At 52.0% G+C, this 55441-nt stretch carries 57 protein-coding genes and 1 pseudogene (1 of these 58 only partly in view); 28 read left to right on the forward strand and 30 right to left on the reverse strand.

Features of this window, described 5'->3' with window-relative positions; all coding sequences use genetic code 11:
- Positions 1 to 134: 134 nt before the first annotated feature.
- Complete coding sequence (locus HMPREF3022_RS04755; protein WP_070624655.1) at positions 135 to 584, reverse strand: CopD family copper resistance protein; 450 nt, start codon at positions 582 to 584, stop codon at positions 135 to 137.
- A 254-nt stretch (positions 585 to 838) separates the two neighbouring features.
- Between HMPREF3022_RS04755 and HMPREF3022_RS04760 the strand changes: the two genes are divergently transcribed.
- Positions 839 to 1051 (forward strand): glycine zipper 2TM domain-containing protein, encoded by a 213-nt coding sequence (locus HMPREF3022_RS04760; RefSeq protein WP_003684747.1) that lies wholly within the window; start codon positions 839 to 841, stop codon positions 1049 to 1051.
- Between the two features lie 63 nt (positions 1052 to 1114).
- On the opposite strand, the gene HMPREF3022_RS04765 is transcribed toward HMPREF3022_RS04760, so the two are convergent.
- The 5 genes from HMPREF3022_RS04765 to HMPREF3022_RS04785 form a co-directional block, all read right to left on the reverse strand.
- Complete coding sequence (locus tag HMPREF3022_RS04765; protein WP_049330768.1) at positions 1115 to 2035, reverse strand: hydrogen peroxide-inducible genes activator; 921 nt, start codon at positions 2033 to 2035, stop codon at positions 1115 to 1117.
- Positions 2036 to 2038: 3 nt separating this feature from the next.
- Entirely contained in the window at positions 2039 to 2302 is a 264-nt protein-coding gene (gene minE / locus HMPREF3022_RS04770) for a cell division topological specificity factor MinE (protein WP_003680625.1), read from the reverse strand.
- 3 nt (positions 2303 to 2305) lie between these two features.
- Positions 2306 to 3121 carry a septum site-determining protein MinD gene (gene minD / locus HMPREF3022_RS04775; RefSeq protein WP_049330767.1) on the reverse strand — a complete coding sequence of 272 codons (816 nt, stop codon included), beginning with the start codon at positions 3119 to 3121 and terminating at the stop codon, positions 2306 to 2308.
- A gap of 26 nt (positions 3122 to 3147) precedes the next feature.
- Positions 3148 to 3867, reverse strand: a complete 720-nt coding sequence (gene minC / locus HMPREF3022_RS04780) for a septum site-determining protein MinC (protein ID WP_049330765.1) — start codon at positions 3865 to 3867, stop codon at positions 3148 to 3150.
- Positions 3868 to 4015: 148 nt separating this feature from the next.
- Positions 4016 to 5251, reverse strand: coding sequence for an FAD-binding domain-containing protein (locus HMPREF3022_RS04785; protein WP_065425640.1), 1236 nt, complete (start codon positions 5249 to 5251; stop codon positions 4016 to 4018).
- A gap of 125 nt (positions 5252 to 5376) precedes the next feature.
- Between HMPREF3022_RS04785 and HMPREF3022_RS04790 the strand changes: the two genes are divergently transcribed.
- From HMPREF3022_RS04790 to HMPREF3022_RS04815, 6 genes and pseudogenes are all read left to right on the forward strand, one after another.
- On the forward strand, positions 5377 to 6234 hold the full coding sequence (locus HMPREF3022_RS04790) for an ATP-grasp domain-containing protein (RefSeq protein WP_049330763.1): 858 nt from the start codon (positions 5377 to 5379) through the stop codon (positions 6232 to 6234).
- Positions 6235 to 6605: 371 nt separating this feature from the next.
- The gene (locus HMPREF3022_RS04795; protein ID WP_049330762.1) at positions 6606 to 7997 is read left to right on the forward strand and encodes an alanine/glycine:cation symporter family protein; all 1392 of its coding nucleotides are present in this window, start codon (positions 6606 to 6608) and stop codon (positions 7995 to 7997) included.
- A gap of 83 nt (positions 7998 to 8080) precedes the next feature.
- On the forward strand, positions 8081 to 9337 hold the full coding sequence (locus tag HMPREF3022_RS04800) for a D-amino acid dehydrogenase (protein WP_049330761.1): 1257 nt from the start codon (positions 8081 to 8083) through the stop codon (positions 9335 to 9337).
- A gap of 180 nt (positions 9338 to 9517) precedes the next feature.
- Positions 9518 to 10327, forward strand: a complete 810-nt coding sequence (zupT, locus tag HMPREF3022_RS04805; RefSeq protein ID WP_002224778.1) for a zinc transporter ZupT — start codon at positions 9518 to 9520, stop codon at positions 10325 to 10327.
- A gap of 96 nt (positions 10328 to 10423) precedes the next feature.
- A pseudogene (locus HMPREF3022_RS04810) lies at positions 10424 to 13254 on the forward strand (valine--tRNA ligase).
- An 83-nt stretch (positions 13255 to 13337) separates the two neighbouring features.
- Entirely contained in the window at positions 13338 to 14600 is a 1263-nt protein-coding gene (locus tag HMPREF3022_RS04815) for a phospholipase D-like domain-containing protein (RefSeq protein ID WP_070765191.1), read from the forward strand.
- Between the two features lie 131 nt (positions 14601 to 14731).
- Here the strand turns inward: HMPREF3022_RS04815 and HMPREF3022_RS04820 are convergent, their stop codons facing one another.
- Positions 14732 to 15673 carry an ABC transporter ATP-binding protein gene (locus HMPREF3022_RS04820; protein ID WP_070765192.1) on the reverse strand — a complete coding sequence of 314 codons (942 nt, stop codon included), beginning with the start codon at positions 15671 to 15673 and terminating at the stop codon, positions 14732 to 14734.
- A gap of 15 nt (positions 15674 to 15688) precedes the next feature.
- Complete coding sequence (locus HMPREF3022_RS04825) at positions 15689 to 16579, reverse strand: NUDIX hydrolase (protein ID WP_070765193.1); 891 nt, start codon at positions 16577 to 16579, stop codon at positions 15689 to 15691.
- A 123-nt stretch (positions 16580 to 16702) separates the two neighbouring features.
- Between HMPREF3022_RS04825 and HMPREF3022_RS04830 the strand changes: the two genes are divergently transcribed.
- The 6 genes from HMPREF3022_RS04830 to HMPREF3022_RS04855 all read left to right on the forward strand — a co-directional run bounded on the left by HMPREF3022_RS04830 (position 16703) and on the right by HMPREF3022_RS04855 (position 24590).
- Positions 16703 to 17287 (forward strand): beta-class carbonic anhydrase, encoded by a 585-nt coding sequence (locus HMPREF3022_RS04830; RefSeq protein WP_070765194.1) that lies wholly within the window; start codon positions 16703 to 16705, stop codon positions 17285 to 17287.
- 17 nt (positions 17288 to 17304) lie between these two features.
- The gene (nadD, locus tag HMPREF3022_RS04835) at positions 17305 to 17910 is read left to right on the forward strand and encodes a nicotinate-nucleotide adenylyltransferase (RefSeq protein ID WP_070765195.1); all 606 of its coding nucleotides are present in this window, start codon (positions 17305 to 17307) and stop codon (positions 17908 to 17910) included.
- A 58-nt stretch (positions 17911 to 17968) separates the two neighbouring features.
- Positions 17969 to 18355, forward strand: coding sequence for a ribosome silencing factor (gene rsfS / locus HMPREF3022_RS04840; protein ID WP_002246503.1), 387 nt, complete (start codon positions 17969 to 17971; stop codon positions 18353 to 18355).
- A gap of 108 nt (positions 18356 to 18463) precedes the next feature.
- Entirely contained in the window at positions 18464 to 19858 is a 1395-nt protein-coding gene (gene hrpA / locus HMPREF3022_RS04845; protein WP_079454211.1) for an ATP-dependent RNA helicase HrpA, read from the forward strand.
- A 137-nt stretch (positions 19859 to 19995) separates the two neighbouring features.
- On the forward strand, positions 19996 to 21573 hold the full coding sequence (gene lpt3, locus HMPREF3022_RS04850; RefSeq protein ID WP_141756497.1) for a lipooligosaccharide phosphoethanolamine transferase: 1578 nt from the start codon (positions 19996 to 19998) through the stop codon (positions 21571 to 21573).
- Between the two features lie 65 nt (positions 21574 to 21638).
- On the forward strand, positions 21639 to 24590 hold the full coding sequence (locus tag HMPREF3022_RS04855) for a DUF3418 domain-containing protein (RefSeq protein WP_070765196.1): 2952 nt from the start codon (positions 21639 to 21641) through the stop codon (positions 24588 to 24590).
- A 22-nt stretch (positions 24591 to 24612) separates the two neighbouring features.
- On the opposite strand, the gene HMPREF3022_RS04860 is transcribed toward HMPREF3022_RS04855, so the two are convergent.
- The 6 genes from HMPREF3022_RS04860 to HMPREF3022_RS04885 form a co-directional block, all read right to left on the reverse strand.
- Positions 24613 to 25578, reverse strand: a complete 966-nt coding sequence (locus tag HMPREF3022_RS04860) for a reverse transcriptase family protein (protein ID WP_049330876.1) — start codon at positions 25576 to 25578, stop codon at positions 24613 to 24615.
- Positions 25571 to 25858 carry a helix-turn-helix domain-containing protein gene (locus HMPREF3022_RS04865; RefSeq protein ID WP_049330875.1) on the reverse strand — a complete coding sequence of 96 codons (288 nt, stop codon included), beginning with the start codon at positions 25856 to 25858 and terminating at the stop codon, positions 25571 to 25573. The genes HMPREF3022_RS04860 and HMPREF3022_RS04865 overlap by 8 nt, the downstream gene beginning before the upstream one ends.
- Positions 25859 to 25917: 59 nt before the next feature.
- A complete protein-coding gene (locus HMPREF3022_RS04870) occupies positions 25918 to 26139 on the reverse strand; it encodes a hypothetical protein (RefSeq protein WP_049330874.1) in 222 nt (73 codons plus the stop codon).
- Positions 26140 to 26701: 562 nt separating this feature from the next.
- Positions 26702 to 27472, reverse strand: coding sequence for a ParA family protein (locus tag HMPREF3022_RS04875; RefSeq protein WP_003681348.1), 771 nt, complete (start codon positions 27470 to 27472; stop codon positions 26702 to 26704).
- 67 nt (positions 27473 to 27539) lie between these two features.
- On the reverse strand, positions 27540 to 28169 hold the full coding sequence (rsmG, locus tag HMPREF3022_RS04880) for a 16S rRNA (guanine(527)-N(7))-methyltransferase RsmG (protein ID WP_070765197.1): 630 nt from the start codon (positions 28167 to 28169) through the stop codon (positions 27540 to 27542).
- A gap of 82 nt (positions 28170 to 28251) precedes the next feature.
- Positions 28252 to 28746 carry a hypothetical protein gene (locus HMPREF3022_RS04885; protein ID WP_070765198.1) on the reverse strand — a complete coding sequence of 165 codons (495 nt, stop codon included), beginning with the start codon at positions 28744 to 28746 and terminating at the stop codon, positions 28252 to 28254.
- A gap of 433 nt (positions 28747 to 29179) precedes the next feature.
- Here HMPREF3022_RS04885 and HMPREF3022_RS04890 point away from each other — a divergent pair, with 433 nt between their 5' ends.
- From HMPREF3022_RS04890 to HMPREF3022_RS04900, 3 genes are all read left to right on the forward strand, one after another.
- The gene (locus tag HMPREF3022_RS04890; RefSeq protein WP_070765199.1) at positions 29180 to 30652 is read left to right on the forward strand and encodes a malate:quinone oxidoreductase; all 1473 of its coding nucleotides are present in this window, start codon (positions 29180 to 29182) and stop codon (positions 30650 to 30652) included.
- A gap of 143 nt (positions 30653 to 30795) precedes the next feature.
- Entirely contained in the window at positions 30796 to 31578 is a 783-nt protein-coding gene (gene trpC / locus HMPREF3022_RS04895) for an indole-3-glycerol phosphate synthase TrpC (RefSeq protein ID WP_070765200.1), read from the forward strand.
- A 64-nt stretch (positions 31579 to 31642) separates the two neighbouring features.
- Positions 31643 to 32014, forward strand: coding sequence for a DUF488 domain-containing protein (locus HMPREF3022_RS04900; protein WP_070735016.1), 372 nt, complete (start codon positions 31643 to 31645; stop codon positions 32012 to 32014).
- A gap of 72 nt (positions 32015 to 32086) precedes the next feature.
- Here HMPREF3022_RS04900 and HMPREF3022_RS04905 read toward each other — a convergent pair whose 3' ends face one another.
- From HMPREF3022_RS04905 to argG, 5 genes are all read right to left on the reverse strand, one after another.
- Positions 32087 to 32719 carry a DUF421 domain-containing protein gene (locus HMPREF3022_RS04905; protein WP_049330868.1) on the reverse strand — a complete coding sequence of 211 codons (633 nt, stop codon included), beginning with the start codon at positions 32717 to 32719 and terminating at the stop codon, positions 32087 to 32089.
- Between the two features lie 14 nt (positions 32720 to 32733).
- A complete protein-coding gene (locus HMPREF3022_RS04910; protein ID WP_070765201.1) occupies positions 32734 to 33183 on the reverse strand; it encodes a DUF3290 domain-containing protein in 450 nt (149 codons plus the stop codon).
- A gap of 129 nt (positions 33184 to 33312) precedes the next feature.
- Entirely contained in the window at positions 33313 to 33528 is a 216-nt protein-coding gene (locus HMPREF3022_RS04915) for a hypothetical protein (protein ID WP_049329287.1), read from the reverse strand.
- Complete coding sequence (locus tag HMPREF3022_RS04920) at positions 33521 to 33736, reverse strand: DUF4177 domain-containing protein (protein ID WP_003749376.1); 216 nt, start codon at positions 33734 to 33736, stop codon at positions 33521 to 33523. The genes HMPREF3022_RS04915 and HMPREF3022_RS04920 overlap by 8 nt, the downstream gene beginning before the upstream one ends.
- A gap of 42 nt (positions 33737 to 33778) precedes the next feature.
- Complete coding sequence (argG, locus tag HMPREF3022_RS04925; protein WP_004520241.1) at positions 33779 to 35122, reverse strand: argininosuccinate synthase; 1344 nt, start codon at positions 35120 to 35122, stop codon at positions 33779 to 33781.
- A gap of 109 nt (positions 35123 to 35231) precedes the next feature.
- On the opposite strand from argG, the gene HMPREF3022_RS04930 reads away from it, so the two are divergent.
- The 3 genes from HMPREF3022_RS04930 to HMPREF3022_RS04940 are packed head-to-tail and all read left to right on the forward strand — an operon-like array spanning position 35232 to position 37621.
- The gene (locus tag HMPREF3022_RS04930) at positions 35232 to 36032 is read left to right on the forward strand and encodes a competence/damage-inducible protein A (protein WP_070765202.1); all 801 of its coding nucleotides are present in this window, start codon (positions 35232 to 35234) and stop codon (positions 36030 to 36032) included.
- The gene (locus tag HMPREF3022_RS04935) at positions 36032 to 36658 is read left to right on the forward strand and encodes a phosphatase PAP2 family protein (RefSeq protein ID WP_070765203.1); all 627 of its coding nucleotides are present in this window, start codon (positions 36032 to 36034) and stop codon (positions 36656 to 36658) included. Before HMPREF3022_RS04930 ends, HMPREF3022_RS04935 begins: the two co-directional genes overlap by 1 nt.
- A 12-nt stretch (positions 36659 to 36670) precedes the next feature.
- Positions 36671 to 37621, forward strand: coding sequence for a YheT family hydrolase (locus tag HMPREF3022_RS04940; protein ID WP_070765204.1), 951 nt, complete (start codon positions 36671 to 36673; stop codon positions 37619 to 37621).
- 94 nt (positions 37622 to 37715) lie between these two features.
- Here HMPREF3022_RS04940 and HMPREF3022_RS04945 read toward each other — a convergent pair whose 3' ends face one another.
- The 6 genes from HMPREF3022_RS04945 to HMPREF3022_RS04970 all read right to left on the reverse strand — a co-directional run bounded on the left by HMPREF3022_RS04945 (position 37716) and on the right by HMPREF3022_RS04970 (position 41562).
- Complete coding sequence (locus HMPREF3022_RS04945; protein ID WP_003680641.1) at positions 37716 to 38012, reverse strand: helix-turn-helix domain-containing protein; 297 nt, start codon at positions 38010 to 38012, stop codon at positions 37716 to 37718.
- A 404-nt stretch (positions 38013 to 38416) separates the two neighbouring features.
- The gene (map, locus tag HMPREF3022_RS04950; protein WP_070765205.1) at positions 38417 to 39196 is read right to left on the reverse strand and encodes a type I methionyl aminopeptidase; all 780 of its coding nucleotides are present in this window, start codon (positions 39194 to 39196) and stop codon (positions 38417 to 38419) included.
- A 63-nt stretch (positions 39197 to 39259) separates the two neighbouring features.
- Entirely contained in the window at positions 39260 to 39865 is a 606-nt protein-coding gene (locus tag HMPREF3022_RS04955; RefSeq protein WP_070765206.1) for a hypothetical protein, read from the reverse strand.
- 67 nt (positions 39866 to 39932) lie between these two features.
- Positions 39933 to 40544, reverse strand: coding sequence for a BON domain-containing protein (locus HMPREF3022_RS04960; protein ID WP_049330858.1), 612 nt, complete (start codon positions 40542 to 40544; stop codon positions 39933 to 39935).
- 72 nt (positions 40545 to 40616) lie between these two features.
- A complete protein-coding gene (locus tag HMPREF3022_RS04965) occupies positions 40617 to 41210 on the reverse strand; it encodes a phosphoheptose isomerase (protein ID WP_070765207.1) in 594 nt (197 codons plus the stop codon).
- Between the two features lie 4 nt (positions 41211 to 41214).
- Positions 41215 to 41562, reverse strand: a complete 348-nt coding sequence (locus HMPREF3022_RS04970; protein ID WP_049322470.1) for a YraN family protein — start codon at positions 41560 to 41562, stop codon at positions 41215 to 41217.
- Between the two features lie 65 nt (positions 41563 to 41627).
- Here HMPREF3022_RS04970 and rsmI point away from each other — a divergent pair, with 65 nt between their 5' ends.
- Positions 41628 to 42506, forward strand: coding sequence for a 16S rRNA (cytidine(1402)-2'-O)-methyltransferase (gene rsmI / locus HMPREF3022_RS04975; RefSeq protein ID WP_003680648.1), 879 nt, complete (start codon positions 41628 to 41630; stop codon positions 42504 to 42506).
- Between the two features lie 156 nt (positions 42507 to 42662).
- Here the strand turns inward: rsmI and HMPREF3022_RS04980 are convergent, their stop codons facing one another.
- The 3 genes from HMPREF3022_RS04980 to HMPREF3022_RS04990 form a co-directional block, all read right to left on the reverse strand.
- Positions 42663 to 43472: an alpha/beta hydrolase gene (locus tag HMPREF3022_RS04980; protein WP_049330856.1), complete on the reverse strand. Its 810-nt coding sequence runs from the start codon at positions 43470 to 43472 to the stop codon at positions 42663 to 42665.
- A 113-nt stretch (positions 43473 to 43585) separates the two neighbouring features.
- Positions 43586 to 44575 (reverse strand): peptidylprolyl isomerase, encoded by a 990-nt coding sequence (locus HMPREF3022_RS04985; RefSeq protein WP_070765208.1) that lies wholly within the window; start codon positions 44573 to 44575, stop codon positions 43586 to 43588.
- A complete protein-coding gene (locus HMPREF3022_RS04990; RefSeq protein ID WP_349267152.1) occupies positions 44572 to 46971 on the reverse strand; it encodes an LPS-assembly protein LptD in 2400 nt (799 codons plus the stop codon). Before HMPREF3022_RS04990 ends, HMPREF3022_RS04985 begins: the two co-directional genes overlap by 4 nt.
- A 69-nt stretch (positions 46972 to 47040) precedes the next feature.
- Here HMPREF3022_RS04990 and amgK point away from each other — a divergent pair, with 69 nt between their 5' ends.
- Complete coding sequence (amgK, locus tag HMPREF3022_RS04995) at positions 47041 to 48045, forward strand: N-acetylmuramate/N-acetylglucosamine kinase AmgK (protein ID WP_070765210.1); 1005 nt, start codon at positions 47041 to 47043, stop codon at positions 48043 to 48045.
- Positions 48046 to 48129: 84 nt separating this feature from the next.
- Positions 48130 to 50025, forward strand: coding sequence for a tRNA uridine-5-carboxymethylaminomethyl(34) synthesis enzyme MnmG (mnmG, locus tag HMPREF3022_RS05000; RefSeq protein ID WP_070765211.1), 1896 nt, complete (start codon positions 48130 to 48132; stop codon positions 50023 to 50025).
- A gap of 156 nt (positions 50026 to 50181) precedes the next feature.
- Here mnmG and HMPREF3022_RS05005 read toward each other — a convergent pair whose 3' ends face one another.
- Both HMPREF3022_RS05005 and HMPREF3022_RS05010 read right to left on the reverse strand, forming a co-directional pair.
- Positions 50182 to 50769, reverse strand: coding sequence for a GNAT family N-acetyltransferase (locus HMPREF3022_RS05005; RefSeq protein ID WP_070765212.1), 588 nt, complete (start codon positions 50767 to 50769; stop codon positions 50182 to 50184).
- Between the two features lie 94 nt (positions 50770 to 50863).
- Positions 50864 to 51454, reverse strand: coding sequence for a 5-formyltetrahydrofolate cyclo-ligase (locus HMPREF3022_RS05010; RefSeq protein ID WP_070765213.1), 591 nt, complete (start codon positions 51452 to 51454; stop codon positions 50864 to 50866).
- A 78-nt stretch (positions 51455 to 51532) separates the two neighbouring features.
- Here HMPREF3022_RS05010 and HMPREF3022_RS05015 point away from each other — a divergent pair, with 78 nt between their 5' ends.
- The 6 genes from HMPREF3022_RS05015 to pyrE all read left to right on the forward strand — a co-directional run.
- Positions 51533 to 51775 (forward strand): hypothetical protein, encoded by a 243-nt coding sequence (locus HMPREF3022_RS05015; RefSeq protein ID WP_070608453.1) that lies wholly within the window; start codon positions 51533 to 51535, stop codon positions 51773 to 51775.
- Between the two features lie 178 nt (positions 51776 to 51953).
- Positions 51954 to 52682: a 30S ribosomal protein S2 gene (rpsB, locus tag HMPREF3022_RS05020; protein WP_002230071.1), complete on the forward strand. Its 729-nt coding sequence runs from the start codon at positions 51954 to 51956 to the stop codon at positions 52680 to 52682.
- 124 nt (positions 52683 to 52806) lie between these two features.
- The gene (tsf, locus tag HMPREF3022_RS05025) at positions 52807 to 53661 is read left to right on the forward strand and encodes a translation elongation factor Ts (RefSeq protein WP_070461228.1); all 855 of its coding nucleotides are present in this window, start codon (positions 52807 to 52809) and stop codon (positions 53659 to 53661) included.
- Between the two features lie 216 nt (positions 53662 to 53877).
- Positions 53878 to 54597, forward strand: a complete 720-nt coding sequence (gene pyrH / locus HMPREF3022_RS05030) for a UMP kinase (RefSeq protein ID WP_003708812.1) — start codon at positions 53878 to 53880, stop codon at positions 54595 to 54597.
- 162 nt (positions 54598 to 54759) lie between these two features.
- Entirely contained in the window at positions 54760 to 55230 is a 471-nt protein-coding gene (gene rlmH / locus HMPREF3022_RS05035; protein ID WP_003682681.1) for a 23S rRNA (pseudouridine(1915)-N(3))-methyltransferase RlmH, read from the forward strand.
- Between the two features lie 170 nt (positions 55231 to 55400).
- Positions 55401 to 55441: the beginning of an orotate phosphoribosyltransferase gene (gene pyrE, locus HMPREF3022_RS05040; protein WP_003682682.1), read on the forward strand. The gene runs 601 nt beyond the window's last position; only the first 41 of its 642 coding nucleotides appear in the window; it begins with the start codon at positions 55401 to 55403; its stop codon lies off the right edge, out of view.

Consider the following 55441-nt stretch of genomic DNA (forward strand, 5'->3'; position numbering starts at 1 on the left):
TTTTTTTTCAGCGATACCATATCGATGGCGATCATGATTAAGACGGCAATAAAGAAGATGCCGTAAAACATCGGCGAGCCGACGGACGGGTATTGGGTCATAAACAATCCTTGTGTGTGGGGTATGGGTAAGGTTTACCAAGACAGGTAGAACATTGCTTTGGCAAAAAAGACGATAAACAGCATATGGCTGAATACAACGGCGTGTATGTATTTCGACCAGCCGACGGTGAGGGTGTGCCGTGCCATTTTGACGACGGCGATGGCAAAATGTACCAAAACGCTTATTGCCAACAGGATTTTGATGCTCAGCATGATGCCGAAAGAGCTGTCGAATGGGTGGTGCAGTATCGGCAGGTAGCGGTTGTACACCATCACGATGCCGCTGATGAACAGGGTAATGACGACAGGCGGCATTACGCGGACGGCACGATAGGACATGGCATGTTCGACTTCGCGGCGCGATTCGCGTGAAACGCGGCCGGTGTGTAAAACGGAGAGGACCAGCATTTCGAAAAATACGCCGCCGACAAAGGCAATCGCGCAATAAACGTGGATGATGTGTGCCAGTGCGTAGATACTCATGACGGGTGTTTCCGGTAATTCAGACAAGTCGTCATTGTATCACTACCGAATGCGGTTGATGCATGCGCAATTTTATGCTAAATATATTAAATTTTATAAATATTCTATTGGAATTGCCGTTTGTTTTTGAGGTTAACCGTTCATCAAGGGCGTTATCTTAGTTTAATCTGTCTTTACTTATCAGAAAATATATTAATGAAAGGTTGTGCCATACTGCTCCATATAAAGCTTAATCCCTGATGGAGAATCAAACCATGAAGAAAACTTTTGCAAAAACTGTGACCTTGATCATGCTGGCCGCTTCTTTGGGTGCATGTGCCAATATGACTCAAACCCAACGCAACACTGCTGCTGGTGCGGTATTGGGTGGTGTGGCAGGTAACTTGATTGGTGGCGATACTGGCTCTACCTTGGGTGGTGCGGCTTTGGGTGGTGTTATCGGCAGTCAGGTTCATACTCGCTACTAATCCTTTATTCGGTTAAAAATAAAAAGGCCGTCTGAACATTCAGACGGCCTTTTGTTTTACGGTTTATTCGTTGACGAAGGTTACACCGGTCAGTTGCGATTGCAAAATGGCAGTACGCAAAGCAGTCAGTGCTTTGGGACGGACAAAGTTGCGACGATAGGCCAAAACGACACGGCGGTGCGGTGCAGTACCTTCAAACGGGATAATGCTGAAAAGCATGTGGTCGTTTTCGGTCAATGCGGTAGCCGGCATGACGCTGATGGCCAGGCCGCTGGCAACCATGTGGCGGATGGTATTGATGGAGCTGCCTTGCAGGGTATTGGTCAAACCTTGGATTTTTTGTTTGGAAGCCAATTCGGAACAGCTCGCCAACACTTGGTCGCGCATACAGTTGCCTTCGGACAGCAGCAACACTTGTTCTTCGCCTAAAAGCTGAGGCGTAACGGCATCGAGTTCTTCAAAGTGATGGCCTTTGGGAACAATGACGAAGAAAGGTTCGTCATACAGAGGCTCGGTCACGATGCCCGGCTCTTGGAACGGCTCGGCAACGACGATTGCATCGACATCGCCACGTTTGAGCGACTCGGTCAGGATGTGGGTATAGTTCTCTTCCAGCATCAGTGGCATTTTCGGCGCGGTTTCACGCAGCGCGGTAATGAGCTTGGGCAGAAGGTAGGGAGCAACGGTGAAAATCAGGCCGAGTTTGAACGCGCCTTCCAATTCGTTTTGCTCTTCATTGGCAAGGTGCTTGATGAGTTCTGCTTCTTCCAAAACCCGGCGGGCTTGGGCGACAATGCGCTCGCCCGCTTCGGTCGTGATGATGTCGTTGCTGCTACGGTCGAACAGGGATACCGACAGCTCTTCCTCCAGCTTTTTGATGGCGATGGAGAGGGTGGGCTGGCTGACAAAGCAGCGTCGTGCGGCACGTCCGAAGTGACGTTCTTGTGCGACGGCTACGATGTAACGCAATTCGGTCAAGGTCATGTGTTAAGCCTTTTTTTGTTCCGGCAGGGTGATGTTCAGCTCAAGAACGTCCAAGCCGTCTTGTTTCTCTTGGGAGATGCGGATGTCGTCCAATGATACGTTGACGTATTTGGACAGGACTTCCAACAACTCTTTACGCAGGGTCGGCAGATAGTCCGGAGCTTGGCCTTCTTGTGCGCGTTCTTGCGCGATGATGATTTGCAGGCGGTCGCGCGCGACGGTGGCGGTTTTCGGCTTTCTGCCGAACAGCATATCGAGCAGTGACATGTATTAACCTCCGAACAGTCGTTTTAAGAAGCTTTTCTTCTCAGCTTCGAGGAAACGCATTTCGCGGTTTTCACCCAAGAGGCGGGCGATAACGTCTTTGTAGGCTTCTGCCGCTGCGGCATTGTCTTGGTGGATGACAGGTTCGCCGGCGTTGGAAGCTTGCAGGACGTTTTGTGATTCAGGAATCACACCGATCAACGGAATACGCAAGATGTCGCAGATATCTTGTACAGACAGCATTTCGCCTTTAGCCACGCGCTCAGGGGAGTAGCGGGTAATCAGCAGGTGCTCTTTAACAGTGCTGCCTTGTTCTGCTTTGCGGGATTTGCTTTGCAAAATGCCCAAGATGCGGTCGGAGTCGCGGACGCTGGATACTTCCGGATTGGTGGTAATGATGGCTTCGTCGGCAAAGTAGAGTGCCATCAGTGCACCTTGTTCGATACCGGCAGGGGAATCGCAGATAATGAATTCGAAGCCCATTTTTTCGCTGGCCAGCTCTTTCATCACGTTGTCCACGCCTTCGCGGGTCAGTGCGTCTTTATCGCGGGTTTGCGATGCAGGCAGGATGTAGAGGTTTTCGCAGTTTTTGTCTTTAATCAGGGCTTGGTTGAGTGTGGCTTCGCCTTGGATGACGTTGATGAGGTCATACACGACGCGGCGTTCGCAACCCATAATCAGGTCGAGGTTGCGCAAACCGACGTCGAAGTCGATCACGGCGGTTTTGTGGCCGCGCAGGGCCAGGCCGGTTGCGATGCTGGCGCTGGTAGTGGTCTTGCCTACGCCGCCTTTACCTGAAGTTACTACGATGATTTTGGACACGATATTTCCTTTTTAAGTACTGATGTTTATTCGGCGTCGATTGCGCTGATAACCAGTCGGTTGTCTTGCAATGATACTTGTACGGGTTTTTTGTGCAGATGCTCGGGCAGGTCTTGCTCGAAGTTGCGGTAGATACCGGCAACGGAGACTAATTCGGCCTGCATGGAATGAATAAAGATGCGCGCGTTGGTATTGCCTTTTGCGCCGGCCAACGCTCTGCCGCGCATGGGGGCGTAAATATGGATGTTGCCGTCGGCGATAAGTTCCGCACCTTGGCTGACGATGCCAGTAACGATGAGGTCGCCGTTTTCAGCGTAAACCTGCTGGCCGGTACGCACGGGCGTGCTGACCAATACGGTCGGATTGTTGATAACGGTGGCTTGTACGTCTTGCGGCTGCGGTGCTTGGCGAGGAGTAGGTGCTGCTTGTGTGTCGGCTGCCTGGGTGGAGTTGCCTTGTTTGAAGACCAAGTGGTAACGCGCCGCCGCTGCCGCCCATGTGTCGCTGGTGTGGTGCAGCCCTAAAATTTGCATGCCGTAACGGGCAAACAGGGAAATCATGCCGCCCAAATCGATGGATTCGGGGTGGTCGAAATCTTGTACGTCTAAAATGAAGGGAACGAATTCGTCTTGGGATTGGCCTGCCAGTTGGCGTAGGAATTCTTCCAATTCGGCTAGATCTGCGGTGTGCAGATGGATGGATAAGACGTCCAAACGTGACGTTTTTATGTCGAATGCGGGTTTCATTGTAATGAAATAATAAAATTTTTTAATGACGTAAGTTTACCGTGTAAATCTTGGCTATTCAATCTGTTTGGCCGTCTGAAACCAAAATATTTTGTTTGAACGTTTTTCAGCTGTATTTTAGTGTGGTTTTTTGGTGTGAACGCAGGTTTCAGACGGCCTTGGGAAAGGGGTAGCCGTGTGTGTCGATGTCGTCGGCGGCAGCCCACGGTGTGTGGATGAGGGTGGAGGGCAGGTGAGCTAATTCGGGGAGGTAACTGCGGATGTAGCTGCCGTCGGGGTCGATTTGGTGCGAACGGTGGGCATAGCGGACGGTGGTCGTGTCTTGGGCGGCAAGGTGCCAGTTGGCTTGGTTGAGCGCGGGGTCGGTGCCGGTTTGGACGGAGGCTGTCCACGCGATGCCTTGGTTGGGGTCGAAGTTGAGGGCATGGCAGAAATAGTGGGCGCACAGCTGCTGGAGAACGGGATGTAAGTGGCCGGTGGCTTCGAGGCCGCGGATGGAGGCGTCGATGATGGGCACGCCGGTTTGGCCGAGTCGCCAGTATTCGCGTACCGGAGCGGCATCGGTTGTTTCGGGCAGGCGGCGGTGGTAGGCGAGCTGGTAGCAGTAGTCGCGGAAAATGAGTTTGTCCAGCCACTCGAAATGTCGGTTTGCCAATCCTTCGGCAGCCAGCAGGCGTGGGGAAATGCAGCCTGCGGACAGATAGGCATTGAGGAGGCTGGTGTTTTTTCGTGCCGGAAAGTTTTGGGTAATCGGATAGTGAACCAAATTCTGTTTGAACGCGTGCCATTGCGTTAAGGCTGCGGTTTCGCCGCCCTGCTGATAGGCAGGCAATACCGTGCCGGTATGGGCTGGAAACAGTGGAACGTTTTGTTCGGTTTGAACAGGCAATTCGGTTTCAGACGGCCTTTGTCCTGAATAAGCCTGCAACCATGCTTGTTTATAGGCGGCAAAATCGGTGTGGGGCAGGCCGTTGGCATCCATGAGGGGGGATTTGGCCAAAATGCCGCGGTCGTTGGCATGTTGCAGCGCAATGCCTGCTCGGTCGAAATTGTGCCAGAGGTGGTTGTCTTGGCGGATTTCGGCTTCGGTGTAGGCTTCGTCTGTGATGACGGTATAGGCATTGAGCGCAGCAGCCAAGGGGAGGAGGTCTTCGTCGGAGGCGACAACATATAAAGGAATATGGTGCGCCGCCAGACGGGTATGCAGCTCTTGTGCGGCTTGATAATGGAACAGGCTTTGACGCGGATTGTGGTTTTCAGACGGCCTTTGGCTGACCCAGACGCAGGCGATGGGCAAACCGCTTGCAACGGCGGCATTAAGCGCGGCATTGTCGTGCAGGCGGAGGTTGCGGCGGAACCAGACAAGGACGTGGGCAGATTTCATGAGCATGTTCCGACGGAAAAGGGGAAAACCATTTTATCAGAATCGGCCTCATGTATCAGGCCGTCTGAAAAATCTTTTGGTTTGATTTCGCTATATAATTTTGGTTTTAGCAACGAGATGCAACCATGACCGAGCAAACCGTTTTGGCACTCATTACCTGCCAAACCTATCCCGAACCATCGGACAACCTGAAAACATTGGCGGCATGCTTGGAAAGCATGGGCGTGAAAACCGTATTTGATGCGTGGCAAAACCATCCGTCCGCACCGTTTTTACTGCCTTTGTGCGCATGGGATTATGCCGCCGAACCCGAAGCTTTCCGCCAATGGCTGGAGCATGCCGGGCAGGCGGGGCAGCGTTTTATCAATCCGCCCGAATTGATGGCTTGGAATATGGAAAAGACTTATTTGTGCGATTTGGCGGCGCGCGGCGCGCAAGTGATTCCCAGCGTGTTTGTTCCGTCGCAAAAAACCGAATTGGCGGACATCCTGAACCAACAAGGTTGGACGGAAGCGGTCATCAAGCCGGCATTCGGGCAGAGCGGCAAAGACGTGGTTAAAGTTTGTGCGGACGCATTGGACGTGGATATGGCGGATTATCCGCAAGGTATGATTGTTCAACCTTATATCCGCGAAATCGAAACGGCGGGTGAAACCTCGCTGGTGTTTTTCAACGGCGTATTCAGCCATGCCGTGCGCCGTCAGCCGCCACAAGGCGAATGGCGCGCCAACTCGGCCTATGGCGTGTCGGTGTTCGGTATTGAGCCGCCCGAGTTTGCCGTCCGTGCCGCGCAAGACGTACTGGCTGCCTTGCCGCAAATGCCGGTTTACGCCCGCGTGGACGGCACATTGGTCGGCGACACATTCCTGCTCAATGAGTTGGAACTCATCGAGCCCGCCCTGTATTTGCACACCAGCGAAGGCGCGCCGGAACGTTTTGCCCGACTGTTGGCGCAGTTGCTTGGGCAACATTCATCAACCTGATTTTATCAATATAATTAAAAAGCCTCAGGCCGTCTGAAAACCATCTTTCAGACGGCCTGAAGCTTTTTTAAAACAAGATTTGCGCGTTTGTATTTTTCAATAATGTGCCATTTGTCGATTGTGTCATTTTAATTGTTGCAGTCTTAATTGATGGTTGATTAACTTTCATTTGGCATTTTATCTCGGCCGCAGCCTTTATTTTTAGCGGATTGTAAACAATCTGACCGGTCTAAATAGATATCTTTTTAGGGTAAAACCTCAAAAATCTTTTTAAAAAGAAAGATATTGTCTTATTGAATATTCTGTGCTGAAATTACATGACACTACAAAAAGTAGTGCATAAAAAAATAAAACAGACAAAGGAGAAAGCCATGCAATTGTTTTTAGACAATCTTAAAGCCTTTTTCGAAACCATCAGCGGCTGGGTCTGGGGACCTATTATGTTGATGCTGCTGGTCGGTACGGGCATTTTGCTGACCGTTTTGCTGAAAGGCTTGCAGTTCACCATGTTGGGTTATGCGCTGAAACAGGCGTTTGTGCCGTCAAAGAAGCATGAAAACGGCGAAGACCACGAAGGCGATATTTCCCATTTTGCGGCGTTGATGACCGCGCTGTCCGCCACCATCGGTACGGGCAACATCGCCGGTGTGGCGACTGCGGTGGTAACCGGCGGTCCGGGCGCAGTATTTTGGATGTGGATGACCGCCATTTTCGGCATGGCCACCAAATACGGCGAGGGCGTGTTGGCGGTGAAATACCGCGTCACCAATTCCAAAGGCGAAATGTCCGGCGGCCCGATGTATTACATCGAAAAAGGCTTGGGCAAAAACTGGAAATGGATGGCCGTTGCGTTTGCGCTGTTCGGCACATTCGCTTCCTTCGGTATCGGCAGCTCGGTGCAGTCCAACTCGGTTGCGCAGGCAGTACAAACCAGCTTCGGTGTCGAACCTGCCTACACCGGCGTGATATTGACTGTATTAACGGCCATTGTGCTTTTGGGCGGCATTAAGGGTATTGCCAAAGCCGCGTCCTTTATCGTACCTGCCATGGCAGTGTTTTATGTAGTGGGCGGTATTTCCATTATTGTCGTGAATTCTGACGCATTGATGCCTGCCGTCAAACTGATTTTCTCTGATGCGTTTAGCGCGCAAGCTGTGGCCGGCGGCGCTATTGGTACGGTCATCCGCTACGGCGTGGCGCGCGGTGTGTTCTCCAACGAGGCAGGTATGGGTTCTGCGCCGATTGCCGCCGCCGCCGCGAAAACCGACCACCCCGTCCGTCAGGCTTTGGTTTCCATGACCGGTACTTTTTTGGACACCATCGTTGTCTGCTCGATTACCGGTATCGTGTTGGTTATGGGTCTGCTCGGCGCAGGCGGCGAATTTGTGAAACCTGAATTGAGCGGCGCGGCGCTGACAACCGTCACTTTCCAAAAAATGCTGCCCGGTATCGGCGGCTGGATTGTCACCATCGGCCTGATTTTCTTTGCCTACTCAACCATTCTCGGCTGGTGTTATTACGGCGAGAAATGCGCGGTTTACGTCTTCGGCGAGAAGTTTGCCGGTTTGTACCGCGTGGGTTATGTTTCTTCAGTTATGCTGGGAACCGTGTTGAGCCTTGATTTGGTGTGGCTGGCTTCGGACACATTCAACGGCTTGATGGCATTGCCCAACCTGATTGCGCTTCTGTTGATGGCGAAAGTCATCGTCAATGAAACGCGCGACTTCAAACAAAAAATCAAAAACGGCGAATTGCCGCATTAATATCCAAGGCCGTCTGAATATGAATATTCAGACGGCCCGATGTATATTAAGTCTGTTTGGAAAAAAGTCAGAGGAGGAGAAAAATGAAAGTGCTTGTTTTAGGTGCTGGCGTTGCCGGCGTATCTTCCGCGTGGTATCTGGCAGAGGCAGGACATGAAGTAACAGTCATCGACCGCGCCGAGGGCGTAGCGATGGAAACCAGTTTTGCCAATGCAGGCCAGCTTTCCTACGGCTATACCACGCCTTGGGCGGCACCCGGTATCCCGACCAAAGCACTGAAATGGCTGTTTAAAAGCCATCCGCCTTTGCTGTTTCGCCCTGACGGCAGCCTGTATCAAATCGAATGGCTGTGGCAAATGTTGCAAAACTGCACGGCAGCGCGCTATCAAATCAATAAAGAGCGCATGGTCAGGATTTCCGAATACAGCCGTGAAATGTTCCGCCGTTTTGAAGCGCAAACCGGCATGAATTTTGAAGGGCGCAAAAAAGGGACGTTGCAGATTTTCCGCCAAGCCAAAGAAGTTGAAGCGGCAGAACAAGACATTGCCGTTTTGGAACGCTACGGCGTGCCGTACCGCCGTCTGAAACCTGAAGAATGCGCAGAATTTGAGCCTGCGCTGGCACGCGTTACCACCAAAATTACCGGCGGTCTGCACCTGCCTGCAGACGCGACCGGCGACTGCCACCTCTTCACTGAAAACCTATACAAATTGTGTCAGGAAAAGGGCGTACAGTTCCACTTCAACCAAAACATCAGCCGCATCGACCACAATGGTTTGCGCATCAAAGCCATTGAAACCGAAACAGGGCGGTTTGAAGCAGATGCCGTTGTCTGCGCGCTCGGCTGCTTCAGCAGGACGGTTTTGGCGCAGTTGGATCTCAACCTGCCCATTTATCCCGTCAAAGGCTATTCCTTGACCCTGCCGGTCACAAATTCAGACGGCGCGCCGGTTTCCACCGTTTTAGATGAAAGTTACAAAGTTGCCATCACGCGCTTTGACAACAGAATCCGCGTCGGCGGCATGGCGGAATTGTCGGGCTACGAAATCAAACTGCCCGAAAAACGCCGCGAAACCTTGGCTTTGGTCGTCAACGATTTGTTCCCAGAAGGCGGCGATTTGAGCCAGGCATTGTTCTGGAGCGGCCTCAGACCGATGACGCCCGACAGCACGCCGTTAATCGGGCGCACCCGCTTTGAAAACCTGTTCCTGAATACCGGCCACGGTACTTTGGGCTGGACCATGTCGCTGGGCTCGGCAAAATTAACTGCCGATATCGTGAGCGGCAAAGACACCGAAATCCGCAGCGACGACTTGAGCCTGTCACGCTATCAGGCTTAAGCTGGAAAGCGATAAGGTTTAGCGACATTTCAAACTTAAGGGCCGTCTGAAAACCATTTTTCAGACGGCCTTTTGTTTCAAAATCCGGGTATCCAATCAATAAAATAAATAATAACTATTATCATAATCATTAAAAAGTGTTAGTCTGAACCTGTCCCAGCTTTTAGCGCAGGTTTTCTCATGCCCGATTTTTCGATGTCCAATTTGGCCGTTGCCTTTTCCATCACGCTGGCTGCCGGTTTGTTTACCGTATTAGGCAGCGGCTTGGTGATGTTTTCCAAAACGCCTAATCCGCGCGTGTTGTCGTTTGGTTTGGCATTTGCCGGTGGTGCGATGGTGTATGTTTCCCTGACGGAGATTTTCAGTAAATCCAGTGAGGCGTTTGCTGAAATTTATGATAAAGACCACGCGTTTGCGGCGGCGACCATGGCATTTTTGGCCGGTATGGGCGGCATCGCACTGATTGACCGCCTGGTGCCGAACCCGCATGAAACCTTAGACGCGCAAGACCCGTCGTTTCAAGAAAGCAAACGCCGCCATATCGCGCGAGTCGGCATGATGGCGGCGTTTGCGATTACGGCACACAATTTCCCCGAAGGCTTGGCGACGTTTTTTGCCACCTTGGAAAATCCGGCGGTCGGGATGCCTTTGGCCTTGGCAATTGCCATCCATAATATTCCGGAGGGCATTTCCATTGCCGCGCCGGTTTATTTTGCCACCCGAAGCCGTAAGAAAACGGTATGGGCGTGTCTGTTATCCGGCTTGGCCGAGCCTTTGGGGGCGGCTTTGGGCTATTTGGTTTTGCAGCCGTTTTTATCGCCTGCCGTGTTTGGTTCGGTATTCGGCGTGATAGCCGGCGTGATGGTGTTTTTGGCGTTGGACGAGTTGCTGCCGGCCGCCAAACGCTATTCAGACGGCCATGAAACCGTTTACGGCCTGACAACGGGTATGGCGGTGATTGCTGTCAGCCTAGTATTGTTCCATTTTTAAAACCCGTATGCCGAAGGCCGTCTGAAATGATTCAGACGGCCTTTTTGCGTTATAATCCGCACATCAAAAATAACCTTAATTTCACAAAGTTCCATCATGTTAGACAAATACAATCCAGCCGAAATCGAATCCAAACATTATCAAAACTGGGAAAAGCAGGGTTATTTCCAGCCTGATATGGATTTGACGAAACCGTCTTTCTCCATCCAACTGCCGCCGCCCAACGTAACCGGCACGCTGCACATGGGTCATGCCTTCAACCAAACCATCATGGACGGTCTGACCCGCTACTACCGTATGAAAGGCTGTAACACCGCCTGGATTCCCGGCACCGACCACGCGGGCATCGCCACGCAAATCGTGGTCGAGCGTCAGCTTGCCGCGCAAAACGTGTCCCGTCATGACTTGGGTCGCAAAAAATTCTTGGAAAAAGTGTGGGAATGGAAAGAAGTTTCCGGCGGTACGATTACCCAGCAAATGCGCCGCGTGGGCTGCTCTGCCGACTGGACGCGCGAATATTTCACGATGGACGACGTGCGTGCCGAAACCGTGACCGAAGTGTTCGTGCGCCTGTTTGAGCAAGGCTTGATTTACCGCGGCAAACGCTTGGTGAACTGGGATCCGGTGCTTGGCACGGCAGTGTCTGATTTGGAAGTGGAAAGCGTGGAAGAACAAGGCTCTATGTGGCACATCCGCTATCCGCTGGCGGATAATCCCGCCGAAGCCGTTATCGTGGCAACCACCCGTCCCGAAACGCTGCTGGGCGACGTTGCCGTTGCCGTCAATCCCGAGGACGAACGTTATACCCATTTGATCGGCAAAGAATTGATCCTGCCGCTGACCGGCCGCACTATCCCCGTGATTGCCGACGAATACGTTGAAAAAGATTTTGGCACCGGCTGCGTGAAAATCACGCCTGCGCACGACTTCAACGACTACGAAGTCGGCAAACGCCACGACACGCGCCTGATTAATGTGTTCGATTTGGAAGCCAAAGTGCTGGCAAACGCCGAAGTGTTCAACTTCAAAGGCGAAGCGCAACAAGGCTTTGCCCTGCCTGAAAAATACGCAGGCTTAGACCGCTTTGCCGCGCGCAAACAAATGGTTGCCGATTTGCAGGAACAAGGCTTCTTGGTCGAAATCAAACCGCACACGCTGATGACGCCGAAAGGCGACCGTACCGGCTCAGTGATTGAGCCGATGCTGACCAGCCAATGGTTTGTCGCCATGTCCGCCACGCCAAACGGCGGCGAGCCTGACAGCGAATTCAAAGGCTTGAGCCTCGCCGACAAAGCCAAAAAAGCCGTCGACAGCGGCGCAGTGCGCTTTATCCCTGAAAACTGGGTCAACACCTACAACCAATGGATGAACAACATCCAAGACTGGTGTATCTCGCGCCAACTGTGGTGGGGCCATCAAATCCCTGCATGGTACGACAACGAAGGCAATGTGTATGTTGCCCGCAATCAGGAAGAAGCCGAAAAACAAGCCGGCAAAACAGGCTTGACTCGCGAAGAAGACGTATTGGATACATGGTTCTCCTCCGCCCTCGTGCCGTTCTCCACGCTCGGCTGGCCGTCTGAAACCGACGAACTCAAAGCCTTCCTGCCGTCCAACGTCTTGGTTACCGGCTACGAAATCATCTTCTTCTGGGTGGCGCGCATGATTATGATGACCACCCACTTCACCGGCAAAGTACCGTTTAAAGACGTGTACATCCACGGCATCGTGCGCGACCACGAAGGCAAAAAATGTCCAAATCCGAAGGCAACGTCATCGACCCTGTGGATTTGATTGACGGCATCGACTTGGAAAAACTGCTGGTGAAACGTACCACCGGCCTGCGCAAACCCGAAACTGCGCCGAAAGTGGAAGAAGCAACCAAAAAACTCTTCCCCGAAGGCATTCCGAGCATGGGCGCGGACGCATTGCGCTTCACCATGGCGAGCTACGCCAGCCTCGGCCGCAGCGTCAACTTCGACTTTAAACGCGCCGAAGGCTACCGCAATTTCTGCAATAAATTGTGGAACGCCACCAACTTCGTGTTGATGAACACCGAAGACAAAGACTGCGGTCAAGACGAAATGCAGCCGTTGGCGTTTACCTTCGCCGACCAATGGATTATCGGCAAACTGCAACAAGCCGAAGCCGCCGTTGCCGAAGCCTTTGAAACCTACCGCTTCGACCTTGCCGCGCAAACGCTGTACGAATTTGTGTGGAACGAATATTGCGACTGGTACATCGAGCTGGCAAAAGTGCAAATCCAAACCGGCTGCCCGACAACCCAGCGCACCACACGCCGCACCCTCGTGCGCGTACTCGAAACCATCCTGCGCCTGCTGCACCCAATCATGCCGTTCATTACCGAAGAGCTGTGGCAGGTGGTTGCGCCTCTGGCGAATGCCAAAACCGCCGACAGCATCATGTTGGCCGCCTATCCGCAAGCCGATAAAGAAAAAATCGTTCAGACGGCCTTCGACAAAATGGCCGCATTGAAAGACTTGGTGGAAGAAGTGCGCAAACTGCGCGGCGAAATGGGTATCGCGCCAAACGTCAAAGCGCCGCTCTTTGTCGAAGGCAGCGCAGAACTTGAAGGCCTGCTCAAATACCTGCCGTCGCTGACCCGACTGACCGAAGCCAAGCTGGTGGACAACCTGCCCGAAGCGGAAGACGCACCTGTCGCCGTCTGCAACGGCGCACGCCTGATGTTGAAAGTCGAAATCGACAAAGCCGCCGAAACCGCCCGTTTGAGCAAAGAAGCCGAGAAGCTGCAAAAAGCCTTGGACAAACTCAACGCCAAACTCTCCAAACCCGGTTATACCGAAAAAGCCCCGGCGCATTTGGTGGAAAAAGACAAAGCCGATTTGGCGGAATTGGAAGACAAAATGGCGAAAGTGCAAACTCAGTTGGCGAAGTTGAAAGGGTAGTATTGTTTGGTTGTAAAAGGCAGCCTGAAAATTGTGGAATAGGTTTCAGGCTGCCTTATTTTAACCCTGCGGGAGAGTCAAAAATGTTTGAAACACAAGTTTTCTTTAACCAGAAAAAAGGAAAATCCAGTTCTTTAATCAACCGATTAAATGAAGTAATCGACAAACGCAAGAAATACGGCTTGTACATTGCAAGCTGTTATCTGCCTGATGAAAAAGGGCTCAGCAAACTAGTGGAATTTGTTAAGGAGTTGATGAACGATATAAAAATTTACGAAGTGAGTTTTTATATTGATGCCCGACAAGTAGTAAAACTATCCACGCCTATTATTGAAACCAAACTGCTTAAGCCATTGGCAAGACTGTTTGGGGATGAGCAAGTGTCTTTTCATGTTGTAGAGTCTGAAAACTTGTTCCATACAAAGGCATTAGCACTTATTGACAACTTTGATGAACCGAATGGTGCTCTTTTTGTCGGTTCAAGCAATTTCACCTCTGCCGGTTTGTTTGCAAACAAAGGAGGCAATCACGAGACTGGTATGCTCAGTAGCAACTTGAACGATATTTACAATTTTATTGAGAGCCTACAAGAGCTTCCCGTTTGCTTACTTCAAGATTTTTCTGCTTACAAGTTAGATTCTTATACTTTTCAATACTCCCTTGTTTCACAAGGGAGATTTGTTCATAAATGGCAGCAAACCTTGCAGCAATATTTTGCTATCCGCTATGAATTAACAGAGCAAGGAAGGCGGGAAATTGGCTCAGAGCAATTAAAAAGCATGGGGTTTGACATTGATGCAGAGACAATCAGCAAACAATTTCTTCAATTTGATAGTTTCGTAGATAGCGCAGAAGCTGAAGAATTAAAAAATTTACGACGAAAAGGAATCGAAACATATCTCGGACATTGGGTGCCCAAAAGTATGATTCAAGTTACTAAGAACAATGCAGATTTAAATAAATTTTACCAGTGGCTTGAAGATTCTGTTCGTATGCAGCTTGCTCGCAAAGAACATGAAATTTTTGAGCAATACCAATTACTGCTGGAACAGGGAATTATCAAGCCAACCAGTAAAAAAGCTTCAATGGTTTTTGGAGACAGGCTGGCGAAATTAAGGAAAGATTTGGATGAAAACGACGGACATAAATTGCGTCGTTTCCTCAATAAATTTGAAATTTTTGATTTGCCTTATGATTTCTCATGTAAATCAGAAATTAAAGACCTTTATGATATTTTGGTTGAATCATCTCAGGCTGCAATTAGAAAAAAAGAAGCAATGAAGCGGATAAATCAGGCTATTGAAGAAAAAAATCCTGATTTAATCAATGATTGGATAGAAGAGTAAGCAAGCGTAGGTTAGGTCAAGACCCAACAAAACCATTAAATAATCTGTTTTGTATTGGGTTTTCAACCCAAGCTACCAAAAGGCCGTCTGAAACTGCTCTTTCAGACGGCCTTTTTCTCAATCCATCAAATTCAATCAAACCAAACGATCTGACTTTCATCCACACTGATGCGGATTTCCTGTCCGGTTTGCGGTTTGTCCGTATCGTGGTCGGCGTGGGGATACCAAATCAAATCGCCGTATTGCGGATGGGTGAGGGTGAGGCGTGTGCCTTCGGCGAGGGGGACGGCTTTGCTGATGCGGACGGCTGTGCCATTTGGGTCGAATCGGATGGCGTGTTGGGGAATGTAGCGGGTGTCGCTGGTGTTGGCCAAACCGAGCAGCAGGGCGGCTTGGGCGTTGACGGGGCGGCGGATAAGGGTTTCCGGCGTGCCGTGTTGGAGAATGCGGCCTTCGTGCATGATGGCGATGGTGTCGGCCATGGTGCAGGCTTCCTCGGCGGAGTGGGTCACGAGGATGGCGGGGATGTTTTGATTGCGAATACGTTCGGCAGTCAGGGTGCGCAGGTGGTGGCGCAGGTGGGTGTCGAGGCTGGAGAAGGCTTCGTCCAAGAGCAACAGCGACGGGCGCGTGATGAGGGCGCGTGCGAGGGCGAGGCGTTGCTGTTCGCCGCCGGAGAGGCTTTCGGGTTTGCGTTGCGCTTCGTGTTCCAAACCGATGTCGCGCAAGGCCTGCATGGATTGTTCTTCGATTTCGGCTTTGGGCAGACGGCGCATTTTAAGGCCGAAGCCGACGTTGTCGAGGGCGGTTAAATGCGGCAAAAGGGCGTAGTCTTGAAACATCAGCGAGATATTGCGTTTTTCAGACGGCATGTCGGTGATGTTGTCGCCGTTGAGCCAAACTTCGCCGCTGTCGGGACGCACCAGGCCGACGATGGTTTTGAGCAGGGTGGATTTGCCGCAGCCTGAGCGGCCGAGTACGGCGAGGATTTCGCCTGCTTCGACGTTTAGGTTGATGTCTTGGGCAACGGTTTTGCTGCCGAAGCGTTTGTTGATGTTTTTGAGTTGCAACATGGTTTCAGATGGCCTTTAAAAATGGGGTCGGCAACGGATGCTGTCGAGCCATGCGGACAGCGGATGTTTGGGGTCGATCAGGCCGTATCGCCGGCAGGCTTCGATCGTGACCAGCTGGGCATCGTGCATCATGTGTCTGCCCAACATGGCATCAAGCAGGGTGGGGATGTCCATCAGTTCAAAACCGGCGACTTCGCCGTCTTGGTTGGCGGGTTGGAAGCCTTCGGGCAGGACGATGTCAAAGATATACAGGATTTCGTTGTGGACACCGCGATTAACCGGGCGCAAACTATATATTTGGGCGGTCGGTCGGATATGGGGTGTTAACGAAGCGGGAATGCCTGCTTCTTCTTCACCTTCGCGGCAGACGGCTTCAGACGGCCTCTCGCCGCTGCTGATGCCGCCGCCGGTCAGGTTGTCGAGTTTGTTTGGATCAACGGCTTTGTGCGGACTGCGGCGGCCTATCCAAAAGCGTAAACCATCTTCTGTTTCGATCAATCCGTTCAAATGCACTGCCTGGCTCATCAGGCCGAACGGACGGAAGGCGGCGCGTTCGAGTGCGCATAAAGGCTTGCCCGATTGGTCGCAGATGTCGAATTTCTCACCGCGCCAACCTTTGAGCCAACCGCACTCGCGCCATTGTTGCGCCAGCGTTTGCAAACTGTCGCCCATCTGAGCCCAGCTGTCTGTTTCCAAATTCAGGCCGTCTGAAAGGGTTGACTGCCTGCCTGTCCAATCTTGCCCGAGGCGTTCGCGCCATAACGGGTTCAGACGGCCTAAAGGCAGGCCGTTGAGATACAGAATGCACCAATCGTCGGATGCGCCATAGCTTGTTTGCGCCCAATCCCACAATGCGTCGTGGACATCGGGTGTGAATACCTGTTCAAAACGGAAAGACTGAGACATGGCGCATCCTCCAAAAGAACTAAAGATACATCGATTTTAGCCGTTTACGGCGAATTTGCAAAACAACCATACCCCTTGAAAACCGCTATAATAGAGTAAACCATCCGAAACGAGCACATCATCATGAGTGAATTGACCGATATCCTTTCCTACAACCAACATTTCGTTGAATCGGGCGAGTACGAAAAATATTTCACCAACAAATACCCCGGCCGAGAGCTGGCCATTCTTTCCTGCATGGACGCACGCATTATTGAATTGTTGCCCAATGCTTTAGGCTTGAAAAACGGCGATGCCAAGCTCATCAAAAACGCCGGTGCGCTGGTGACCCACCCTTGGGGTTCGGTGATGCGCAGTTTGTTGGTGGCCGTATTTGAACTCAAAGTCAAAGAAATCATGGTCATTGCCCACCACGACTGCGGTATGCGCGGACTACACGCAGAAGAGTTTCTCCAACGCGTACACGACAGCAATATCCCTGACGACCGTATCGAAACCTTGCGCAATGCCGGTATCGATTTGGACGGCTGGCTGACTGGTTTTGACAATGTCGAAGACAGCGTGCGCCATACCGTCGAGCTGATTCGCAAACATCCGCTGATGCCCAACAACATCGCCATCCACGGCCTGGTCATCCACCCGACCACAGGCAAGCTCAACCTGATTGTTGACGGCAGCCTGCCTGCTTCAGACGGCCAAAACATCTAACGCAGACACTACCCAAAATGAAAAACATCGGATTATTCGGCGGCACGTTTGACCCCATCCACAACGGCCACCTCCACATCGCCCGCGCCTTTGCCGACGAAATCGGTTTGGACCTCGTCGTCTTCCTGCCGGCAGGCGACCCGTACCACAAAGACAGCACGCGCACGCCGGCACAAGAGCGCCTCAATATGGTCGAACTCGCCATCGCCGACGAGCCGAAATTCGCCGCCAGCGACTGCGACATCGTCCGCGACGGCGCGACCTATACGTTTGACACCGTCCAAATCTTCCGCCAGCAGTTTCCCGGCGCGCAACTGTGGTGGCTGATGGGCAGCGACAGCCTGATGCAGCTGCACACATGGAAAAAATGGCAAACCCTCGTGCGCCAGACCCATATCGCCATCGCCATGCGCCAAGGCGACAACCTCAACAAAACCCCGCGCGAATTGCACGCATGGCTCGGCGAAGCCCTGCAAAACGGCAGCGTCCGCATACTCAACGCGCCGCTGCACAACACCAGCTCCACCCAAATCCGTGCCAATCTCGCCAAAACGCACCATTCAGACGGCCTGCCACAACTCGTCGCCCAATACATCCGCCAACACAAACTCTATGAAAAATAGCGTTTATTCAGGCAGATAAGCTATAATGCCGTCTGAAAACATTTCAACTAGGAAAACAATGAACGAACAAGAATTGCAAGACCTGCAAAAAATGGTCGAAGTGGCCGTAAACGCCCTCGAAGACATCAAAGCCAAAGACATCTCCGTTTTGGAAACCCAAGACAAAACCTCCCTGTTCGCCCGCATGATTATCGCCAGCGGCGACAGCACACGCCAAGTTAAAGCATTGGCCAACAACGTTGCCGTCGACTTGAAAGAAGCAGGTTTTGAAATCCTCAGCACCGAAGGCGACAGTGGCGAATGGACGCTCGTCGACGCAGGCGACCTCGTTGTCCACGTTATGCTCCCTGCCGTGCGCGACTTCTACGACATCGACACCTTGTGGGGCGGAGAAAAACCGAGTTTCCATGCCGGTATGCAAAAACCTTGGCACGCCGCCGACTAAAACGGTTTATCCATACAAAGGCCGTCTGAAACTTGAAAGCAAGCAAGTTTCAGACGGCCTTTTGCTATAATTCCATTCTTTTCACATTATTCAATTTATTGCACCATCATGCCGCAACCCGATTTCGCCCAAACCCTCTCCAAAGACCGCCATTTTCTGCGATCTGCCTTTAAAAACCCCAATAAATACGGTGGCTTGGCCAAGGTTGAGGAAAAATACAAAAAATCGCACGACCTCTATCTGCAACGCCTGTCCAAACTGCCCAAGCCCGAATTCGACAACACGCTGCCCGTTCACGAAAAACTCGACGAAATCAAAAAAGCCATTGCCGAAAATCAGGTAACGATTATTTGCGGCGAAACCGGTTCGGGCAAAACCACGCAGCTGCCCAAGATTTGTTTGGAACTCGGGCGTGGGGCGGCAGGCTTGATCGGGCATACCCAGCCGCGCCGTTTGGCTGCGCGCTCCGTAGCAGAGCGGATTGCCGAAGAGCTGAAATCCGAAATCGGCAACGCGGTCGGCTATAAAGTGCGCTTTACCGATCACACCTCGCGCGATGCCTGCGTCAAGCTGATGACCGACGGCATCTTGTTGGCAGAAACCCAGACCGACCGTTATCTCGCCGCCTACGACACGATTATCATTGACGAAGCGCACGAACGCAGCCTGAACATCGACTTCCTTTTGGGCTATTTGAAACAACTGCTGCCGCGCCGCCCCGATTTGAAAGTCATCATCACCTCGGCAACGATAGACGCAGAACGCTTCTCCCAACACTTCAACGGCGCCCCCGTTTTAGAAGTGAGCGGACGGACGTATCCCGTCGAAATCCTCTACCGACCGCTGACCAGCAAAGACGAAGACGACGCAGAAGTTGAGCTGACCGACGCGATTGTCGATGCGGCGGACGAATTGGCGCGATATGGCGAAGGCGATATTTTGGTATTCCTGCCGGGCGAGCGCGAAATCCGCGAAACCGCCGAAGCCCTGCGCAAATCCACGCTGCGCCGAAACGACGAAATCCTGCCCCTATTCGCACGCCTGTCGCACGCTGAACAGCACAAAATCTTCCACCCCTCAGGCGCAAAACGCCGCATCGTGTTAGCAACCAACGTCGCCGAAACCTCGCTCACCGTGCCGGGGATCAAATACGTCATCGACACCGGCCTCGCGCGCGTCAAACGCTATTCCGCACGGGCGAAAGTGGAGCAGCTTCATGTCGAAAAAATCTCCCAAGCCGCCGCCCGCCAACGCTCCGGCCGCTGCGGCCGCGTCTCCGCAGGTGTATGTATCCGACTGTTTTCAGAAGAAGATTTCAACAGCCGCCCCGAATTCACCGACCCAGAAATCATCCGCAGCAACCTCGCCGCCGTCATCCTGCGCATGGCATCGCTGAACTTGGGCGACGTAGCAGCATTCCCATTTTTAGAAATGCCCGATTCGAGGTATATCAATGACGGTTTTCAGGTATTGCTGGAGTTGGGTGCGGTAGAGGCCGTCTGAAAATAAAACTTTCTTCATAAAAAGGCAGGCCATATTTCATTTTCAGACGGCCTAAATCATTGAGAAGCTAAAAACTATTAAAAAGGGAATATTGGGTTTTAAAACTCAATCGGTAAATTTTTTATTGTGAAATATTAATGATGAAAAAATCTTTCTTCACGCTTGTTCTGTATTCGTCTTTATTGACTGCCAGCGAAATTGCCTATCGCTTTGTATTCGGGATTGAAACCCTGCCGGCTGCGAAAATGGCGGAAACGTTTGCGCTGACATTTGTGATTGCTGCGCTGTATCTGTTTGCGCGTTATAAGGCGACGCGTTTGTTGATTGCGGTGTTTTTTGCGCTCAGCATCATTGCCAACAATGTGCATTACGCGGTTTATCAAAGCTGGATGACGGGCATAAATTATTGGCTGATGCTGAAAGAGATTACTGAAGTCGGCAGCGCGGGGGCGTCGATGTTGGATAAGTTGTGGCTGCCTGCGTTGTGGGGCGTGGCGGAAGTCGTGCTGTTTTGCAGCCTTGCCAAGTTCCGCCGTAAGACGCACTTCGCCGCCGATATTTTGTTTATTGCAGCGATGTTGCTGATTTTTGGACGTTCATTCAGTACGACGCAGGAACACGGTATTTCGCCCAAACCGACATACAGCCGCATCAAAGCCAATTATTTTAGCTTCGGCTATTTTGTCGGGCGTGTGTTGCCGTATCAGTTGTTTGATTTAAGCAAGGTTCCTGTGTTCAAACAGCCAGCGCCAAGCAAAATCGGGCAGGGCAGTGTTCAAAATATCATCCTGATTATGGGCGAAAGCGAAAGCGCGGCGCATTTGAAACTGTTTGGTTATGGGCGCGAAACTTCGCCGTTTTTAACCCAGCTTTCGCAAGCCGACTTTAAGCCGATTGTGAAACAAAGCTATTCCGCCGCTTTGATGACGGCTGTGTCCTTGCCCAGCTTTTTCAATGCCATACCGCATGCCAACGGCTATGAACAAATCAGCAGCGGCGATACCAATATGTTCCGCCTCGCCAAAGAGCAGGGCTATGAAACGTATTTTTACAGCGCGCAGGCGGAAAACGAGATGGCGATTTTGAACTTAATCGGTAAGAAATGGATAGACCATCTGATTCAGCCGATGCAACTCGGCTACGGCAACGGCGACAATATGCCCGATGAGAAACTACTACCTCTGTTCGACAAAATCAATTTGCAGCAGGGCAAGCATTTTATTGTGTTGCACCAACGCGGTTCGCACGTCCCATACGGCGCATTGTTGCAGCCTCAAGATAAAGTATTCGGCGAAGCCAATATTGTGGATAAGTACGACAACACCATCCACAAAACCGACCAAATGATTCAAACCGTATTCGAGCAGCTGCAAAAGCAGCCTGACGGCAACTGGCTGTTTGCCTATACCTCCGATCATGGCCAGTATGTGCGCAAAGATACCTACAATCAAGGCACGGTGCAGCCCGACAGCTATCTCGTGCCACTGGTGTTGTACAGCCCGGATAAGGCCGTGCAGCAGGCTGCCAACCAGGCTTTTGCACCTTGTGAGATTGCCTTCCATCAGCAGCTTTCAACGTTCCTGATTCACACGCTGGGCTACGATATGCCGGCTTCAGGTTGTCGCGAAGGCTCGGTAACGGGCAATCTGATTACAGGCGATGCGGGCAGCTTGAACATTCGCGACGGCAAGGCGGAATATGTTTATCCGCAATAAGCGGCGTGAAAACCAATAAAGACAAATTTAGATGATGTCGGGGAAGATGCCCGACCGACAAGACTATGCAAAATATGAAAAACCAAGTACGCGGATCAGGCATGGATGCACGATCCAACCCAGCCAATGTTTCAGACGGCCTGCAAAACAGTTCGGGTCATATCGGTGCCAACACGCGCTACCGTCTGACCAAGCTCGGCGAACAAATGGCGCGCCTGCCCATCGACCCGAAAATCGCACGCATTTTGCTAGCGGCGAAGAAACACGACTGCATGGCAGAAATATTGGTGATTGCGTCCGCGCTGTCGATTCAAGACCCGCGCGAGCGGCCGCTGGAAGCACGCGATGCCGCCGCCAAGGCGCACGAACGCTTTACCGACAAGCAATCCGACTTTCTTGCCTATCTGAATATTTGGGACAGCTTCCAGCGCGAGCGCGACAAAGGTTTGTCCAACAAGCAGCAGGTGCAGTGGTGTCGACAATATTTCCTATCGCATCTGCGTATGCGCGAATGGCGCGAGCTACACCACCAGCTTGCCCAAACCGCGATTGAAATGGGTTTGACCACCAAAGAAGCCGCGTTTAGACAACCTCCTACCCAAGAACAATTAAGGCCGTCTGAAAGCCAAGGCGACCAAGATTTGGCGGCCAAACTCAAACAAAAACAACTGGACAAGAAACAACACCGCGCCCAAATCCGTGCCGCTAAAGAAGCGGGCTACGAACAAATCCACCGCGCCCTGCTGACCGGTCTCATCGCCAACGTCGGCATGAAATCGCCCGACGGCAACGACTATACCGGCGCGCGCGGCAGCCGCTTCCACCTTTTCCCTGCATCAGCCTTGTTTAAAGCCAAGCCCAAATGGGTGATGGCGGCAGAATTGGTTGAAACCACGCGCCTTTACGCGCGCGACGTCGCCGTTATCCAGCCCGAATGGATAGAGCAGGAAGCGCCGCATCTCGTCCGCTATCATTATTTCGAGCCGCACTGGGAACAAAAACGCGGCGAAGTTGTCGCCAGCGAACGCGTGACGCTTTACGGCCTGACCGTATTGCCGCGCCGCCCCGTTTCCTATGGCAAAGTTGCGCCTGAAGAAGCGCGCGAAATCTTTATCCGTGGCGCATTGGTGGCGCAAGAAAGCAATCTTCAGACGGCCTTTTTTGCCCACAATAAAAAGCTGATTAAAGAAATTACCGAACTCGAACACAAATCACGTAAGCAAGACGTATTGGTCGATGACGAAGCCCTGTTTGCGTTTTATAACGAACGCCTGCCCGAGCTGGTGTGGAAAGACGCGAAAGGTGGCGTTTGGGGAAGCGAAGAGGGCGGACAAATCCAGTCGGACAAGACAGCCGATCAAAACGGACAAGCAAACCAGCGCAACGCAGGGCGTGTGGCGCAAGCCACGCACGCGGATTCCAACGATGCGGACAACCGCGAGCGTGAACCGAGTTTACATACCCGACAAAATATTTCAGACGACCCTAAGCCCAAAAAGCAGCCAGCATCTCAAAAAGGCCGTCTGAAACCTTTGCCCCTTGCCGATATCCGCACCTTTGAAGCCTGGCTCAAAACCGCCGAGCGCGACAATCCGCGTCTGCTGTTCCTCAGTCGCGACGATCTGATGCAACACGCCGCCGCGCACATTACCGAAGAGCAGTTCCCCAAATTCTGGCAAACCGCAGACGGCAAGTTCAAACTTTCCTACCGCTTCGAGCCGCACCATCCGCTCGACGGCGTGACCATGACCGTGCCGCTTACCATCCTCAACCGCCTGCACGCGCCGTCGCTCGAATGGCTGGTGCCCGGTATGTTGCGCGAAAAAATCCAGCTGCTGATTAAAGCCCTGCCGAAGCAAATCCGCCGCATTTGCGTACCCGTGCCCGATTTCATCACCAAATTTCTCGAAAGCAATCCCGACCGTCAAGCGGCCATCATTCCCCAGTTGGCGCACTTTATTGCCAAAAGCGCCGGCGATATGCGGATTCTCGAGCAAATCGACCAAGATGCATGGGCGGCGCAAGAATTGCCCGAACACTGCTATCTGAATCTGCGCATTATCGACGACGGCGGACAAGAGCTTGCCGGCGGCCGCAAACTACACGAATTGCAACAACAACTCGGCCAAGCCGCCGCCGTTACCTTCCGCGACAATACCCAAGAATTTGAGCGCGACAACGTTACCACATGGGACATCGGCACCCTGCCCGAATCCATCAAATTCGCCCGCGGCAAACAGCAGCTCACCGGCTACCTCGGCCTGCAAAAAGAAAAAGACGGCCGCATCGCCCTGCGCCTGTTTGATACCACAGAAGCCGCCGAACAGGCACACCGTCAAGGCGTAATCGAATTGATGAAGCTGCAATTAAAAGAGCAGGTAAAAGATTTGAACAAAGGCATCCAAGGCTTCACCCAAGCCGCCATGCTGCTCAAACACATCAACGCCGACACCCTGCGCGACGACCTCACCCAAGCCGTCTGTGACCGCGCCTTTATCGGCGAAGACGAGCTGCCGCGCAACGAAAAAGCCTTTAAAGAGCAAATCAAACGCGCCCGCAGCCGCCTGCCCGCCGTCAAAGAAGCCCTCAGCCGCTACCTGCAGGAAACTGCCGCCGCCTACGCCGAACTTAACGGCAAACTTGGCAAACACCCATTGACCCACCTTCTAAGACTACGCCTGCAAACCCTGCTTGCCCCCGGATTCGCCAGCCATACCCCGTGGGCACAATGGCCGCGCCTCCCCATCTACCTCAAAGCCATGACCCTGCGCCTCGAAAAATACAGCGGCAATCCCGCTCGCGACGCAGCCCGTGAAGCCGATATTCAAGAGCTGGAACAAATGTGGCAGGAAAAAACCGACAGCTTGGTGAAACAAGGACAACCCGTTTCAGACGACCTCGCTGCGTTTAAATGGATGATTGAAGAATTGAGGGTGTCGCTGTTCGCACAGGAGTTGAAGACGCCGTATCCGGTGTCGGTGAAGCGGTTGGTGAAAGAGTGGGAGGGGTTGAAATAAATTTAAGGCTACCTGAAAATTTTCAGGTAGCCTTAAATTTATTTGGATGAATTTCTTCCAGTCTTTTCAATAAACTATTAGCTTGTTTTTTATGAAAACGTTTTAATTGATTAACTCTTCCTTTTGTGGATTCAAAAAGTTCTTTATATTGAATAAGTGAGCTATTGCCTATTCGAAAAATTTTCTCACATTCAAAAACAGCAGCACGAATTTTATTACGTTGCTCTTTAGGTAAAGTTGGATTTTCAGATGTAACGTTTAAATTATTTACCGTTTGTCTAGTTCCTTTGCGTTCAATCTTATGCTTGCGTCGGTTTGGTTTTGCACCAACAGTATAGAATAGAGCATAAATTTTTCTAATAATTTGTTGTTTTTCTTTATTACTTAAATATCTATCGCAAGAAACAGTTACATCATCTACGTATCTGGTATATGTTAGCCCTTGTCTTTTTAAATTCATAACTAATTTTGTCTCTCGATTCCATAAAATAAGATTGCATAATAGACCACTAACTTTACTACCTTGAACTAAGTAACCTTGAAAGGTTACTAACTTGGACAAGCAATCTGCCACCTCATGAGAAAAACAAAAAAATCCAACCCAAACTTGATAAATTATCTCTCTACTAATACTAGGATAAAAATTACTAATATCTTCCTCAATAAGATCAAAAGAACAAGTATGCTGGCTAGCATTAGAAATATAGTCCCTTTTCTTAATACCACCTTGTAAATATTCAGGATATTCTATTAATTTTAAAAATTTGATAGAAATTTTTTCGTGTATATCCTTTAGCCTTTTTTTAACATCATAACATTCCCGGAAGGAACCATCTTTCTTTTGTTCCCTAGTAGTTAAGAAATAAAAAGAATCAGCATTTTCTTGTAAATAATTTAGCTCTTCCAAAGTAATATTCAAACAAATAGCCAGTTTCTCTAAACTGGCTATAGGCTTATATGGATAGCGGAAAGAAGAATGTTCACTCATCATTATCTCCAATTAAGGATAATGCTAAAACTGACAATTTTTCAGCTAATTCGGAACTCATCCCTACTCTATCTTCAGCATCTGATGCTAAAAACATTAATACAGTAGAAGGAATTTGTAATGCTTGGCAGATTTTTTCAAGAGTTGATAGGTTTGGGTCTCTCTTTCCCTGTTCTAATAAAGTAAGATAAGAAGCTGATAATTCGGCTTTCTCAGCCAACTTGGTTTTGGTAAACCCTCTTTGATTTCGACATAATTTAATGGCTTTACCAATATTCATTATACAGCTCCTTACCATAGAATAATAAAAAGCAACCTGTTGTATCCATAGCTCATTGATTACTCCATAAAGAATTTTGCAAGTAGTTTACTTACTATAGGTAACCAATCTAGAACTTTACCTAAAATTTGAAGTAGCTCTAATTTTGTCAAATTATCATGCTGCTCTAAATCTTGAATAACCTGTTCCAATTTAGCTTGTGTACTGCTATCCATAACATTATGCATTTCCATCTTCAACTGTTTTAGAGTATCAATGGAATCTTTCAAAAGAATATTCATATAACATCCTTATATTTTAACGAGGCGGGATTGCCCCAGTCGTCAAAACAATACCGAACCGTTAAGAAATATTATGGATAGCACAGGTTGCTTTCGTATTGCAGCGTGAGCTGCCCAGTCGTCTGAGAGTTTATGGATGTAGCTGGTAGGCTGTCAGTCTCTTAGAGCGCGGAAGCGGCTTACTTCGTTAAAAAGTAAGCGACACGAAAGTGTCACAATCACATTCGGTACATCAGGCTTTTATCTTCTGAAATGCATCAAGATGGTTTCATCTTGTCTGATGTGCTGCATCATAACTGATTATTTTATAAATTGCAAATTTTTTGACTTACAGTAAATATTTAAAAATATATAACAAGCAAGTTGTAGCCCGCATCCAACCGCGTGCGTGCCTTCGGGCACGCACCCTACCTATGAATCATAAAGAATTTGAAATTTATGCGTAGGGTGTGTGCGGTACGCACGCACGCGGTCTTTTAAAAATGTTCTTTCCAACCAAACTAAAGGCCGTCTGAAAGTATTTTTCCACTTTCAGACGGCCTTTTTATATTCATATTTCTGTTTATTTTTCCAACCGTGCAATCAGTTCGTCGGCCAAGTCGAGATAAGCCTGTGTGCCTTTGGCGTGGGCGTCGTAGGCGAGGGCGGGGAGGCCGTGGCTGGGGGCTTCGGCGAGGCGGATGTTGCGGGGGATGACGGTATCGAAGAGTAGGTTGCCGAAGTGTTGTTTGAGCTGTTCGCTGACTTCGACGACGAGGCGGCTGCGGCTGTCGTACATGGTGCGGACGATGCCGGTTACATCGAGGTCGGGGTTGATGGCTTGGCGGATTTTGCGGACGGTGGCCACTAAGTCGGAAATGCCTTCGAGGGCGTAGTATTCGCAAAGCATGGGGACGATGACGCCGTTGGCGGCGACCAGGCCGTTGAGGGTGAGCAGGGTCAGGGATGGGGGGCAGTCGATGAGGACGTAGTCGTAGTTGTCGGCAACGAGCTGCAGGGCGTTTTTGAGGCGGATTTCGCGTGCGATTTCTTGGACGAGTTCGACTTCTGCGCCGGCAAGTGTGCGGTTGGCGCCCAATACGTCGTAGCCGCCTTCTTTGCTGCGGACGACGGCGTTGGGGATGTCGGTTTCGCCGAGGACAACTTGGTAAACGCCGTTTTCGATGGTGGCTTTGTTGATGCCGCTGCCTGTGGTGGCGTTGCCTTGGGGGTCGAGGTCGACGACGAGGACGCGGCGGCCTTTGGAGGCCAGGGAGGCGGCTAGGTTGACGGTGGTGGTGGTTTTGCCGACTCCGCCTTTTTGGTTGGCGACGGCGAGGATTTGTGCGCTCATGTGCTTTGCTGTCGTGTTAAGTGTGGATGGCTGGATTGTACCGTTATTCGGTATGCTTGGGTTGTTTTCAGACGGCCTTTTTGCGGATGATGACGATATGGCGTTCGGCATTGAGTTGGGGGACGTGCAATGCTTCGACTTTTTCGACGGAGACGCTTTCGGGCAGTTTGTCGATTTCTTCTTGCGGATATACGCCTTTCATGGCCGCCCAGTAGCCGCCGTCTTTGAGGAGGTGTTCGGTCCAGTTGACGAAGTCGGCGAGTTCGGCAAAGGCGCGGCTGGTGATGACGTCGGCGCGGCAGTCGGCGGCGGCTTCTACACGGCCGCTGATGACGCGGACGTTTTTTAGGCCGAGTTCGATGACGGCTTGTTGCAGAAAGGCGGTTTTTTTGGTGTTGGCATCGAGGAGGGTGATGTCAAGGTCGGGACGGCAGATGGCGGTGGGTATGCCGGGCTGTCCGCCGCCGGAGCCGACGTCGAGCATGGTTTGGGCGTGTTCGATATAGGGCAAGAGGGTCAGGCTGTCGAGCAGATGATGACTGACGGTTTGGGCGGGGTCGCGCAGGGCGGTCAGGTTGTAGGTTTTGTTCCACTTTTGCAGCAGGGCGGCATAGTCTAGCAGTTTGGCCTGTTTGGCGTCGTCGATGTCCAAACCCAGTGCCTGTATGCCGTCGCGGAGCTGTTGCGCCTGATTCATTTGTTATTCCTTATTGGTTAAAACGCGTTGGATGTAATGGTAACGGAAAGCATGCCGTCTGAAAATGTTTGCACTCGTTGAATCAACGTTTCATTTTGTGAAAGACGATGGGCTGTTCCGGCGCGCGCGTGAGCTGTTTGGGCAGGGTCAGCATGGCGATGATCCACACGGAGAGGGTGTAGTAGAACACGCCTTGCCCACGCAAGCCTGCCAATGCGGCATTGCCTAAGATGGCTTCAAAAATCAAACCTGCCGCCGCCGAGGCACATGCTGCGACACCGGCAAGGAAGATGGCATAACGCGAATGCCGGCGCATCATTTTTTTATACGCCAGCTTGGTCAGTCCGCCGGCAATCGGCAGGTTGAGGAAGGCAAACATGCCGCAGACAAACCATGCGACTGAATCCTGCCAACCGCTTTGCCATGCCCATGCGCCGTCTTTGACCGTTATCAGCAGCCCTTGGCCGTCTGAAAAGGCGATTTGCACGATATTGTGCAATATCATCGTCAGCGGCAGGGTGAGGAACATCAGTGCGACCAATAGGGGGCGGTAGGGCTTTTCTTGTGTCAGATACATGGCGGTTTGCCTTGTTGTGGGATAAGTCGAAATGATAGCAGATTGGCGGTTGATTCACGTTTGTTAGCGCTGAAATTGCTGACAAAAACGGTCAATTAAAAAAGAAATGAAAAATTCTTTTTTCTTGGCAAACGTTGGTAGATAAAGGGTAAGAAAACGTTTTTAGACGGCCTAATCTATTATTTTTATATGAACCGAACAGAAAATCTTTGCATTTCTCCGTAAAATCTACTAAATTCTTAATAACATATTATAAAGACCTGAAATCTGGAACCCAAACCGAAACTGCCTTCCGCCATTTACGCTCGGAAACTCAGCAGGCAACAAAAGTTTCATGCACAACAAAATACAAAATAATTCCTCTGAAATCAGTTGTTTATAATGATAGATAACCACAAGGCAAACCATGCCTGACTTTAGTAGGAGTAAAACCATGGCTGAAGCAACCGATGTCGTATTAGTAGGCGGCGGCATTATGAGCGCTACTTTGGGCGTATTGCTCAAAGAACTCGAACCATCTTGGGAAATCACCCTGATCGAACGCTTGGAAGATGTAGCGTTGGAATCATCAAATGCATGGAACAACGCCGGTACGGGACACTCTGCGCTGTGTGAATTAAACTATGCGCCCCTGACTGCCGATGGCACGATTGATCCGACCCGCGCCCTCAATATTGCCGAACAATTCCATATCAGCCGCCAATTTTGGGCGACTTTGGTCGAAGAAGGCAAACTGACCGACCGCACTTTCATCAATTCCGTCCCCCATATGTCGCTGGTGATGAACGCCGACCATTGCAGTTATCTGCAAAAACGTTTCGACGTGTTCAAAAACCAAAAACTCTTTGAAAAAATGGAGTTTTCTACCGACCGCGCCAAAATTGCCGAATGGGCGCCGCTGGTTGTCAACGGCCGTGATGAAAACCAATCCATCGCCGCCAACTACTCCGCCGAAGGCACAGACGTCGATTTCGGCAGCCTGACCCGCCAGATGGTCAAATACTTGAGCGACAAAGGCGTAAAAATCAAATTCAACCGTCATGTTGACGACCTCAACCGCGAATCGGACGGCGCGTGGGTGCTGAAAACCAGCAGCACCAAAGACGATGACGACCCGTTGACACTCCGCACCCGTTTCGTCTTCCTCGGCGCAGGCGGCGGCGCACTGACTCTGCTGCAAAAATCCGGTATCCCCGAAGGCAAAGGCTACGGCGGCTTTCCGGTTTCCGGCCTCTTCTTCCGCAACAGCAATCCCGAAACGGCCGCGCAACACAACGCCAAAGTGTACGGCCAAGCCTCCGTCGGCGCACCCCCAATGTCCGTTCCGCATTTGGATACCCGCAACGTGGACGGCCAACGCCATTTGATGTTCGGCCCGTATGCAGGCTTCCGTCCCAACTTCCTCAAACAAGGCTCGCTCATGGATTTGCCGATGTCCATCCACATGGACAACCTCTATCCTATGCTCCGCGCCGGTTGGGCTAATATGCCGCTGACCAAATACCTCTTGGGCGAATTGCGTAAAACCAAAGAAGAACGCTTCACTTCGCTCTTAGAGTATTATCCGGAAGCCAATCCTGACGATTGGGAACTGATTACCGCCGGTCAACGCGTACAAATCATCAAAAAAGACCCGAAAAAAGGCGGCGTACTCCAATTTGGTACCGAAATCGTCGCCCATGCCGACGGCTCGCTGGCCGCATTGCTGGGTGCGTCTCCCGGTGCATCGACAGCAGTTCCGCTGATGATCAAACTCGTCCACCAATGCTTCCCCGATCATGCCGAATCATGGTCAGGCCGTCTGAAAGAATTGGTGCCCGGCTACGGTATCAAGCTGAACGACAATCCGTCTTTGGCGGACGAAATCATCAGCCACAACGCGACCGTTTTGGGCATTCATCACTAAATTGAAGCAGACACAAAGGTGGGCATTCTTGCCCGCCTTTTTTCAAACCATTAAAATAGCGGCATTCAGGCCGTCTGAAATCTAATCTGCGGCAGCATGTTGCACGATTCAAACCCGAAAATCAGCCCTAATAGAAAAACGCCATGACCGATATTCTCAACAAAATCCTTGCCACCAAAGCAGAAGAAGTGGCCACCCAAAAAGCCGCCGTTTCCTTGGAAGACATCAAAGCCCAAGCGCAGGCAGCCGCGCCGGTTCGCAGCTTTATCGGCTCGATCCGTGAAAAACACGCGCAGAATCTACCTGCCATTATTGCCGAAGTCAAAAAAGCCAGCCCGAGCAAAGGCCTGATCCGTCCTGATTTTCATCCTGCCGAAATCGCCGTTGCCTATGAAAAAGCCGGCGCAGCCTGTTTGTCCGTGTTGACGGACGAACCTTATTTCCAAGGCTCGCCCGAGTATTTGAAACAGGCGCGTGCGGCCGTGGCGCTGCCGGTCTTGCGTAAAGATTTCATCATCGACGAATACCAAATCTATCAGGCGCGCGCGTGGGGGGCGGATGCGGTTCTTCTGATTGCCGCTGCCTTGGAAGCCGAGCAGCTTGAGCGTTTTGAAGCCGTTGCCCACGAATTGGGCATGACTGTATTGTTGGAATTACACGATGCGTCCGAGCTGGAAAAATGCCGCAACATAACCACGCCGCTGTGGGGCGTCAACAACCGCAACCTGCGTACGTTTGAAGTGACCCTGCAACAAACCCTCGACCTCTTGCCTGAATTGAACGGTAAAACCGTTGTAACCGAAAGCGGCATCCGCAACAAAGAAGACGTCGATTTCATGCGCGGCCACGGCGTGCATACTTTCCTGATCGGCGAAACCTTTATGCGTGCCGACGACATCGAAGCCGAAGTCAAAAAACTGTTCTAAACCCTAAAAAACATCAGGCCGTCTGAATTTTCAGACGGCCTGAATCCATTGGAGACGAGAAAAAATGTTTACCGTACAGCGCATTTATGCCTATCAACCCGATTCTAAACAAACCGCCGTCTTTATCGACCGCCTCTATCCGCGCGGCGTCCATAAAGAAGTTTTCGCTACGGCGCTCTGGCTGAAAGACATTACGCCCAGTGCAAACCTGCGCCGCTGGTATCACGAAAATCCGGCTGAGAATTTTGACGGTTTTGTCAGCCGTTATCACGAAGAGTTGTATGGCGATACCGAGCAGGCAGCCATCAAGCGGCTGCTGGATTTGGAAAAACAGCACGGCAATATTTTATTGCTGACCGCCGTCAAAGACCCTCGACATTCCCACGTCTCCGCACTGGCTCAATTTTTGGGCACAACGTTTGAATATCGCGATTAAAAAATCAGTGTTTGAACCGGATATAAAAAGGCCGTCTGAAATCAAGGTTTCAGACGGCCTGCTATTTTCAAATCAAGAAGGATAACGGTGTGCCACCAATTTTCCGTCTATGTATTCGCCGATATAGACTTGCGAGGCTTCAAGGTGGAGGCGGTTGAGTTCTTGTTGCAGCCATTCTTCATCACGCTTAATGATTTCGAGGATGTCGGGGTCGACTTGGCCGTCTGTAATCAGCGGATAGCGCAGGCTTTCGTCGCCGTACTTAATGACGGCGAGCTGGCCGTTTTGCTCCATGACGGCGCGTTTGACGGCAGAGATTTCGTAGATGCCGGCGGCGCGGAGTTTGAACATTAGGTCGTGTGCGCTGATACCGTTTTTCATGCATTCATCGGTTTGGATTTTGCCGTTGACGATAACCCAGACGGATTTGCCGTCAATGATGGATTTGACCCAGCGGTTGTGGTTTTTGATGAATTTCAGGCTCAAGACCAACAGCGTCCACAAAATCAGCACGAGGAAAAATTGCAACAGGCCGACGCTGTCGCTGTAAATCACGCCGCCGATGATGCCGCCGAGTACATAGTTTTGCACTTGGTCCATGGCGGAGGTCGGCGCGAGGTTGCCTTTACCTAAGAGGTTGATTTGCAAAATCAAACCTAAAATACCCATCAGCAGTTTGAGGGCGAGCAGGGAGTATGCTTCCATGTGTGTGTATCCTGTTATTCTTTATCGATGAGTTCGATATTGTTGTTGACCAAATTGATGGGCGTCAGCGTGTAGGCGGAGAAGTCTTGATTGAAATGGACTTCGTAGTATTGGTTTTTGATGCCGATAATCATGCCGTTGGACAGACGCGTGCTGTTGACGATGATGTCTTGTTTTTCGACTTTTTGGTTTTCAATCAAGGCATCGAGAAAGCCAACCATGCGCGAAGTATCGGCGGCAAAGTTTTGACGCTCGCTGTACGAAAGATATTGCGTGCCGCAGATGAGGATGAGCAGCAACAGCGCAATTATGCTCAGGTCGCGGTATTTGGTGTCCATGCGGTGGCGCAGGTATTGCGATACGGCGAGCAGGAGGATGACGAGGGCGGCGAAAATCAGGACGTATTTCAAGTAGTCGTTGAAATACATATGGTTTTCAAGATAAAAGTGGGAAAAGAATTTCATGATATTCGTTAGCTTTGAGGAGGGTAATCAGGCCGTCTGAAACTTACATTTCAGACGGCCTTGTCTATTAAACAAGGATGTTGCGTCAAGGTTTCGGATAAAGCACACATGGTGTTTCCCGAAGTAGTATCAGTTGATAAATCCGTCGTCCTTCATTTTCTTTTCGGCAAAATACTGGCTGATGACCAGTAAGCTGGCCAGAATGATAATGAAAAGACCTGCCATGGTCAGGGTGATTTTGAGAAACAAATCGGCATCGACGAAGGAAAACCAAAGTTGCAAAATCAAGAGCAACACCCAGCTGACGAACAATCCGAGACAGGCATAGACGCCGAGTTTAAACACGTTCTTTTTCCAAAATGACGACGTAGGCTTCACGCACGAAAAACAGCAGCATGCGGCGCTGGTCTTTTTCCATGGTAACGACCTTCCATCCTTGCGAAGCGTGGCTGTTGAGGAAATCGCTGAATTTGACCGGATTGATTTTGGCGCTGCCAAAAACCAAACTGGAAAGCAGGTTCTCTTGATAAATGACGGCTTTATATTCTTTCATTTTATTCCTTTAAAAATAAGGGGGCTTTAAAGCCCCCTCATTCTACTCCTTATTATTCAACTGCGGTAATACGGAGCCTTCGCCCAATGCCAACAAACCGCTTTGCGAGTAAATACCCAGTTTGGCGCGGGTGTCGGTGATGTCGAGGTTGCGCATGGTCAGTTGGCCGATGCGGTCGAGCGGTGTGAACGCTGCGTCTTCGACTTTTTCCATACTCAGGCGTTCCGGTTGGTAGGTCAGGTTAGGCGATTCGGTGTTCAGAATCGAGTAGTCGTTGCCGCGGCGCAGTTCGAGGGTGACTTCGCCGGTAATGGCTTTGGCGACCCAGCGTTGTGCGGTTTCGCGCAACATGAGGGCTTGGCTGTCAAACCAGCGGCCTTGGTAGAGCAGGCGGCCGAGGCGCAGGCCGTTGATGCGGTATTGTTCGATGGTGTCCTCGTTGTGGATGCCGGTCACCAAGCGTTCGTAGGCGATGTGGAATAATGCCATGCCCGGGGCTTCGTAGATGCCGCGCGATTTGGCTTCGATGATGCGGTTTTCGATTTGGTCGCTCATGCCCAAGCCGTGGCGGCCGCCGATGCGGTTGGCTTCGAGGAAGAGTTCGACAGGGTCGGCGTATTCTTTGCCGTTCAATGCAACCGGCACGCCTTCTTCAAAGCGCACGCTGACTTCTTCGGGTTTGACTTCGACGTTTTCGTCCCAGAAGGCAACGCCCATGATGGGCTTAACGATTTTGATGCCGCTGTTGAGGAATTCCAAGTCTTTGGCTTCGTGGGTGGCACCCAGCATGTTGGAGTCGGTAGAGTAGGCTTTTTCAACCGACATTTTGTAGTTGAAGCCGTTGGCAATCAGAAATTCGCTCATTTCGTGGCGGCCGCCGAGTTCGTCGATAAATTGTTGATCGAGCCAAGGTTTGTAGATTTTCAGCGCGGGATTGGTCAAGAGGCCGTAGCGGTAGAAACGCTCGATGTCGTTGCCTTTGTAGGTGCTGCCGTCGCCCCAGATATTCACATCGTCTTCTTTCATGGCGGAGACGAGCATGGTGCCGGTAACGGCGCGGCCCAAAGGTGTGGTGTTGAAATAGGCGATGCCGCCGGTGGAAACGTGGAACGCGCCGCATTGGATAGCGGCGATGCCTTCATGTGCCAGTTGTGCGCGGCAGTCGATCAGGCGGGCGTTTTCTGCGCCGTACTCCATCGCTTTTTTAGGAATGGCGTTGTAATCGTCTTCGTCAGGCTGGCCGAGGTTGGCAGTGTAGGCATAAGGCAGCGCGCCTTTGAGTTTCATCCACAACAGCGCAGCAGAGGTATCAAGACCGCCGGAGAAGGCGATGCCGACTTTTTGGCCGACGGGGAGATTTTGTAAAATGGTATGGTTTTGGCTCATGGGAATTTCTCCAGACTTGAAAAGTTGAAACCATTATCTTATAAATGGAATACATTGTCAGCAATAGGCCGTCTGAATGTTCGGAAGGCCGCATTAAAGAAACCTCATAATGAACGCTTTTAACCTCATTATCATCGGCGACGAAATCCTGCACGGCAGCCGCCAAGACAAGCATTTCGCCTTTTTCAAATCTTTATTGGAATCGCGCGGGCTGAAGCTCAATCAGGTGCAATATCTGCCTGACGAACCCGATTTGCTGGTCAAACAACTGCGCCGCAGTTTTTCAGACGGCCTGCCGACTTTCGTTACCGGCGGCATCGGCTCTACGCCTGACGACCACACCCGCCAAGCCGCAGCGGCTGCTTTGGATTTGCCCGTCGTCCGTCATCCTGAAGCCGCCAAGTTTATCGAAGGCGTAACCCTGAAACGCGGCGAGCCGCTTGATTCGCCGGAACACGCCCAACGCCTGAAAATGGCGGATTTTCCCGAAGGTGCGGAATTGGTGCCCAATCCGTTTAACAACATCGCCGGATTTTCCATCCGCGAACATTATTTCTTCCCCGGCTTCCCCGTGATGGCGCACCCGATGGCCGAATGGGTATTGGAAACTTATTACGCCGACCGCTTCAATCAAACCGAACGCGACAGCCGCAGCGTGTATGTGTTCGACCAACCCGAATCGCGCATTACGCCGATTATGGAACATCTTGAGCGTGCCTACGCCGGTATCCGTTCGTACAGCCTGCCCACCGTGGGCCGTACCGATTCAGACGGCCGTTATATTCCGCCGCATATCGAGTTCGGCATCAAAGCGGAAGGCGAGGCCTGCCGCTTGCTGGATGCGGCGTGGGCAGATGCGTTGCAGGGTTTGCAGGCGATTGGCGCGACTTTGAAAGAAACGGTGGAATAATGCACTTGTCTCCGGCCCAAGCCAAACGCGCACTGACTTTCGCTTCTTTGCTGTTTTTACCGCCGACCCTCGTTATCGGCATTTGGCTGGCGCAATATGGCGGCTTTGCTTTCGAGCCGCCGCTGATGCACGCCGTCCATGCCCACGCGGGTACATGGTTTGACCCGATTGCCACCGTGTTGCACTATCTGGGCAAAACCGCGATTGCCGTGCCGCTAATCGGCGCAGTCGCCGCCGCCCTGTATTTTGCCGATAAGAAGCGCGAGGCACTGTTTTGCGTGTTGGCGGCATTGGTGCCGACTGTGAACATGCTGATTGTGAAAGCATGGTTTGCCCGCGAACGCCCGCTGCTTTGGCCGCGCCTGATTGAAGAGAGCAATTTTTCCTTCCCCAGCGGCCACAGTACGTTTTCCGCCGCCATTGCCGTCATGCTGATATTGCTTTGCCGCCGCACGCGCTACCGCTGCGCCGCTTGGATAGGCGGTATTTCCTTTGCCCTGTTGACCGGGTTTTCACGCATTTATTTGGGCGTGCATTATCCCACCGACGTTTGGGCAGGCTGGACAAACGGCACGCTGACTGCCTTGCTGGTGTATATGCTCATCTTCAGGCCGTCTGAAAAATAGAAGAAACAAATTATGAATACACGTTCACCCAACACGCCTTATTGGCTCAGAAACGGCCATGCCGACACCCTGTTTGCCAAGCTGCTGCAAGGCAAGGCGCCCGACTACCGCCGCGAGCTTCTGCCCGACAGTACCGGCAAAACCCAAGTTGCCTACGATTTTGTCGACAGCGCCGACCCTGATGCGCCGTTGGTGGTTTTGTTCCACGGATTGGAAGGCAGCAGCGAGAGCCATTACGCGGTCGAATTGATGAAAGCCGTACAGCAGTGCGGTTGGAACGGCGTGGTTGCCCATTTCCGCAGTTGCGGCGGCATAGAAAACACCGCGCCCGTGTTTTACCACCTCGGCGATACGCCCGAAATTGCCTTTATGCTCAACACGCTGGCCCGACGCTATTCAACTATTTACGCCGTCGGCGTTTCTTTGGGGGGCAATGCCCTGGCCAAATATTTGGGCGAGCAGGGCAGCAATGCCGTTCCGCGCGCTTCTGCCGTCGTTTCCGCACCGGTTGATGCCGTGGCGGCCGGTACGCGTTTTGACCAAGGCATGACGCGACTGATTTACACGCGCTATTTTTTGAATTCGCTGCTGCCGAAAGCCCGAGCGATTCCCCGGTTTCAGACGGCCTTGGGCCGGCAAAACTGCAAAACGCTTGGCGATTTTGACGACCGCTTTACCGCGCCGTTACACGGTTTTGCCGACCGCCACGATTACTATCGCCGCAATTCCTGCAAACCGTTTTTGAAAGGCGTGGATACGCCGTTGCTGCTGCTTAATGCCGTCAACGACCCCTTCCTGCCGCCGGAAGCCCTGCCGACCTGGCGGGACGTGTCCTCGGCCGTTACGCTGCTGCAACCGGCATACGGCGGTCATGTCGGCTTTGTCAGCCGCGATCAAGGCCGTCTGAATCTGCAATGGCTGCCGCAAACGGTGTTGGACTATTTCAAACAGTATCAGCCGTAAATGAAAAAGGGCATGTATGCGACATGCCCTTAGTGTGTAGAAAGTAAAAAGGCCGTCTGAAAACGAATTTCAGACGGCCTTTTGAATGGCTTGATTATTTGCCTTTGTTGTCGGCTTTGGCTTCTTTTTTCAGAGAAGCGTACAACTCAGGGTCGCGGTTTTTCAGCAAGGACGCAACGGCTAAGTCGTCACGGTTTACTTTAGCCAAATCGACGCGCTCGATGTGTACCAAACGCAGCAATTCGCGTACAGGTTTAGGCATATTGCGGCCGGATTCGTAACGGGAACCACCGGATTGAGTCACACCGATGCGGCTCCAGAAGTCCATTTGGTTCAGGCCGAGTTTTTTACGGATATCGCGGATGTTTTCAATTTTTTCGAACGATTTCATGAATCTTCCTTATTGTGGTATTTGTTGCATGCCTCTAGGCATAAAAATGGGTCTGCAAGAATGCCGGCATCCCTTTTCCTGTAGGCTTTTGGGGTGATATGTGGGCGTATTGCAAATGACTGATCTAGATAATTAGACAGTATATTCGAAAGAAGTTTGCCGCTGTTTGCCATAATTTGTGTAAATATTTCTTAATTCATTATTTCGTATAATTTTTGGCATATAAATCATTAAATTATGCGATTATCTTAAATATGGCGTGGGCAAATTTTTACATAACTAAACAATTCATTATGGGTAAAAACTTAATTTCGAGCATTTATTCGGTTTGACGGGTCGGGAAAACGGATAAATTTCAGGCCGTCTGAATCTGTATTTTCAGACGGCCTGAAAATTTTTCAAGTTTAAGGCTTGCCGGTGGCAGGACTGATGGTGAGGATTTCGTAGCCGGTTTCGGTAACCAAAACTTCGTGTTCCCATTGGGCGGAGAGGGAACGGTCTTTGGTGACCACTGTCCAACCGTCGTTCAGGATGCGCAGATGGCGTTTGCCTTGGTTGATCATCGGCTCGATGGTGAAAATCATGCCTGGTTTGAGGACGAGGCCCTCGCCTTTGCGGCCGTAGTGGACTACTTGCGGCGCTTCGTGGAAGCCGCGGCCGATGCCGTGTCCGCAGAATTCCTGTACTACGGAGTAGCCGGCATTTTCGGCAACCTGTTGGCAGGCATAACCGACGTCGCCGAGAGTGGCGCCGGGTTTGACCGCTTCGATACCCGCCATCATGGAGGCGTGGGTCACGTCGATCAGGCGTTGGGCAATCGGGGAGACTTTGCCGACGGTAAACATACGGCTGGAATCGCCGTGGAAGCCGTCTTTTTTAATGGTCAGGTCGATGTTGACGATGTCGCCTTCTTTCAGCGGCTTGTCGTCGGGAATACCGTGGCAGATGACGTGGTTGACGGAGGTGCAGCAGGATTTCGGGTAGGGCGGGTTGCCGTAGTTGAGGGGAGCCGGATAACCGCCTTGAACGTTGACGTGGTAGTCGTAAACGAGTTTGTCGATTTCGTTGGTGGTTACGCCGGGTTTGACGAATTGGCCGATGTAATCGAGGGCTTCGGCGACCAAGCGGCCGAGTTCGCGCATTTTTTCGATTTCTTCGGGGGGTTTGATGATGACTTTGTCCATGAGGTTTCCTTCTTGTTTCAGACGGCATGGAGGCCGTCTGAACGGGACGGGTGTGCCGTCTGTTTAAAACAGGTTGTCGAGATTGTCTTTATTGCGCGGTTTGGCTTGTGGTTTGGCCTCAGGCTCGGCTTTCGGAGTCGGCTTGGACTCGGGGGCTTTGGCTTTTTCCGGTTTGTTTTCTACTGCTTGTGCGGCAGGTTTATTGCTTGCGGCTTTGTTTTCTACCGGCTGGCTGTCTGCTTGAGGTGTGTTTTGAGCGGCAGGGTTGCTGTTGTCGGATTGTGTTTTTTCTGATTTGTCGGCTTCAGCACGTTTGTTTTCTGTGCGTTTGCTGCGGTGTGTAGTGGGGCGGTCGTTTTTTGCACCTTCTTCTGCTTTTTCGCCTTTTTCGTCCTGTGGGACGACAGGATTGCCGGAGGCGGTTTTTGCGTCGCCGTCTTTGGCAGGCTGAACGGTTTCAGGTTCGACAGTGCCGTTGGGGCGCCAAACTTCAATGCGTGTGTCGGTTTGTTCGGCAGGACTTTTTTCGGGTACGTCGGTTTTGCCGGAGTTTAGGGTGCTGAATACGCCGGCGACGAGGGCGGCGACGGCGATAAAGCTGACAAGGAATAAAGCGCGGATTAAGTGTTTGGGCTTAAGTTGGAAAGGGGTTTTATTATTCTTGGACATGATGTGGCAGGTAATTGTTGGAGGAATGGCCGTCTGAATATTCAGACGGCCCCGGGTTGCCTGTGAATCAGTTGGCAACGTAGTTTTGATAGAGGGTCACGACTTTTTGTACGCCGACGGTCGTGCTGACTTTTTGGGTCACGCGGGCTTGCTCGTCAGGCGTGAGGATGCCCATCACATAGGTCACGTTGCCGTAAGTCACGATTTTGACGCGTGCTTGGGTGGCCGGGCTGAGACCCAACAGGGTGGCGCGGACTTTGGATGTGCCCCAAGTATCGTTGGTCACATCGCCGAGTGAACGCGCTTGTGAGGCAACGGTGATGTAGTTGTACACGCCTTCTGCGGCTTGTTCGGAACGGGCGATGCGTTCAACAAATTGTTTTTCGCCTTCGGTAGCCACTTGGCCGAGCAGGAGCAGGTGGCGGTTGTAGCCGACAACGTTCAGTTTGGGCTTGTAGCCTTCGACTTGGTTGTTCTGGCGCAGGTAGGAGCGTGCGGTAGTTTCGACGCGCAGGGCCATAACGTTGTCGTCGGTTTGCGCGCCTGTGGTGCGGCGGTCGACGGCGGATTTGGTGCCGACGGCAGCACCGCCGATCAGTGCGCCGACGCAGCCGCTCAGACTCAGGCTCAAGAGGGTCGCAGTCAGAACGGGGAGGGCGTAGCGTTTGATATTCTTCATATCCTTTTCCTTGGGTATGGACGGTTGGGTGTTCAGACGGCCTTTAAGGGAGGGCCGTCTGAAAAGAAAGGGTTACATGCCTTCAAGCAGGACGGAGTCGATGCAGTCGCACATGGCGTGAATCAGCAGGATATGGTTTTCCTGAATGCGGGCAGTACGCGGATAAGGGACGTTGAGCAAAACGTCGGTATCTTTGAGCATGGCGGCGATTTTGCCGCCGTCGCGGCCGGTCATGGCGATGACGTGCATATCGCGTTCGTGTGCCGCTTTGATGGCTTCGATAACGTTGGCGGAATTGCCGGAGGTGGAGATGCCGATCAATACGTCGCCGGCACGTCCGAGCGCGCGCACTTGTTTGCTGAATACGTGGTCGAAACCGTAGTCGTTGCCGATGGCAGTCAGGGCGGAAGTGTCCGTCGTCAGCGCGACAGCGGCCAATTCCATACGTTCTTTTTCAAAACGGCCGGTCATTTCGGCGGCGAAGTGTTGCGCGTCGGCAGCCGAACCGCCGTTGCCGCAGGCCAGGATTTTGCCGTCGTTCATCAGGCATTGCAGCATCAGCTCGGCGGCCTGTGCGGTCGGCTCGACCAGTACTTTTTCAGCTTCCTGCTTGGCGCGGATGCTCTCGGCAAAATGTGCGGAAACGCGTTCTTGTAATGTTGTCATGAGGTTAACCTGTAATATTTTGAATCCATTCGGGCGGGCCGTCGCCCTCGATCAGTACCGCGTCCAGGCGGCAGGGCGCATGGTTTAACCCGTGCTTTTGCAGATAATACTCTACACTTCGTTGCAATTTCAATAATTTGGACGGCGAGATGCTGTATGCGGCACCACCGAAACCTCGGTTTTTGCGGTATTTTACTTCAACAAACACAATCGTACCGCCGTTTTTGACGATTAAATCGATTTCGCCGTAGGCGCAATGCCAGTTCCGCGCCAGCAGCGAGCAGCCTTTGCCTAGCAGGAATGCCAGCGCCGCATCTTCGGCCGCCGCCCCCTGTTTGTGGTTTAAGCGCATGAAAAGTTTACCCGTTATATAATCATTGTTTTTAAAGAGACGCCGTTTCAGACGGCCTTGAATCTATGTACACAAAACACCTGCAAAAAGCCGTCGACAGCATCGAAAAACAGACATTATACGTTGTCGCCACACCCATCGGCAATTTAGCCGACATAACGCTGCGCGCGCTGGCCGTTCTGCAAAAGGCCGACATTATCTGCGCCGAGGACACCCGTGTTACCGCCCAACTTTTGAGTGCGTACGGCATTCAGGGCAAACTCGTGAGCGTGCGCGAACACAACGAGCAGCAAATGGCCGATAAAATTATCGCCCATCTTTCAGACGGCCTGAGCGTCGCCCAAGTTTCGGATGCGGGCACGCCTGCGGTTTGCGATCCCGGTGCGAAACTTGCCGCCCGCGTGCGCGAAGCCGGATTTAAAGTGGTGCCTGTGGTCGGCGCAAGCGCGGTCATGGGGGCGTTGAGCGTGGCCGGTGTGACGGAATCAGATTTTTACTTCAACGGTTTCCTGCCGCCTAAGGCCGGCGAACGCCAAAAGCTGCTGGCCAAATGGGCGGAAGCCGATTTTCCGATTGTGATGTTTGAAACGCCGCACCGCATCGAGGCAAGCCTTGCGGATATGGTCGCGCAGTTCCCCGAACGCCGTTTGACTTTGGCGCGCGAAATCACCAAAACATTTGAAACCTTCCTCAGCGGTACGGTTGCCGAAATCCAAGCCGCTCTTAAAAACGACAGCAACCAAACGCGTGGCGAGATGGTGCTGGTGTTGCACCCTGCCGTGAAAGAGAAACACAGCGATTTGCCTGAAGCGGCGCAAAATACCATGAAAATCCTTGCGGCCGAGTTGCCGACCAAACAAGCCGCCGAGCTTGCCGCTAAGATTACCGGCGAGAATAAAAAGGCGCTGTATGATTTGGCTTTGGAATGGAAAAAGCAGGGATAATGGCTGATTGGCAAACCGTATATCAAAGGCCGTCTGAACAATAGATTTCAGACGGCCTTTTTTGATTGGATTTTAGAGGGTTTTAAATTGACCCAATAGGTTCAAGACGCTTTGGTGTTTGCGTTTCAGACGGCCTCAATGTTTGGCAAACCTGCTTCAACGCTGCCATGCGCTGCGCAAATATTCGATGCTGTCGGTCAGGGCGTAAAACGGGGCGTTGCCGTGATTGGCGTTGGGGTAGAGGGTGAAGCGGACATCTGCGCCGAGGTGGTGCAAAGTGCCGGCAAGAATTTTGGCTTGTGCAACCATGCCGCTGCTGGTTTGGTCGGGGCGGTTGTTTCTGCCTTCATGTTCGCCTGCGCCAAGGCGGATGCCGATTCCTTGTGGCAAAGTGTCGGGCAGCCAATCGAGTACGCGGCGGTCTTGCCACCAGATAGACGGTGACACCAGCAAATAATGGCGGAAGCGTTCGGGGCGGGTGAACAGGGAATAGAGGCCGTACAAGGCGCCGAACGAATGGCCGAAGACAGCTTGGTTTTGGGTATCGATGCGGTATTTACCGTCGAGCAGGGAGGAGAGTTCGTCATCGATAAAGCGGCTGAAGCGGTCGGCTTGGCCGTATTGTTTACGTTCGGATTCGGGCGCGTTGTCGGGCAGCGGCGGCGTGTAGTCGAGTGCGCGTTGGCTTAAGTCGCGGATGGTGCCGCCGGTGTAACCGATGCCGACAATCAGACAGGCGGCATGGCTTTTGGTGATGGGGTTGATGAGCAGGGATTGCGCCATATTGAGGATGGCGGGGAAAAAGGCATCACCGTCAAGGATATACAGCACGGGATAGCCGCCTGTCGGACGCTCGCCGAGTGCCGCGGCTTGAATGCGGTAGGTGCGGCCGGTGTGGGCGGAAGTAAGGGCGGTTTCTTCGGCTTGCAGCAGAGTGGCGGCTTGCCAGTTGGGGCGGATGGGCATGATGGGGTGCTTTAATCAATGGGTTGTTTAAGTAAAAGGGAAAAAGGCCGTCTGAAAATAGGTTTCAGACGGCCTTATTGTACCGATTCTTGTCTTTTTAACAATACGCGCGATTAGCGTACGTCAACGTAGGAGCTGCTGTGCAGTTCGCGCAGGAGGTTGGTGGTCGCCTGTTGCGCTTTTTGTTGGGACAGGTATTGGCGGACGGCGTTTTGTTGACGCTCTTCAGGCGTACCTGCTTCGCGGACGTCGTTCAGCTTGATGATGTGCCAGCCGAATTGGGTGCGGACAGGGGCGCTGATTTGGCCGGGTTTGAGTTTGTGGACGGCTTCTTCAAATGGGGCAACCATCATGCCGTCGGCAAACCAGCCCAAATCGCCGCCATTGCCGGCGCTGCTGTCTTGCGAGTATTGGCGTGCCAAACCGCCGAAATCTGCGCCGCTGCGGGCTTGTGAGTAGATTTTGCGGATGGTGCTTTCTGCGCCGACGGCGGCGTTATCGTTGTCGGCTTTAATGAGGATGTGTTGGGCATGGTATTGGCGCACAGGGTCTGCTTCAGGCAGGGTGGCGCCTTGTTGTTTGGCCTGCTCGATGTAACGTGCCACTTCGGAGTCGCTCACGCGGCTGTTTTGCATGATGGCCTGTTGGCGCACTTTTTCAACAATAATGCTGTCGGCGATGTCTTGACGGACGGCGGCAGACGGATTTTTGATGTTGGGGTTGTGCGCGATAACGGCTTCGATTTCGCTATCGGTCGCTTGGATGTTGCGGCGTTTGCCTGCTTGGAGGATCAGGGATTGGTTGATCATTTGTGCCAAAACCTGTTGGCGCAGCTCGTTGGCGTCCATTTGTGTGCCTTTCGGCATGGTTTGACGCGCTTGTGCTACGGCTTGTTCTACTTGGCGGTGGGTAATGACTTCGTTGTCGACAACCGCGGCAATGCCGTCTGAAAGATGTACGCCGCTTTGTACGGCAGGCATGGTGGTGGCGCTGACGACTGGAGTTTTGTTGGCACGCGCTTTGGTCGCTTTGGCTTTAGGGGCGGCGTGTGCGCCTACTGCGAGAGTGAGTGCGGCGACGAGAATCAGGGGTTTGAAGTTCATTGTTTGACTACCTCGTTGGTTTTGCTGTAACCGGGAATGGCTAAGCGGAGTTTTTCGAATGGGTTGTTGCCGATATTGCTCAAGTCTTTGAGTTGGAGGTTGAAGAATACGGCGTTTTTGTGGCTGTTTTCGCCGGTAACATAGCGTTGGCCGACCAAGCTCGCGCTCCAGCAGCCGCAGTTGCTTTTGTATTCTGCACCGATGAGCATTTCCAGCGGTTTTTTGGCTTCGATTTCGTAGTTGTAACGGGCAACGGCGTACAGGTTTTTACTCAACGGCCATTGGGCGGCAAGGTCGACTTGGCTGAGCCTGTCGTAGAAATAGTCGCCGTTGGCTTGCAGATAAATGCGCTCGTTGCGTCCGTATTTGTAGCGCGCGCTTAAGACTTTGCCGGGTTCGGGGTTGTAGGTAATCCCTGCGGCGTAGCTCTCGGCACGGCTTAAGTTTTGGTTGTAGTGGATGTCCAAATCAATGCGTGTGCTCGGAGTAAGGTTGCCGTGTGCAAAGGCTACCCAGTCGGATTGGCTGCGCGGATAATTGCTGACGTTGCCGTCAGGCAGGACGTTGTCTTTTTTGAAATAAAACTTCTGGCCGATACCTGCACGGAAGAGTTCCGCACCGGTGTTGGGGTTGAGGATACGGCTTTGTGTGGCCAGTGTCAGGCTGTTGGCCGAATTGATGCGGTCGTTGCCCGAATACAGGTTTTCGCGGAACAGCTGCGAATAGGTAAAGCTGTTTTCGGAGCTGTCGAAATTAGGCAGGTCGTTTTGGGACTTGGTCGGAATGTAGTTGTAAAACAGGCGCGGTTCAAGCGTTTGCAGGTATTCTCCGCCGAAGAGTCGAGCCCTGCGCTCGAAAGTCAGGCCGCTGTCGATATTGATAATCGGCAGAACGCGGCTGACATTGCGGCCGCTTTGACCGTTGAAACTGTTGAGGCTGTAATAAGTGGCATGTACGCCGACTTTAGGTCGGATGTAGCCCCATTGGTTGTGGAAATCCCATTTGACGCTCGGGTAGAGTACCACGCGGCTGCCGTCTTGCTTGGTGTCGTGATCAAAGCGGGTGAATTGGCCTAATACGTTGAGTTGCGCCTTGCCGATATGGCTTTGCCAACGGCCGGTCAGGCGGGGCATGATGGCATAAGGCTCGTCTTTATAACCGTCTTGGTTGGCCAGCGTTTGATATTTTTGTACGCGCAACGAGCCGTCGAAGCTGCCGCCCAACAGTTTGTCGCTGTAATTGAGCCATGCCTGACGGTCGAGGTTGACGTTGCGCGCGATGTCTTCGCGGCCGTAGAAGTCGCGGTAGTAATCATCGTCGGAAACTTGGTTGTAGTTGATGCCACCGCTGATTTTGCTGTTCAGCTGCTGCTGGTGTTTCCATTTGAACTGGTAGCGGTTGTTGTGGACGCTTTTTTGGTCGTTCGGCATCCAGTCGCCATCGACTTCGCCGCTGTAATTCGGTTGCAGATAACGGACTTGGCCGCCCAGTTGCACACCGCGTTTGCTGATAATGCCCGGGCGGATGGTGGCATCCAAATTCGGCGCAAGGTTGAAGTAGTAGGGCAGGCTCAGCTCAAGGCCGTCTGAACCTGTGGCAATGGTCGGAACGAGCAGGCCGCTTTTGCGGTTGCCGTTGATGGGGAAGTCCGCCCAAGGCGTGTAGAGGACAGGGACGCCGCCGAATACGAGCGAAGCGTGTTTGGCTACGCCGATACCTGTCGATTCATCGGCTTCAATGCTTTGCGCTTGGATATACCAGCTGGCATCGCCGGGCGAACAGGTGTTGAATTTGGTATTGATGAGTTTGTAGAGGCCTTTGCCTTTGAGTTCGGCTTTTTCGCTGACACTTTGAAGGCGGCGGCCGCCTTGTTCGGTATTGAGGCGTACGGCAGTGCCGGAACCGGTTTGGTCTTTGAGGTTGTAAACCAATTGGTCGCCGGATACGGTCGAACCGTTTTGATACAGGGTAAAACGGTCGCCGGCGGTAATGGTATCGGTGGCTTGGTCGTATTGCGCCCAATCGGCATTGAGAATATCGGCATTGCGCTCGACAATGACGTCGCCTTCAGCACGGACGCCGACTTGGGTCTGACCTTCTATTTTATCGGCGTTGACGCGGGTGTAATCGGCAGGCAGGGCAGGCTCGCCGCTGCGTTTGATTTCAGCGGTTTCGGCCGGCTTGGCATCTTCGTGGTCGCAAAACAGGCAAGTGCTGCCCAAGGAAAGCGGATCAGCTTCGCTTTGGCTGGTTTTTGCCGGTTTAGATGTGGCGGTGTGGGCAGGGGTATAGTCTTCCGCCTGCGGAACAGAAGCATCTTCCGCGCGCACGGCTGTTGCGCCAAAGCCCATAATTAAGGCGAGTACCAAGGGTTTGAGTGAAAATAAACGAGCCAAAATCGCCCCTTAAATCGGTTTGCCAGTTAGAATAGCGGTTATTGTAACCTGAAATTCTGCGATACCGCTATGCAACGACAAACCGAATTACAAAACTGGCTGGAGTCTGTTTACCCGAACCAGCCGTTCGAATTGAGTTTTGCGGCAGCCGATGCCGACTTCCGCCGTTATTTCCGTGCGACGTTTTCAGACGGCCAGACCGTTATCTGTATGGACGCGCCTCCTGAGAAGATGAGTGTTGCGCCTTATTTGAAAGTGCAAAAACTGTTTAACATGGTCAATGTGCCGCAAGTGCTTCATGTGGATGAAGCGTTGGGCTTTATGGTGCTGAACGATTTGGGCAATACCACATTCCTGACCGCCATGAATCAGGAAAACAGCGAAACCGCCCACAAAGCCCTGTTGCTCGAAGCCATCGACGAACTGATCGAACTGCAAAAGGCCAGCCAGCCCGGCAAACTGCCGGAATATGACCGCGAAGTCATGCTACGCGAGATTAACTTGTTCCCCGAATGGTTTGTGGCCAAAGAATTGGGCCGCGAGCTGACCTTCAAGCAACGCCAGTTGTGGCAGCAAACCGTCGATACACTGTTGTCGCCCTTATTGGAGCAACCTAAAGTTTATGTCCACCGCGACTTTATCGTCCGCAATCTGATGTTGGCAAAAGGCCGCCCGGGCGTGTTGGACTTCCAAGACGCGCTTTACGGCCCGATTTCCTATGATTTGGTGTCGCTGCTGCGTGATGCGTTTATCGAATGGGAAGAAGAATTTGTATTGGACTTGGTCATCCGTTACTGGGAAAAAGCACGCGCTGCCCAGCTGCCTGTACCTGCCGAGTTTGACGAGTTCTACCGCTGGTTTGAATGGATGGGTGTACAACGCCATTTGAAAGTGGCCGGTATTTTTGCCCGCCTGTACTACCGCGACGGCAAAGACAAATACCGCCCGGAAATTCCGCGCTTCTTGAACTACTTGCGCCGCGTATCGCGCCGTTATAATGATTTGGCGCCGCTTTATGCGTTGCTGGTCGAATTGGTCGGCGATGACGAATTGGAAACAGGCTATACCTTTTAAGCTTGGTTTTTTAAGATTTGATTCCACTTTTCAGACGGCCTGATCAACAAAAGGCCGTCTGAAACCTTTACAGAACACATAAACATGACTTACATGATTTACCCCAAAACCTACGACGTGATTGTCGTCGGTGGCGGCCATGCCGGTACCGAAGCCGCGCTTGCCGCCGCACGCATGGGTGCGCAAACCCTGCTGCTCTCACACAACATCGAAACCCTCGGCCAAATGTCGTGCAACCCTTCCATTGGCGGTATCGGCAAAGGTCACCTCGTACGCGAACTCGACGCGCTCGGCGGCGCAATGGCATTGGCAACCGACAAATCCGGTATCCAGTTCCGCCGATTGAATGCCAGCAAAGGCGCGGCAGTACGAGCCACGCGCGCGCAGGCAGACCGTATCCTATATAAAGCCGCCATCCGTGAAATGTTGGAAAACCAAGAAAACCTCGATCTTTTCCAGCAAGCCGTCGAAGACGTAACGCTCGACGGCGAACGCATCAGCGGCGTGGTTACCGCGATGGGCGTGGAATTTAAAGCACGCTCCGTCGTATTGACCGCCGGCACGTTTTTGTCCGGCAAAATCCATATCGGTTTGGAAAACTACGAAGGCGGCCGCGCCGGCGATCCCGCCGCCAAATCCTTGGGCGGCCGTTTGCGTGAATTGAACCTGCCTCAAGGCCGTCTGAAAACCGGCACGCCACCGCGTATTGACGGACGCACGATTGACTTCTCCCAACTGACCGAACAGCCCGGTGACACGCCTGTGCCCGTAATGTCCGTACGCGGCAGCGCCGATATGCACCCGCGCCAAGTGTCCTGCTGGATTACGCATACCAACACGCAAACCCACGACATCATCCGCTCAGGCTTCGACCGCAGCCCGATGTTTACCGGCAAAATCGAAGGCGTGGGTCCGCGTTATTGTCCGTCTATCGAAGACAAAATCAACCGCTTCGCCGACAAAGACAGCCACCAGATTTTCCTCGAACCCGAAGGTCTGACCACGCATGAATACTATCCAAACGGTATCTCCACCAGCCTGCCGTTCGACATTCAAATCGCCCTCGTGCGCAGCATGAAAGGCCTCGAAAACGCCCATATCCTGCGCCCCGGCTACGCCATCGAATACGACTACTTCGACCCGCGCAACCTCAAAGCCAGCCTCGAAACCAAAACCATCCAAGGCCTCTTCTTCGCCGGACAAATCAACGGCACGACCGGCTACGAAGAAGCCGCCGCGCAAGGCCTGCTCGCAGGTGCAAATGCCGTGCAATACATCCGCGAACAAGACCCGCTCCTGCTGCGCCGCGAACAAGCCTATCTCGGCGTATTGGTGGACGACCTCATCACCAAAGGCGTGAACGAGCCTTATCGCATGTTCACCAGCCGCGCCGAATACCGCCTGCAACTCAGGGAAGACAACGCCGACATGCGACTGACCGAAGACGGCTACAAAATCGGCTTGGTGAGTGAAGAACAATGGCGTATGTTCAACGAAAAACGCGAAGCCATCGAATGCGAAATCCAACGTTTGAAAACAACGTGGTACACACCGCAAAAACTCGCCGAAGAAGAGCAGCTGCGCGTATTCGGCCAAAAACTCAGCCGTGAAGCAAACCTGCACGACCTCCTGCGCCGCCCGAACCTCGACTACGCCGCGCTGATGACCCTGCCCGACGCCCAACCTGAAACCGCGCTTGCCGACAGCGTGGTCGAACAAGTCGAAATCCAAGTCAAATACCAAGGCTATATCGACCGCCAAAACGAAGAAATCGACAGCCGCCGCGACATCGAAACCTTAAAGCTGCCCGAGGATATCGATTACAGCAAAGTCAAAGGTTTGTCGGCAGAAGTGCAGCAAAAGCTCAATCAACACAAACCCGAAACCGTCGGCCAAGCCAGCCGCATTTCCGGCGTAACGCCTGCCGCCGTTGCATTGCTGATGGTGCATTTGAAACGCGGATTTAAAGATGCGAAGTAAGGTTTAATCCGAATAAAGGCCGTCTGAAATGTTCAGACGGCCTTTATTTATCAGGGGATTGACGGTGTTGCACCTTATTTCATTAATTTTTAAAGAGTTCGGATTTTCAGCAAGATGGGCGTGTTCTGATGAAAAAATGAAGAAGAAAACGTTTTTTCAGGACGCGTCATAAGCTGCCGCTTTTTCGAGCAGTTTTACCCTTGCCTGCGGCCATTCCTCACGCAGCAGGCTGTATTCAACCGTATCGCGCACGCTGCCGTCTTTCCGCAGCTTGTGGCAGCGCAAGATGCCGTCTTGGTGTGCACCCAAGCGTTCGATGGCGCGTTGGGAGGCGGTGTTGAGGTTGTCGGTCTGCCAGCAGGCGCAACGGCAGTTTAAAGTGTCGAAAACGTAGTCGAGCAACATGATTTTGCAGGTGGTATTAATGTGCGTGCGCTGTGCCGACAGGGCATACCATGTGAAACCGATGTAGAGGCGTGGGATGGCGGGGTCGATGTGGTAAAGCGAAGTCGAGCCAACAATTTTTCCCGTGTCTTCGTCGATGACGGCAAAGGCGAGGCGGGTTTGTATGGCGGTGCGGATATAGTCAGCTACTTGGTGGGGTTCGGGCGCGGTGGTTACGTTCAGCTTCCAAACTTCGCCGTCGCAAACTGCTTCGCGCAAACCGGCTTCGTGTGCCGTTGTTAAAGGTTCGAGACGGACGCGATCGAAGGACAAAACGGGAGCGGATGAAAAATCAGCCATGTGGTTTCCTTTGTATTTGATGGTTTGATTTTTCAGACGATCTTTTATAGTGTCTTAACGGACGGCTTTTTTGAGGTCGTCTGAAAGCTATTGATTAATGATGTTTGAACACCAGCACGCCCGACTCCGATACAAACCCGTCCAACGGCAGGTCGTGCGGTTCGCGCGGCAGTGTGTCGGTCAGTTGGCAGCCGAAGCCTACGCCCAGTGTTCGGGTTTGCAGGCGGTATTTCATGGCGGAGAGGGTGGCGTCGTAATAGCCGCCGGCTTGTCCGAGGCGGTAGCCGCGTTTGTCGATGCCAACGATGGGGACCAGCAGCAGGCTGAGTTGGTGGACGCGGATTTTTTTGCCGGTGAATTGGGGGACATGCAATTTGGCGCGGCCGCGTTTGCGTTCTTGTTTGGCGCCGTCGGCAGGGTAGGGGGTGAACCACATCCGCCGCGTGTTCGGTTCGATATAGGGCAGGTAGAGTTTTGCGCCGCGTTTTTGTGCGGCACGGACAAAGCCGTCCAATCGCAACTCCTTGCCCATCGGCCAATACACGCCTATTTTCCGTCCTTTTTTGATGTAGGGCTTGAGCAGGCGGTTGATGGTTTCGGTGGCGGCGTTTCGCTCGGCGGCGCTCATTTGGGCGCGTGCGCGGCGGAACTGTTTGCGTAGTGCCGATTTTTCGGGATTCCTCATTTTCAGACGGCCTTTCGGGATTGCGGTAGAATGTTGCGATTATAACGATTTTGTTAACATTCAAACAGGACGCACACGATGTGGCACATTGTCGCCATCGGCTATCTTTTTGTTGCCGTGATGTTTTCCGCCGCGCAGCCGAGTATTGCGCGCGCGTTGATTTATTTGGTTTTTTGGGCGGTGTTGCCTACTGTGTTCACGGTCTTTGTCGTGACCATCCGCCGCCGCAACCGCCGGATGAAACGGCAGGAGCAGGCGGAGTTTGAAGCGGCCCGCCAAAAGGCGGTACAGACGGATGAAAAACAGGACGGAAAGGTATGAAATCCCTTTTCAGACGGCCTCTTATCCGCTATAATCCGTCAGTTTTCCATTTGGGAAACACGCTTTTATTTTTTTAAAACTTATGCCCACTTTCGCCGAAGGGTGCTTGACAATAGGCGCCGCCTATCAAGTTCTATGCGATTGAATGTGTGCTCTTTAACCCTTTCAAGGAAATAACATGTCTCAAATTACTATGCGTCAGATGATTGAAGCCGGTGTTCACTTCGGTCACCAAACCCGTTTCTGGAACCCGAAAATGGCCCAATACATTTTCGGTGCGCGCAACAAAATCCATATCGTAAACTTGGAAAAAACCCTGCCGATGTTCCAAGAGGCGCAAGAAGCCGTACGTCGTCTGGTTGCCAACAAAGGTACAGTATTGTTCGTAGGTACCAAACGCCAAGCCCGCGACATTATCCGCGAAGAAGCTACCCGTGCCGGTATGCCTTTCGTTGATTACCGCTGGTTGGGTGGTATGCTGACTAACTACAAAACCGTTAAGCAATCCATCAAACGCCTGGAAGAAAAAACTGCTGCCCTGGAAAACGCTGCTGAAGGCGGTTTCAACAAAAAAGAAATTCTGGAAATGCAACGCGATGTTGAAAAACTGGAACGTTCTTTGGGCGGTATCAAAAACATGAAAGGCCTGCCTGACGCGATTTTCGTTATCGATACCGGCTACCAAAAAGGTACTCTGGTTGAAGCTGAAAAATTGGGCATCCCTGTTATCGCCGTAGTCGATACCAACAACAGCCCTGACGGCGTGAAATACGTTATCCCTGGTAACGATGACTCCGCTAAAGCCATCCGCCTGTACTGCCGCGGCATCGCTGACGCAGTTTTGGAAGGCAAAAACCAAGCGCTGCAAGAAACTGTAGCCGCTGCCCAAGAAGCTGCTGCCGAGTAATTCGGTACACAGAAGAGGGGGCGTTATGCCCCTTTTCTCAAATCCCGTTCTGAAATCCGTTTCAGACGGCCACTATTTCCAAACACGGCAATGGCCGTGTTCCCAAAAATCTAGGAGATTCAAAATGGCAGAAATTACTGCAAAAATGGTTGCCGACCTGCGCGCCGCTACCGGCCTGGGCATGATGGAATGCAAAAAAGCCTTGGTTGAAGCTGAAGGAAACTTCGACAAAGCCGAAGAAATCCTGCGTATTAAATCTGGTGCGAAAGCCGGTAAACTGGCTGGCCGTACTGCTGCCGAAGGCGTATTGGCTTACGCGATCAACGGCAATGTCGGCGCATTGGTTGAAGTAAACTGCGAAACCGACTTCGTTGCTAAAGACGCCGGCTTCGTAGAATTTGCCAACTTCGTTGCTAAAACTGCTGCCGAGAAAAAACCGGCTTCTGTTGAAGAGCTGAGCGAACTGGTTGAAGTAGAACGCAAAGCCATCATCGCTAAATTGGGCGAGAATATGTCTGTTCGCCGCTTCCAAGTGATCGACACTGCCAACCAACTGGTTGCCTACATCCACGGTGCTTTGGCTACTGAAGGCGTATTGGTTGAGTACAAAGGCTCTGAAGACGTAGCACGCAAAATCGGTATGCACATCGTTGCCGCTAAACCACAATGCGTAAGCGAAGCCGAAGTAGATGCTGAAACCGTTGAAAAAGAACGCCACATCTACACCGAGCAAGCTATCGCTTCCGGCAAACCTGCCGACATCGCCGCTAAAATGGTTGAAGGCCGTATCCGCAAATTCTTGGCTGAAATCACTCTGAACGGCCAAGCGTTCGTGATGAACCCTGACCAAACTGTTGCCCAATTCGCTAAAGAAAACGGCACTGAAGTGGTTAGCTTCGTACGCTACAAAGTAGGCGACGGTATCGAGAAAGCCGTTGTTGACTACGCAGCCGAAGTTGCTGCCGCTGCTAAAGTGTAAGGCACTTATGAAAAAGAAAGCACCTAGATTCCAAACGAATCAGGGTGCTTTTTTTTGAGAAAACCGTTTACGGTACCTATTTTAAGACGACCGAATATTCAGGCCGTCTGAAAACAAAACAATAATAGAACGACACACCATATCATTGTAATCCGACCGTTTGAAATTCAGACGGCCCAACTCCGACCGACGACATTCAAGAAAGCAAGGTATCCCATGACACAGCAAATCAAATACAAACGTGTATTACTGAAACTCTCCGGCGAATCCCTGATGGGCTCTGATCCATTCGGCATCAATCATGATACCATCGTTCAAACTGTCGGCGAAATTGCCGAAATCGTGAGAATGGGCGTGCAAGTCGGTATCGTTGTCGGCGGCGGTAACATTTTCCGCGGCGTATCTGCACAAGCAGGCAGCATGGACCGCGCCACTGCCGACTACATGGGCATGATGGCGACCGTTATGAACGCCTTGGCACTCAAAGATGCATTTGAAACCTTGGGCATCAAAGCGCGTGTTCAATCAGCACTGTCTATGCAGCAAATCGCTGAAACTTACGCCCGTCCTAAAGCCATTCAATATTTGGAAGAAGGCAAAGTCGTGATTTTCGCCGCCGGTACCGGTAACCCATTCTTCACGACCGACACTGCCGCCGCATTGCGCGGCGCGGAAATGAACTGCGACGTGATGCTCAAAGCCACCAATGTTGACGGTGTGTACACCGCAGACCCGAAAAAAGACCCATCTGCAACACGCTACGAAACCATTACTTTTGACGAAGCCTTGTTGAAAAACCTCAAAGTGATGGATGCCACCGCTTTCGCCCTCTGTCGCGAACGCAAACTCAATATCGTGGTATTCGGCATTGCTAAAGAAGGCTCGCTCAAACGCGTGGTAACCGGCGAAAACGAAGGTACACTGGTTCACTGCTAATCATTAAAAGGCCGTCTGAAACAGCCGAACGGGATACATTCGGCTTTCAGACGGCCTTTTATTTTCAGTCGGTTGCGCGGGTATTGGTTCATGGGTTGAAAAGGTTGAGAACTTGCTTGATCATAATATCCAACCGACAATTCGATAACAAAAGGATACTCCATGAATATCACCGTCTTGGCTGTCGGCACGAAAATGCCGCGTTGGGTGGATGAAGCCGTCGGCGAGTATGCCAAACGCTTCGGGCGCGATGTCAATTATGCGCTGAAAGAAATCAAGCCAGAGAAACGCGGCGCGGGTGTGAATGCGGCTCAGGGCATGGCGGCTGAAGAAAAACGCCTGCTGGAAGCCATACCGCAGGGCGCGTTTTTGGTGGTATTGGATGAGCGCGGCAAAGCGCCGACTTCGGTCGAATTGGCGCAACATTTGAAAGGCTGGCAGCAAAACGGCGAACACGTCTGCTTTATTATCGGCGGCGCAGACGGCATGACCGACCGTTTGAAGCAGCAGGCAAATATGATGATGCGCCTTTCCAGCCTGACCTTGCCGCACGGCATGGTGCGCGTTTTGCTGACCGAGCAGCTTTATCGCGCCGTTTCGATTTTGCACAACCATCCGTATCATCGGGAATAATCCGTTTTGATTGCTGGGATAAAACGGTAATGCCGCCTTGTAGGTTTGAAAGGGAATAGGGCAAGTCGGTTTAAAGCAGGGTTGAACCTGTTTTCAGACAGCCTGATTTTTCCGCATGAATCCTTTATAATCGTTTCTTTGATAAATCAACATCTTTCGAGAGAACCCAAATGTCCGATTTCCGTCAAGACTTCCTCAAATTCGCTTTGGC

The organism is Neisseria sp. HMSC065C04 (assembly GCF_001815375.1).
GTDB classification, from domain to species: Bacteria; Pseudomonadota; Gammaproteobacteria; order Burkholderiales; family Neisseriaceae; genus Neisseria; species Neisseria flavescens_D.

What these genes read in the sequence shown, in the direction of transcription:
- HMPREF3022_RS04970 (WP_049322470.1), bottom strand. Translation starts at nt 41,562, where the DNA reads ATGCGCTTAAACCACAAACAGGGGGCGGCGGCCGAAGATGCGGCGCTG.
- HMPREF3022_RS04960 (WP_049330858.1), bottom strand. Translation starts at nt 40,544, where the DNA reads ATGAAGAATATCAAACGCTACGCCCTCCCCGTTCTGACTGCGACCCTC.
- HMPREF3022_RS04860 (WP_049330876.1), bottom strand. Translation starts at nt 25,578, where the DNA reads ATGAGTGAACATTCTTCTTTCCGCTATCCATATAAGCCTATAGCCAGT.
- zupT (WP_002224778.1), top strand. Translation starts at nt 9,518, where the DNA reads ATGCCCGATTTTTCGATGTCCAATTTGGCCGTTGCCTTTTCCATCACG.
- HMPREF3022_RS05015 (WP_070608453.1), top strand. Translation starts at nt 51,533, where the DNA reads ATGTGGCACATTGTCGCCATCGGCTATCTTTTTGTTGCCGTGATGTTT.
- HMPREF3022_RS04795 (WP_049330762.1), top strand. Translation starts at nt 6,606, where the DNA reads ATGCAATTGTTTTTAGACAATCTTAAAGCCTTTTTCGAAACCATCAGC.
- HMPREF3022_RS04910 (WP_070765201.1), bottom strand. Translation starts at nt 33,183, where the DNA reads ATGAAATTCTTTTCCCACTTTTATCTTGAAAACCATATGTATTTCAAC.
- HMPREF3022_RS04980 (WP_049330856.1), bottom strand. Translation starts at nt 43,472, where the DNA reads ATGCCCATCCGCCCCAACTGGCAAGCCGCCACTCTGCTGCAAGCCGAA.
- map (WP_070765205.1), bottom strand. Translation starts at nt 39,196, where the DNA reads ATGGACAAAGTCATCATCAAACCCCCCGAAGAAATCGAAAAAATGCGC.
- hrpA (WP_079454211.1), top strand. Translation starts at nt 18,464, where the DNA reads ATGCCGCAACCCGATTTCGCCCAAACCCTCTCCAAAGACCGCCATTTT.
- HMPREF3022_RS04890 (WP_070765199.1), top strand. Translation starts at nt 29,180, where the DNA reads ATGGCTGAAGCAACCGATGTCGTATTAGTAGGCGGCGGCATTATGAGC.
- HMPREF3022_RS05010 (WP_070765213.1), bottom strand. Translation starts at nt 51,454, where the DNA reads ATGAGGAATCCCGAAAAATCGGCACTACGCAAACAGTTCCGCCGCGCA.
- HMPREF3022_RS04815 (WP_070765191.1), top strand. Translation starts at nt 13,338, where the DNA reads ATGTTTGAAACACAAGTTTTCTTTAACCAGAAAAAAGGAAAATCCAGT.
- HMPREF3022_RS04985 (WP_070765208.1), bottom strand. Translation starts at nt 44,575, where the DNA reads ATGAACTTCAAACCCCTGATTCTCGTCGCCGCACTCACTCTCGCAGTA.
- HMPREF3022_RS04935 (WP_070765203.1), top strand. Translation starts at nt 36,032, where the DNA reads ATGCACTTGTCTCCGGCCCAAGCCAAACGCGCACTGACTTTCGCTTCT.
- rsmG (WP_070765197.1), bottom strand. Translation starts at nt 28,169, where the DNA reads ATGAATCAGGCGCAACAGCTCCGCGACGGCATACAGGCACTGGGTTTG.
- tsf (WP_070461228.1), top strand. Translation starts at nt 52,807, where the DNA reads ATGGCAGAAATTACTGCAAAAATGGTTGCCGACCTGCGCGCCGCTACC.
- HMPREF3022_RS04870 (WP_049330874.1), bottom strand. Translation starts at nt 26,139, where the DNA reads ATGAATATTCTTTTGAAAGATTCCATTGATACTCTAAAACAGTTGAAG.
- HMPREF3022_RS04900 (WP_070735016.1), top strand. Translation starts at nt 31,643, where the DNA reads ATGTTTACCGTACAGCGCATTTATGCCTATCAACCCGATTCTAAACAA.
- argG (WP_004520241.1), bottom strand. Translation starts at nt 35,122, where the DNA reads ATGAGCCAAAACCATACCATTTTACAAAATCTCCCCGTCGGCCAAAAA.
- HMPREF3022_RS04785 (WP_065425640.1), bottom strand. Translation starts at nt 5,251, where the DNA reads ATGAAATCTGCCCACGTCCTTGTCTGGTTCCGCCGCAACCTCCGCCTG.
- HMPREF3022_RS04790 (WP_049330763.1), top strand. Translation starts at nt 5,377, where the DNA reads ATGACCGAGCAAACCGTTTTGGCACTCATTACCTGCCAAACCTATCCC.
- HMPREF3022_RS04905 (WP_049330868.1), bottom strand. Translation starts at nt 32,719, where the DNA reads ATGGAAGCATACTCCCTGCTCGCCCTCAAACTGCTGATGGGTATTTTA.
- HMPREF3022_RS04945 (WP_003680641.1), bottom strand. Translation starts at nt 38,012, where the DNA reads ATGAAATCGTTCGAAAAAATTGAAAACATCCGCGATATCCGTAAAAAA.
- HMPREF3022_RS04930 (WP_070765202.1), top strand. Translation starts at nt 35,232, where the DNA reads ATGAACGCTTTTAACCTCATTATCATCGGCGACGAAATCCTGCACGGC.
- HMPREF3022_RS04875 (WP_003681348.1), bottom strand. Translation starts at nt 27,472, where the DNA reads ATGAGCGCACAAATCCTCGCCGTCGCCAACCAAAAAGGCGGAGTCGGC.
- minC (WP_049330765.1), bottom strand. Translation starts at nt 3,867, where the DNA reads ATGAAACCCGCATTCGACATAAAAACGTCACGTTTGGACGTCTTATCC.
- HMPREF3022_RS04855 (WP_070765196.1), top strand. Translation starts at nt 21,639, where the DNA reads ATGCAAAATATGAAAAACCAAGTACGCGGATCAGGCATGGATGCACGA.
- pyrH (WP_003708812.1), top strand. Translation starts at nt 53,878, where the DNA reads ATGACACAGCAAATCAAATACAAACGTGTATTACTGAAACTCTCCGGC.
- HMPREF3022_RS04965 (WP_070765207.1), bottom strand. Translation starts at nt 41,210, where the DNA reads ATGACAACATTACAAGAACGCGTTTCCGCACATTTTGCCGAGAGCATC.
- nadD (WP_070765195.1), top strand. Translation starts at nt 17,305, where the DNA reads ATGAAAAACATCGGATTATTCGGCGGCACGTTTGACCCCATCCACAAC.
- HMPREF3022_RS04760 (WP_003684747.1), top strand. Translation starts at nt 839, where the DNA reads ATGAAGAAAACTTTTGCAAAAACTGTGACCTTGATCATGCTGGCCGCT.
- minE (WP_003680625.1), bottom strand. Translation starts at nt 2,302, where the DNA reads ATGTCACTGCTCGATATGCTGTTCGGCAGAAAGCCGAAAACCGCCACC.
- HMPREF3022_RS04885 (WP_070765198.1), bottom strand. Translation starts at nt 28,746, where the DNA reads ATGTATCTGACACAAGAAAAGCCCTACCGCCCCCTATTGGTCGCACTG.
- HMPREF3022_RS04800 (WP_049330761.1), top strand. Translation starts at nt 8,081, where the DNA reads ATGAAAGTGCTTGTTTTAGGTGCTGGCGTTGCCGGCGTATCTTCCGCG.
- lpt3 (WP_141756497.1), top strand. Translation starts at nt 19,996, where the DNA reads ATGATGAAAAAATCTTTCTTCACGCTTGTTCTGTATTCGTCTTTATTG.
- HMPREF3022_RS04920 (WP_003749376.1), bottom strand. Translation starts at nt 33,736, where the DNA reads ATGAAAGAATATAAAGCCGTCATTTATCAAGAGAACCTGCTTTCCAGT.
- rlmH (WP_003682681.1), top strand. Translation starts at nt 54,760, where the DNA reads ATGAATATCACCGTCTTGGCTGTCGGCACGAAAATGCCGCGTTGGGTG.
- HMPREF3022_RS04820 (WP_070765192.1), bottom strand. Translation starts at nt 15,673, where the DNA reads ATGTTGCAACTCAAAAACATCAACAAACGCTTCGGCAGCAAAACCGTT.
- HMPREF3022_RS04955 (WP_070765206.1), bottom strand. Translation starts at nt 39,865, where the DNA reads ATGTCCAAGAATAATAAAACCCCTTTCCAACTTAAGCCCAAACACTTA.
- HMPREF3022_RS04940 (WP_070765204.1), top strand. Translation starts at nt 36,671, where the DNA reads ATGAATACACGTTCACCCAACACGCCTTATTGGCTCAGAAACGGCCAT.
- mnmG (WP_070765211.1), top strand. Translation starts at nt 48,130, where the DNA reads ATGACTTACATGATTTACCCCAAAACCTACGACGTGATTGTCGTCGGT.
- rsmI (WP_003680648.1), top strand. Translation starts at nt 41,628, where the DNA reads ATGTACACAAAACACCTGCAAAAAGCCGTCGACAGCATCGAAAAACAG.
- HMPREF3022_RS04755 (WP_070624655.1), bottom strand. Translation starts at nt 584, where the DNA reads ATGAGTATCTACGCACTGGCACACATCATCCACGTTTATTGCGCGATT.
- HMPREF3022_RS04825 (WP_070765193.1), bottom strand. Translation starts at nt 16,579, where the DNA reads ATGTCTCAGTCTTTCCGTTTTGAACAGGTATTCACACCCGATGTCCAC.
- trpC (WP_070765200.1), top strand. Translation starts at nt 30,796, where the DNA reads ATGACCGATATTCTCAACAAAATCCTTGCCACCAAAGCAGAAGAAGTG.
- amgK (WP_070765210.1), top strand. Translation starts at nt 47,041, where the DNA reads ATGCAACGACAAACCGAATTACAAAACTGGCTGGAGTCTGTTTACCCG.
- HMPREF3022_RS04865 (WP_049330875.1), bottom strand. Translation starts at nt 25,858, where the DNA reads ATGAATATTGGTAAAGCCATTAAATTATGTCGAAATCAAAGAGGGTTT.
- rsfS (WP_002246503.1), top strand. Translation starts at nt 17,969, where the DNA reads ATGAACGAACAAGAATTGCAAGACCTGCAAAAAATGGTCGAAGTGGCC.
- HMPREF3022_RS04765 (WP_049330768.1), bottom strand. Translation starts at nt 2,035, where the DNA reads ATGACCTTGACCGAATTGCGTTACATCGTAGCCGTCGCACAAGAACGT.
- HMPREF3022_RS04830 (WP_070765194.1), top strand. Translation starts at nt 16,703, where the DNA reads ATGAGTGAATTGACCGATATCCTTTCCTACAACCAACATTTCGTTGAA.
- HMPREF3022_RS05005 (WP_070765212.1), bottom strand. Translation starts at nt 50,769, where the DNA reads ATGGCTGATTTTTCATCCGCTCCCGTTTTGTCCTTCGATCGCGTCCGT.
- rpsB (WP_002230071.1), top strand. Translation starts at nt 51,954, where the DNA reads ATGTCTCAAATTACTATGCGTCAGATGATTGAAGCCGGTGTTCACTTC.